Origin of the sequence: Pseudoflavonifractor sp. MSJ-30 (genome assembly GCF_018918045.1) — a bacterium.
GTDB lineage: Bacteria > Bacillota > Clostridia > Oscillospirales > Oscillospiraceae > Faecousia.
This window is the reverse complement of record NZ_JAHLPU010000028.1, coordinates 1-45,556: the sequence shown is the minus strand read 5'-3', so window position 1 is coordinate 45,556 and position 45,556 is coordinate 1. Positions and strand designations below refer to the sequence as shown.

At 56.0% G+C, this 45,556-nt stretch carries 46 protein-coding genes; 21 read left to right on the top strand and 25 right to left on the bottom strand.

The genetic code is table 11. From position 1 onward, the window contains the following. The 11 genes from KQI10_RS04660 to KQI10_RS04610 all read left to right on the top strand — a co-directional run. A partial coding sequence (locus KQI10_RS04660) for a hypothetical protein (RefSeq protein WP_216566248.1) occupies positions 1-290 on the top strand: 290 nt, incomplete at its 5' end. Positions 291-357: 67 nt separating this feature from the next. Beyond that, positions 358-642, top strand: coding sequence for a ribosomal L7Ae/L30e/S12e/Gadd45 family protein (locus KQI10_RS04655; RefSeq protein ID WP_216566247.1), 285 nt, complete (start codon positions 358-360; stop codon positions 640-642). 47 nt (positions 643-689) lie between these two features. Further along, positions 690-1,115, top strand: a complete 426-nt coding sequence (rpsL, locus tag KQI10_RS04650) for a 30S ribosomal protein S12 (RefSeq protein WP_216566246.1) — start codon at positions 690-692, stop codon at positions 1,113-1,115. A gap of 141 nt (positions 1,116-1,256) precedes the next feature. Then, entirely contained in the window at positions 1,257-1,745 is a 489-nt protein-coding gene (rpsG, locus tag KQI10_RS04645) for a 30S ribosomal protein S7 (protein WP_253285145.1), read from the top strand. A 15-nt stretch (positions 1,746-1,760) separates the two neighbouring features. Beyond that, positions 1,761-3,839: an elongation factor G gene (gene fusA, locus KQI10_RS04640; protein ID WP_216566244.1), complete on the top strand. Its 2,079-nt coding sequence runs from the start codon at positions 1,761-1,763 to the stop codon at positions 3,837-3,839. Positions 3,840-3,969: 130 nt separating this feature from the next. After that, positions 3,970-5,172 carry an elongation factor Tu gene (gene tuf, locus KQI10_RS04635; RefSeq protein WP_216566243.1) on the top strand — a complete coding sequence of 401 codons (1,203 nt, stop codon included), beginning with the start codon at positions 3,970-3,972 and terminating at the stop codon, positions 5,170-5,172. Between the two features lie 141 nt (positions 5,173-5,313). Next, the gene (locus KQI10_RS04630) at positions 5,314-6,015 is read left to right on the top strand and encodes an ABC transporter ATP-binding protein (RefSeq protein WP_216566242.1); all 702 of its coding nucleotides are present in this window, start codon (positions 5,314-5,316) and stop codon (positions 6,013-6,015) included. Positions 6,016-6,019: 4 nt separating this feature from the next. Beyond that, positions 6,020-8,467 carry an FtsX-like permease family protein gene (locus KQI10_RS04625; RefSeq protein ID WP_216566241.1) on the top strand — a complete coding sequence of 816 codons (2,448 nt, stop codon included), beginning with the start codon at positions 6,020-6,022 and terminating at the stop codon, positions 8,465-8,467. A gap of 64 nt (positions 8,468-8,531) precedes the next feature. After that, positions 8,532-9,482 (top strand): 3'-5' exoribonuclease YhaM family protein, encoded by a 951-nt coding sequence (locus KQI10_RS04620; RefSeq protein WP_216566240.1) that lies wholly within the window; start codon positions 8,532-8,534, stop codon positions 9,480-9,482. Positions 9,483-9,616: 134 nt separating this feature from the next. Beyond that, positions 9,617-10,990: an alanine/glycine:cation symporter family protein gene (locus tag KQI10_RS04615; RefSeq protein ID WP_371818354.1), complete on the top strand. Its 1,374-nt coding sequence runs from the start codon at positions 9,617-9,619 to the stop codon at positions 10,988-10,990. Positions 10,991-11,313: 323 nt separating this feature from the next. Then, the gene (locus KQI10_RS04610; RefSeq protein ID WP_216566239.1) at positions 11,314-12,090 is read left to right on the top strand and encodes a TIGR00282 family metallophosphoesterase; all 777 of its coding nucleotides are present in this window, start codon (positions 11,314-11,316) and stop codon (positions 12,088-12,090) included. On the opposite strand, the gene KQI10_RS04605 is transcribed toward KQI10_RS04610, so the two are convergent. Continuing rightward, positions 12,087-12,533 carry a VanZ family protein gene (locus tag KQI10_RS04605; RefSeq protein WP_216566238.1) on the bottom strand — a complete coding sequence of 149 codons (447 nt, stop codon included), beginning with the start codon at positions 12,531-12,533 and terminating at the stop codon, positions 12,087-12,089. The two genes, KQI10_RS04610 and KQI10_RS04605, sit on opposite strands and share 4 nt — an antisense overlap. A 117-nt stretch (positions 12,534-12,650) precedes the next feature. Here KQI10_RS04605 and KQI10_RS04600 point away from each other — a divergent pair, with 117 nt between their 5' ends. After that, complete coding sequence (locus KQI10_RS04600) at positions 12,651-13,061, top strand: peptide deformylase (protein ID WP_216566237.1); 411 nt, start codon at positions 12,651-12,653, stop codon at positions 13,059-13,061. A 47-nt stretch (positions 13,062-13,108) separates the two neighbouring features. Here KQI10_RS04600 and KQI10_RS04595 read toward each other — a convergent pair whose 3' ends face one another. The 6 genes from KQI10_RS04595 to KQI10_RS04570 form a co-directional block, all read right to left on the bottom strand. Beyond that, positions 13,109-14,767 carry a diphosphate--fructose-6-phosphate 1-phosphotransferase gene (locus KQI10_RS04595; protein ID WP_216566236.1) on the bottom strand — a complete coding sequence of 553 codons (1,659 nt, stop codon included), beginning with the start codon at positions 14,765-14,767 and terminating at the stop codon, positions 13,109-13,111. A 106-nt stretch (positions 14,768-14,873) separates the two neighbouring features. Next, a complete protein-coding gene (locus tag KQI10_RS04590; RefSeq protein ID WP_216566235.1) occupies positions 14,874-15,458 on the bottom strand; it encodes a hypothetical protein in 585 nt (194 codons plus the stop codon). A 59-nt stretch (positions 15,459-15,517) separates the two neighbouring features. Then, entirely contained in the window at positions 15,518-16,918 is a 1,401-nt protein-coding gene (locus tag KQI10_RS04585) for a 2-hydroxycarboxylate transporter family protein (protein ID WP_216566234.1), read from the bottom strand. A gap of 57 nt (positions 16,919-16,975) precedes the next feature. Continuing rightward, positions 16,976-18,148: an NADP-dependent malic enzyme gene (locus KQI10_RS04580; protein WP_216566233.1), complete on the bottom strand. Its 1,173-nt coding sequence runs from the start codon at positions 18,146-18,148 to the stop codon at positions 16,976-16,978. A gap of 180 nt (positions 18,149-18,328) precedes the next feature. Continuing rightward, on the bottom strand, positions 18,329-18,829 hold the full coding sequence (locus tag KQI10_RS04575; protein ID WP_216566232.1) for a 3-isopropylmalate dehydratase small subunit: 501 nt from the start codon (positions 18,827-18,829) through the stop codon (positions 18,329-18,331). An 18-nt stretch (positions 18,830-18,847) separates the two neighbouring features. After that, the gene (locus tag KQI10_RS04570; protein ID WP_216566231.1) at positions 18,848-20,107 is read right to left on the bottom strand and encodes a 3-isopropylmalate dehydratase large subunit; all 1,260 of its coding nucleotides are present in this window, start codon (positions 20,105-20,107) and stop codon (positions 18,848-18,850) included. Positions 20,108-20,336: 229 nt separating this feature from the next. On the opposite strand from KQI10_RS04570, the gene KQI10_RS04565 reads away from it, so the two are divergent. The 6 genes from KQI10_RS04565 to KQI10_RS04540 all read left to right on the top strand — a co-directional run bounded on the left by KQI10_RS04565 (position 20,337) and on the right by KQI10_RS04540 (position 25,292). Next, entirely contained in the window at positions 20,337-21,014 is a 678-nt protein-coding gene (locus KQI10_RS04565) for a GntR family transcriptional regulator (RefSeq protein ID WP_216566230.1), read from the top strand. Beyond that, positions 21,008-22,021, top strand: a complete 1,014-nt coding sequence (locus tag KQI10_RS04560; protein WP_216566229.1) for an AEC family transporter — start codon at positions 21,008-21,010, stop codon at positions 22,019-22,021. The genes KQI10_RS04565 and KQI10_RS04560 overlap by 7 nt, the downstream gene beginning before the upstream one ends. A 20-nt stretch (positions 22,022-22,041) precedes the next feature. After that, a complete protein-coding gene (locus KQI10_RS04555) occupies positions 22,042-22,623 on the top strand; it encodes a nitroreductase family protein (protein ID WP_216566228.1) in 582 nt (193 codons plus the stop codon). A gap of 50 nt (positions 22,624-22,673) precedes the next feature. Further along, a complete protein-coding gene (locus KQI10_RS04550) occupies positions 22,674-23,732 on the top strand; it encodes a branched-chain amino acid aminotransferase (RefSeq protein WP_371818353.1) in 1,059 nt (352 codons plus the stop codon). 84 nt (positions 23,733-23,816) lie between these two features. Beyond that, the gene (locus tag KQI10_RS04545; protein WP_216566226.1) at positions 23,817-24,344 is read left to right on the top strand and encodes a nitroreductase family protein; all 528 of its coding nucleotides are present in this window, start codon (positions 23,817-23,819) and stop codon (positions 24,342-24,344) included. Positions 24,345-24,638: 294 nt separating this feature from the next. Next, complete coding sequence (locus KQI10_RS04540) at positions 24,639-25,292, top strand: YesL family protein (RefSeq protein WP_216566225.1); 654 nt, start codon at positions 24,639-24,641, stop codon at positions 25,290-25,292. A 378-nt stretch (positions 25,293-25,670) separates the two neighbouring features. Here KQI10_RS04540 and ychF read toward each other — a convergent pair whose 3' ends face one another. The 3 genes from ychF to KQI10_RS11920 form a co-directional block, all read right to left on the bottom strand. Continuing rightward, the gene (ychF, locus tag KQI10_RS04535) at positions 25,671-26,768 is read right to left on the bottom strand and encodes a redox-regulated ATPase YchF (protein ID WP_216566224.1); all 1,098 of its coding nucleotides are present in this window, start codon (positions 26,766-26,768) and stop codon (positions 25,671-25,673) included. 94 nt (positions 26,769-26,862) lie between these two features. Then, positions 26,863-28,050 (bottom strand): tyrosine-type recombinase/integrase, encoded by a 1,188-nt coding sequence (locus tag KQI10_RS04530; protein ID WP_216566223.1) that lies wholly within the window; start codon positions 28,048-28,050, stop codon positions 26,863-26,865. Positions 28,051-28,204: 154 nt separating this feature from the next. Then, on the bottom strand, positions 28,205-28,282 hold the full coding sequence (locus KQI10_RS11920) for an excisionase (protein WP_371818355.1): 78 nt from the start codon (positions 28,280-28,282) through the stop codon (positions 28,205-28,207). A gap of 30 nt (positions 28,283-28,312) precedes the next feature. On the opposite strand from KQI10_RS11920, the gene KQI10_RS11915 reads away from it, so the two are divergent. Beyond that, positions 28,313-28,444 (top strand): IS3 family transposase, encoded by a 132-nt coding sequence (locus KQI10_RS11915; RefSeq protein ID WP_371818352.1) that lies wholly within the window; start codon positions 28,313-28,315, stop codon positions 28,442-28,444. Positions 28,445-28,495: 51 nt separating this feature from the next. On the opposite strand, the gene KQI10_RS04520 is transcribed toward KQI10_RS11915, so the two are convergent. From KQI10_RS04520 to KQI10_RS04450, 15 genes are all read right to left on the bottom strand, one after another. Further along, on the bottom strand, positions 28,496-29,734 hold the full coding sequence (locus tag KQI10_RS04520) for an MFS transporter (protein ID WP_216566221.1): 1,239 nt from the start codon (positions 29,732-29,734) through the stop codon (positions 28,496-28,498). A gap of 12 nt (positions 29,735-29,746) precedes the next feature. After that, positions 29,747-30,817 carry a butyrate kinase gene (buk, locus tag KQI10_RS04515; RefSeq protein WP_216566220.1) on the bottom strand — a complete coding sequence of 357 codons (1,071 nt, stop codon included), beginning with the start codon at positions 30,815-30,817 and terminating at the stop codon, positions 29,747-29,749. A 119-nt stretch (positions 30,818-30,936) separates the two neighbouring features. Beyond that, entirely contained in the window at positions 30,937-31,485 is a 549-nt protein-coding gene (locus tag KQI10_RS04510) for a 2-oxoacid:acceptor oxidoreductase family protein (protein WP_216566219.1), read from the bottom strand. A gap of 11 nt (positions 31,486-31,496) precedes the next feature. Continuing rightward, positions 31,497-32,234 carry a thiamine pyrophosphate-dependent enzyme gene (locus KQI10_RS04505; RefSeq protein ID WP_216566218.1) on the bottom strand — a complete coding sequence of 246 codons (738 nt, stop codon included), beginning with the start codon at positions 32,232-32,234 and terminating at the stop codon, positions 31,497-31,499. Positions 32,235-32,236: 2 nt separating this feature from the next. Further along, positions 32,237-33,319 (bottom strand): 3-methyl-2-oxobutanoate dehydrogenase subunit VorB, encoded by a 1,083-nt coding sequence (gene vorB, locus KQI10_RS04500; RefSeq protein WP_216566217.1) that lies wholly within the window; start codon positions 33,317-33,319, stop codon positions 32,237-32,239. A 19-nt stretch (positions 33,320-33,338) separates the two neighbouring features. After that, complete coding sequence (locus KQI10_RS04495) at positions 33,339-33,542, bottom strand: ferredoxin family protein (RefSeq protein ID WP_216566216.1); 204 nt, start codon at positions 33,540-33,542, stop codon at positions 33,339-33,341. Positions 33,543-33,570: 28 nt separating this feature from the next. Then, a complete protein-coding gene (locus tag KQI10_RS04490; RefSeq protein ID WP_216566215.1) occupies positions 33,571-34,272 on the bottom strand; it encodes a hypothetical protein in 702 nt (233 codons plus the stop codon). A gap of 23 nt (positions 34,273-34,295) precedes the next feature. Next, the gene (locus KQI10_RS04485) at positions 34,296-35,201 is read right to left on the bottom strand and encodes a phosphate acyltransferase (RefSeq protein ID WP_216566214.1); all 906 of its coding nucleotides are present in this window, start codon (positions 35,199-35,201) and stop codon (positions 34,296-34,298) included. A 15-nt stretch (positions 35,202-35,216) separates the two neighbouring features. Next, on the bottom strand, positions 35,217-35,420 hold the full coding sequence (locus KQI10_RS04480) for an FAD-linked oxidase C-terminal domain-containing protein (protein ID WP_216566213.1): 204 nt from the start codon (positions 35,418-35,420) through the stop codon (positions 35,217-35,219). 108 nt (positions 35,421-35,528) lie between these two features. Next, positions 35,529-36,980 carry an MmgE/PrpD family protein gene (locus KQI10_RS04475; protein ID WP_216566212.1) on the bottom strand — a complete coding sequence of 484 codons (1,452 nt, stop codon included), beginning with the start codon at positions 36,978-36,980 and terminating at the stop codon, positions 35,529-35,531. A gap of 71 nt (positions 36,981-37,051) precedes the next feature. Then, positions 37,052-37,207 (bottom strand): hypothetical protein, encoded by a 156-nt coding sequence (locus tag KQI10_RS04470; protein WP_216566211.1) that lies wholly within the window; start codon positions 37,205-37,207, stop codon positions 37,052-37,054. Then, positions 37,201-38,712, bottom strand: coding sequence for an FAD-dependent oxidoreductase (locus tag KQI10_RS04465; RefSeq protein ID WP_216566210.1), 1,512 nt, complete (start codon positions 38,710-38,712; stop codon positions 37,201-37,203). The genes KQI10_RS04470 and KQI10_RS04465 overlap by 7 nt, the downstream gene beginning before the upstream one ends. Before the next feature lie 102 nt (positions 38,713-38,814). Further along, positions 38,815-40,290, bottom strand: a complete 1,476-nt coding sequence (locus tag KQI10_RS04460; RefSeq protein ID WP_216566209.1) for a hypothetical protein — start codon at positions 40,288-40,290, stop codon at positions 38,815-38,817. A 174-nt stretch (positions 40,291-40,464) separates the two neighbouring features. Next, positions 40,465-41,361, bottom strand: a complete 897-nt coding sequence (locus KQI10_RS04455; RefSeq protein WP_216566208.1) for a LysR family transcriptional regulator — start codon at positions 41,359-41,361, stop codon at positions 40,465-40,467. 93 nt (positions 41,362-41,454) lie between these two features. Further along, entirely contained in the window at positions 41,455-42,987 is a 1,533-nt protein-coding gene (locus KQI10_RS04450; RefSeq protein WP_216566207.1) for a helix-turn-helix domain-containing protein, read from the bottom strand. 272 nt (positions 42,988-43,259) lie between these two features. Here KQI10_RS04450 and KQI10_RS04445 point away from each other — a divergent pair, with 272 nt between their 5' ends. Both KQI10_RS04445 and KQI10_RS04440 read left to right on the top strand, forming a co-directional pair. Further along, positions 43,260-44,642, top strand: a complete 1,383-nt coding sequence (locus KQI10_RS04445) for an MFS transporter (protein WP_216566206.1) — start codon at positions 43,260-43,262, stop codon at positions 44,640-44,642. Between the two features lie 2 nt (positions 44,643-44,644). Beyond that, a complete protein-coding gene (locus KQI10_RS04440; protein WP_216566205.1) occupies positions 44,645-45,409 on the top strand; it encodes an arylamine N-acetyltransferase in 765 nt (254 codons plus the stop codon). The last annotated feature ends 147 nt before the right edge of the window (positions 45,410-45,556 follow it).

Below are 45,556 nucleotides of genomic sequence, written 5' to 3'. Positions count from 1 at the left end.
GGAAATATAGCGCAGCCGTTGCCAGCGCAAGCTGGCTTACGGATGCGGCATACCCCTTGCGGGTACACAAAGTATTCCTCCACTTCCCGAAATTTGTCTGGAAACAAAATCTCTCGCTGCAAGCTCTTGCCGATTTACTCGGAGCATCCCTGATTATATCATGTATTTTTGAGCCTCCACCGAACGCAGGGGGCTTCTTTTTTGCCCCCGGGGCAGGGGAGTGGGGCCGTTTGTGGGAAATATCAAAAACCAACTTGGGAAAACTTAGGTTTTGTGAATATTTATTTTGAATTATTGGTTGACAATTTGGAAAAATTGCGTATAATACTAAGTTGTATGGATATGAAAAGAGAATGTATGATCCCTGAATCCGGCCAGATACCGGATTTGAAAGGCAACAGAATTCTGGTGGGCAGCAAGCAGCTGCGCAAGGCTCTGAAGGCCGGCACTGTTTTGACTGTTTTCCTGGCCCGCAACGCCGACCCCGGTGTGACGGAGCCCATTGCCGACCTGTGTCAGGCGGCGGATATCCAGCCCATTTGGGTTGATTCCATGAAGGAGCTGGGACGCTCCTGTGGGATCGATGTGGGCACGGCGGCTGCCGCCGTATTAAAAGCCGATTCTACCGGGATGATCCCGTAGAATATAGAACCCGCCGAAAGGCGAGAATCAAAGAAAGGAGAAATAAGATGCCTACTTTTAATCAGCTGGTAAAGAACGGCCGTAAGGCTGCCATCTACAAGTCCAACTCTCCCGCTCTGCAGAGAGGTCTGAACACTCTGGAGAACAAGGCGACTACTCTGCCCTCCCCCCAGAAGCGTGGCGTTTGCACTGCCGTCCGTACCACCACCCCCAAGAAGCCTAACTCTGCACTGCGTAAGATCGCTCGTGTACGTCTGACCAATGGTATGGAAGTTTCCGCTTACATCCCCGGTGTCGGCCACAACCTGCAGGAGCACTCCGTGGTTCTGATCCGCGGCGGTCGTGTCAAGGACCTGCCTGGTGTTCGTTACCACATCATTCGCGGCACTCTGGATACCCAGGGCGTGCAGAACCGGATGCAGTCCCGTTCCAAGTACGGCGCAAAGCGTCCCAAGGCTGGCAAGAAGAAGTAATTTTTCTTCCAAACTACCTTAAATTATCCCTACGCCCTTTCGCAAGGCAAGGCCTTGCCAGCGTTTATATATAGATTATATGAACCTCTGGCCAGGCACAACGAAAGTAACACTTTCGAGTACCGATGAAATCATTATATTATGAAGGAGGGAAGCAAAGTGCCCAGAAGAGGTAATGTTCCCAAGAGAGAGGTCCTTCCGGATCCTAATTACAATTCCGTTCTGGTTACCAAGCTCGTAAACAGCATCATGCTGGACGGCAAGAAGGGTGTTGCCCAGAAAGTTGTCTATGGTGCTTTCGAAATCGTCGAGAATAAGACCGGCAAGAACGGCCTGGAAGTCTTCCAGCAGGCTATGGAAAACATCATGCCCGCCGTGGAGCTGAAGGCTCGCCGTGTAGGCGGCGCCACCTATCAGGTGCCTATCGAAGTCCGGGCTGACCGCCGTCAGACCCTGGGTCTGCGTTGGATCACCCTGTACAGCCGCAACCGCAGCGAAAACACCATGAAGGAGCGGCTGGCCGCTGAGATCATGGACGCTGCCAACAACACCGGCGCATCCGTGAAGAAGCGCGAGGATGTCCACAAGATGGCTGAAGCCAACAAGGCATTCGCCCATTTCCGCTGGTAATCAAGGAGAGAATTCATGCCTAGACAGTATTCCCTGGAAAATACCAGAAACTTCGGCATCATGGCCCACATTGATGCCGGTAAAACCACCACGACCGAGCGTATCCTGTTCTACACCGGCCGCAACTACAAGATCGGTGAGACCCACGACGGCTCCGCTACCATGGACTGGATGGCCCAGGAGCAGGAGCGCGGCATCACCATCACTTCCGCTGCTACTACCTGCTTCTGGAAGGGCTGCCGCCTGAACATCATTGATACTCCGGGCCACGTGGACTTCACCGTTGAGGTGGAGCGCTCCCTGCGTGTTCTGGACGGTGCTGTTACCGTTCTGTGCGCCAAGGGCGGCGTTGAGCCCCAGACCGAGACCGTTTGGCGTCAGGCCGATGAGTACAAGGTCCCCCGGATGATCTATGTCAACAAGATGGACATCATGGGTGCCGACTTCTACAGAGTTCTGACCATGATCGATGAGCGTCTGAAGTGCAATGCTGTGCCCATTCAGCTGCCCATCGGCTCCGAGGCTTTCTTCAAGGGCAATATCGACCTGCTGACCATGAAGGCAAACGTCTTCTATGATGAGCTGGGTAAGGATGTCCGTGTGGAAGACATCCCCGAGGACATGGTGGACCTGGCCAACGAGTACCACGAGAAGCTGCTGGATGCCGTCACCGCTCTGGATGACGACCTGGCTATGAAGTACCTGGAGGGTGAGGAAATCACCGTTCCCGAGATCAAGGCTGTCATCCGTAAGGCTACAATTGCCAACGAGATGGTGCCCGTGGTCTGCGGTACCTCTTACAAGAACAAGGGTGTTCAGGAAGTCCTGGATGCTGTTGTTGACTATATGCCCAGCCCCCTGGATAAGAAGGGCATCAAGGGCGTCAACCCCGAGACCGAGGAAGAGGACTTCCGTCCCGCCTCCGATGAGGCTCCTTTCTCCGCCCTGGCGTTCAAGATTGCTACCGACCCCTATGTTGGTAAGCTGTGCTACTTCCGTGTGTACTCCGGTACTCTGGAAAAGGGCAGCAGCGTTCTGAACTGCACCAAGGGCACAAAGGAGCGCCTGGGCCGCATCCTGCAGATGCATGCCAACCACCGGGAAGATATCGACATGGTTTACGCCGGTGATATCGCCGCTGCTGTCGGTGTGAAGAACACCACCACCGGTGATACCTTCTGCGATGAGAACCATCCCATCATCTTGGAGTCCATGGTTTTCCCCGAGCCCGTTATCGAAGTCGCTATCGAGCCCAAGACCAAGGCCGGTCAGGAAAAGATGGGCATCGCCCTGAGCAAGCTGGCTGAAGAAGACCCCACCTTCCGGACCTACACCAACAAGGAAACCGGGCAGACCATCATCGCCGGCATGGGCGAGCTGCACCTGGAGATCATTGTTGACCGCCTGCTCCGTGAGTTCAAGGTCGAAGCCAACGTTGGTGCTCCCCAGGTTTCCTACAAGGAGACCATCCGCAAGGCTGTGGATCAGGAGACCAAGTACGCCCGTCAGTCCGGTGGTAAGGGCCAGTATGGTCACGTGAAGATCCATGTCGAGCCCAATGAGCCCGGCAAGGGTTACGAGTTCATCAACGCCGTTGTTGGCGGCGCCATCCCCAAGGAGTATATCCCCGCTGTTGACGCCGGTATTCAGGGCGCAATGGAGGCCGGCGTTCTGGCTGGATACCCCGTTGTTGACGTTAAGGTCACCCTGTACGATGGCTCTTATCATGAGGTCGATTCCTCTGAAATGGCATTTAAGATCGCCGGTTCCATGGCCTTCAAGGAAGCCTGCCGGAAGGCTGATCCCACCATCCTGGAGCCCATCATGAAGGTTTCCGTCACTGTTCCCGATGAGTACATGGGCACCGTTATCGGTGATATCACTGCTCGCCGCGGCAACATCCTGGGTCAGATTACCCGTACCGGTGCTGTCCAGATCGACGCCAACGTTCCTCTTGCCGAGATGTTCGGCTACGCTACCGACCTGCGTTCCAAGACTCAGGGCCGTGGCAACTACTCCATGGAGCCCAGCCACAATGCTGAGCTGCCCAAGAGCAAGACTGAAGAGCTGATCAAGGCTCGTTCCAGAGATTAATTTTCTGTAAAAAGAAAAATTTCTCTTGTGTTTCCGCACAATCTATTGTATTATGTACTTGATGTGCGGAAACACATATCGCCAAAAAGTATGTTAATACAATTCATAATTAACAGGAGGATTATTTCAAATGGCTAAGCAGAAGTTTGAAAGAACCAAGCCCCATGTTAACATTGGCACCATCGGCCATGTTGACCACGGCAAGACCACTCTGACCGCCGCTATCACCAAGTATCTGGCTCTGAAGGGCCAGGCCCAGTTCGAGGACTACGCTTCCATCGATAAGGCCCCCGAAGAGAAGGCTCGTGGTATCACGATCAACACCGCTCACGTTGAGTACGAGACCGACAAGCGTCACTACGCTCACGTCGACTGCCCGGGCCACGCCGACTATATCAAGAACATGATCACCGGCGCTGCTCAGATGGACGGTGCTATCCTGGTTATCGCCGCTACCGACGGCCCCATGGCTCAGACCCGTGAGCACCTGCTGCTTGCCCGTCAGGTCGGCGTGCCCTATATCGTTGTGTTCCTGAACAAGTGCGATCAGGTTGACGATGAGGAGCTGCTGGAGCTGGTCGAGATGGAAGTCCGCGAGACTCTGAACGAGTACGACTTCCCCGGCGACGACACCCCCATCATCAAGGGCTCCGCTCTGAACGCTCTGGTTTGCGAGTCCAAGGACCCCAACGCTCCCGAGTATGCTTGCATCAAGGAGCTGATGGACGCTGTTGACTCCTATATCCCCACTCCCGACCGTAAGGCTGACCAGCCCTTCCTGATGCCCGTTGAGGACGTCTTCACCATCTCCGGCCGTGGCACCGTTGCTACCGGTCGTGTGGAGCGTGGTATCGTCAAGAAGAACGAGCCCGTGGAAATCGTTGGCCTGAAGGAAGAGAAGACCCCCACTGTCGTTACCGACATCGAAATGTTCCACAAGCTGCTGGACTTCGCTGAAGCCGGCGACAACATCGGCGCTCTGCTGCGTGGCGTGGACAAGAAGAACGTTGAACGTGGTCAGGTTCTGTGCAAGCCCGGTTCCATCCATCCTCACACCAAGTTCTCCGGCCAGGTTTACGTCCTGTCCAAGGAAGAAGGCGGCCGTCATACTCCCTTCTTCAACAACTATCGTCCTCAGTTCTACTTCCGTACCACTGACGTGACCGGTATCATCACTCTGCCCGAGGGCACTGAGATGTGCATGCCCGGCGATAACGTCGTGATGCAGGTTGAGCTGATCACCCCCATCGCTATCGAGAAGGGCCTGCGTTTCGCTATCCGCGAGGGCGGCCGTACCGTCGGTTCCGGTGTTGTTACCGAGGTTGCTGAATAATCAGCTTCTGACTTAACACCTTCATCCCCCTGCCGAAAGGCAGGGGGATTTTTTGTTCAAACAACCTTCACAGAAAAGTTACCACTTTATAATCCCCCATATGATACGATACAATTATAAAAGTTGGAGGAGGAAGATCGGATGGCATACATTGAATTTGAAGATGTGAAAAAGATTTACGGAACCGGCCAGGCACAGGTGCGGGCGTTGGATGGCGTGACATTTCAGGTGGAAAAAGGGGAGTTCGTCATTCTGTTGGGTTCTTCTGGCGCGGGCAAAACGACTCTGTTAAATATGCTGGGCGGTATGGATACCATTACGGAGGGAAAGATTCTCTTTGATGGCAGGGATATCTCCCATATGTCCAGTTTTGAAATGGCTCGCTATCGCCGCCATGACGTGGGTTTTGTGTTTCAGTTTTATAACCTGATTCCGAATCTGACGGCTCTTGAAAATGTTGAGATCGCGGCCCAGCTGTGCAGCAACCCCATTCCGGCGGCCCAGGCGCTGAATATGGTTGGCCTGTCTGAACGTGCGCGGAATTTTCCCGCGCAGCTTTCCGGTGGCGAACAGCAGCGGGTGGCAATTGCTCGGGCACTGGCGAAGAATCCTCGGCTACTGTTATGCGACGAACCCACCGGCGCGCTGGACTATGTGACCGGTAAGGCAATTCTGAAGCTCCTCTACGATTTGAGTAAAGAGCGCGGCATGACTGTGATTATCATTACCCATAACCAGGCCATTGCGCCCATGGCGGATCGGATTATCCGCATTAAAAGCGGAAAGATCCGTTCCAATGAACTGAACGAGAACATCGTTCCCATCGATCAGATCGAGTGGTGAGTGTATGAGATCGATTCTGAAAATGACGTCCAGGACCATCCGGAGCTTTTTCGGACGGTATCTTGCGTTACTGTTGATTGTCGCCCTCAGCGTCAGTTTTTTTGCCGGCCTGAAGGTGACGAAGGATGCCATGTATGCCACGGCCCAGGACTATCTGGAGGCTCAGAACTTCTGCGATTTCCGCCTGCTTTCTACCCTTGGCTTCACGGATGACGATGTGGACGCGCTTCGGCGTGAGGGTTATGTTGGCAAGGCTGAGGGCGTCAGGAGCACGGATGTCCTGATTCCTTACGAGGATGGCAATAAGGCGTTTAAACTTCTGTCCATCACGGATCAGGTGAATATTCCCTCTTTGGTCGCCGGACGGATGCCCCAGACAAAAACCGAATGTCTGGGGGATGCCCGGGCTTTTGACGAATCCGACATTGGCACTGTGGTTACGCTTTCTTCTGATAATGCCACTGACACTCTGGACATGCTGAATACCCGGAGTTTTCTCATTGTGGGCCTTGCAAACACCCCACTGTACATCAGTACGGATCGGGGTACCACCACCATTGGCGACGGCGCCCTGAAGGGGCTCCTTTTCCTCCACCCGGATGCCTTTGATCTGGAGGTCTACACGGAGGTGGACGTGTGCATGCGCCGTTCCGCAGCCATTTATTCCCATGAATACGAGTCCATTATGGAGACCTACAAGCCTGAGATCACCAAGCGGGTCTATGAACTGGCCTGGGACCAGTATGACAATTATCTGGATCTGCTGGGCCTGGACCGGGAAAACGCCAAATATGTGGATCTGGAGGAGCCGGAGACCTATGTGCTGACCCGCCGGGAGAACGCGGGCTTCGTCAGCTTTCAGAATGATACGGCCATCGTCTCCGCTATGGCAAACCTGCTGCCGGTGTTCTTTATTATGATCGCCCTGCTGGTCTGTATTACGACTATGACACGAATGGTCAGCGAAGAGCGTACCCAGATCGGCGTCCTGAAGGCCATGGGGTTTCACAGCTGGGACATTGCCGCCAAGTACCTGCTCTATGCTCTCAGCGCTACACTGTTAGGCTGGCTGTTGGGCTTCTTCCTGGGGACCTGGGGGCTGCCGGAGGTGTTCTGGCGGGCCTATGGGGCGCTGTATAAGTTTGCCCCGCTGAAATATACCTATAGCCGCAGCCTTGCAATGGTCACACTGGGTGTGTCTCTGATGGGCATTTTGGGGGCCACACTGACCTCCTGCTGGAAGAGTCTGCGCAGCGTCCCCGCGGAATTGATCCGGCCCCAGCGGGGCAAGAGCGGCAAGCGCATTCTGTTGGAATACATTCCCTTTTTGTGGAAGCCCCTGTCCTTCCTGCAAAAGATCACTTTGCGGAATATGCTTCGCTATAAGCTTCGCATGACCATGATGCTGGTGGGCATCGGCTGCTGTACGGCTTTGATGGTCACGGCTTTCGGCGTCCGGGATTCCATGCTCCATGTGGGCGATGACCAGTTCAGCGGCGTGCAGCACTATGCCATGGCTTTCAGCTTCACGGAGGGAGAGGACACCCCGGAGGAAGCGGCTAAAGTAGATGGGGTGGAGGATGTGCTGCCATGCATCCAGGACCGGGTGGATGTGTATGGCGACACCGAAAATATGCACTCCGTGACGCTCATCGGCCTGGACAGTTGGGATACCCTGAACGAGTACTGGACTTTGACCTGGGATGGACAGGATGTTTCCGAACCTGGAGCAGGGGAGGCTTTGGTCAGCCGCCGTCTGGCGGAAAAGCTGGCCCTCTCCGCGGGAGACACCATCGAGGTTGAGGACAGCGACCTGAATCGGGTCACTTTCCGAGTGGCCGGTGTGTTTGAAAACTATGTAGGCAATTATCTCTTTGTCCAGGCGGAAAGCTGCCGGGAGAGATTTGGGAACGAGGGTAACAACGCCATTATGCTTCAGGCATCCGGTGACCTGAATGCCATTGCCAAGGCCTTGACGAATTTGGACGGCGTTACCGCCCTGAGCCGTATGGATGTGCTGCTGGATCAGGTGGACAGTGCTATGAGCTGCCTGAACTACATCATCTGGCTGGTGGTGGGTTTTGCCTGGGCGCTGGCCTTTATCGTCATCTACAACCTGACAAACATCAATCTGGCTGAACGGAGCCGGGAAATCGCCACGGTGGAGGTTCTGGGCTTCTATCCCAGAGAGACTGCGGCGTATGTTCTGCGGGAAAATCTGGTGCTCAGCTTTCTGGCGGCCATTCTGGGCCTTCCTCTGGGCAAGGTCATGCACGGCGTCGTTATGGGCATGGTCATGGTGGACAATTCCTGCTTCAATACGCATATTGAGTGGACCAGTTATATTGCTGCCTTCGTCTGCACGGTGCTCTTCGCCTGGGTGGTGGGGCTGGTCATGCGCCGCCACATCCGTAAGATCCCCATGGCGGAATCCCTGAAGGCGGTGGAGTAATGCGGTTGCAAAATCCCCGCAAAGCCGTTATAATGGGAACAGTTAAATGAAGGAGTCGATTGTGATGGAATACAATAAGCAGCTGTCCCAGATGGTGCCCGGGGACCGGGTCGAGGGCTTTTACATTCTCAAGGAGGGAACCATCAAAACCTCCAACAGCGGCAAGCCTTTTCTGAGCGCGACCTTATCTGACAGGTCCGGCAATCTGGATCTGAAGGCCTGGGATTATTCCGGTCCTGTGGGTGCGCCGGAGGACGCGGGGAAGGTGGTCAAAGTCCGGGGCGATGTGACAGAGTACCGGGGTACTACCCAGCTTACTGCCTCCAATATCCGCATGGCGACCGCTGAGGATGGCTATGATGTGTCTGCCCTGGTGCCCACGGCCCCCATTGACCGGGACGAGACGCTGGAGGCCGTCCAGACACTGGTCCGCAGCCTGGAGGACCCGGACTATCGTCAGGTGGCGCAGACCATGCTCTCCCGGCACCTGGAGACCTTTCGCGGCATTCCCGCGGCCAAGAGCGTCCACCACAGTTTCCTGTCCGGCCTTTTGATGCACACGGCCAACATGCTGCGGCTGGCAGATTTTCTGGCGGGACTGTACCCCCAGATTATTGACCGCAGCCTGCTGCTTACGGGCACCCTGCTCCATGACTTTGCCAAGGAGCGGGAATTCACCTTCTCCCAGCTGGGAATGGTTACGGATTATTCCCGGAAGGGTCAGCTTTTGGGGCACCTGGTCATGGGTGCGCAGGAGATCGCCCAGGTAGCGGCAGAGTTGGGCACTCCGGAGGAAAAGAGCCTGCTTTTGCAGCACATGGTTCTCTCCCACCACGGCGAGCCGGAGTTCGGCGCGGCAGTGCGGCCCATGTTTGCCGAGGCGGAACTGCTGAGCTACATCGACTTGGTGGACAGCCGTATGGAAATCTACGCTGAAACCCTCCCCGCCGTCCCCGCCGGTTCCTTCAGCAGCCGGATCTTCGCGCTGGATAAACGGATTTATCATCACGAATAATTATTATGTGAGGGGACGGCGGTTCTGCCGTCCCCTTGAAATTTGTCATCGGTAAAAATGCATTTCTTGTGGACAAATGCCCGTCAGTGTGATACAATAGGCCATGGCTTGCAAAAAAAGAGAGGAAGAATGTCGTGGAAACCATTGCATCTGTGAATTCGGCGGTGAACAGCTTCGTCTGGGGCGTTCCCGCTATGATCTGTATCGTGGGGGTCGGACTGCTGCTTAGCTTCCGCACCAGCTTTATCCAATTCCGACGGTTCGGCGCCGCTATGAAGGAGACCTTCGGGCGGATGTTTCATAAAAAGGATGCCGCGGAGGGCACTGTGACGCCTTTTCAGGCGGTTTGCACCGCTCTGGCGGCAACGGTAGGCACGGGCAATATCGCCGGCGTGGCGGGCGCTATTGCCATCGGAGGCCCAGGCGCGGTGTTCTGGATGTGGATCAGCGCCCTGCTTGGTATGTGCACCAAATTTGCGGAGGTCACTCTGGCAGTCCACTTCCGGGAACGGAATTCGGAAGGAGATTGGGTCGGCGGCCCCATGTACTATATCAAAAACGGTCTTGGCCAAAAGTGGCGGCTTCTGGCGGTTATTTACGCGGTGCTGGGCGTACTGACGGTCTTCGGCACCGGCAACGCCACCCAGGTCAACGCCATTATCACCGCGGTAGATACGGCGCTGCTGAGCTTTCATCCGGTCTCCGGTGTGTTTCTGGACCGGATGAATCTGATCATCGGCATCGGCATTGCCTTGATGGTCGCCCTGGTGCTGGTGGGTGGACTGAAGCGTATTGGCGGCGTGGCGGAAAAGCTGGTGCCCTTTATGGCGCTGATTTACGTGGTCATGTCTCTGGGCGTACTGCTGCTGAACCTGAATCGGGTACCGGAGACGTTCGGCATGATTCTGAAAGGAGCCTTCACGCCCTCCGCCGTCACCGGCGGCGCGGTGGGCAGCTTCTTTGTATGTGTGAAAAAGGGCGTATCCCGGGGTATTTTCTCCAATGAGGCGGGCCTGGGCACCGGCTCTATCGCCCATGCGGCTTCGGATGTGGAGGACCCCATCCGACAGGGCTATTTCGGCATCTTCGAGGTATTCGCGGATACCATCGTTATCTGCTCCATGACCGCCTTTGTGATCCTTATCGGCGGCGAGAACATCGCCTACGGCGCCGCGGCCGGTGCGGAGCTGACCATTGGGGGCTTTACTTCTGTTTACGGCAGCTGGGCTTCCATCATTGCCGCTGTGGCCATGTGCTGCTTCGCCTTCTCCACCATCATTGGCTGGGGCCTGTACGGTACCCGCTGTCTGGAATTCCTGGTGGGATCCAAGGCAAACCGGGGCTTCATGATCGTCTATTCCTTTGTGGCCATTGTAGGCGCAACCATGGACCTGGGGGTTCTGTGGGATATTGCCGATACTTTCAACGGCATGATGGTCATCCCCAACCTGATTGCTCTGTTCCTGCTGTCCGGAACGGTAGTAAAGCTGGTGAAAAAGGCGGGGTAATTCCCTCTGTGTATCACAAGCCCGAGTGCGGAGCAATTGCCGCACTCGGGCTTGTGGTTTTTGTGGTTAGCCCTGTCCGCCCATCAGCTGGGTGTCTCCGGCGGGGAGCTTCTTGTCCCGCCAGGAAGAAGGAAAGAATGCGGATTAAGAGAAATAAAGGCTTCCCCGGAGGGGACAGCTTTTGGAACCGCAGGCAGCAACTGGTGTGATAGCGTAAAAACGAATGCAGCTGACCATGGACCGGCGTTAGCTCCCATTTCCTCTTGTACAATCCCCCTTTTCCGTGTATAATAGAGAAAACCCTACAGAAAGAGGAAAAAATTATGGAATTCAAGGTCCTTGCCATCGGCGATGTGGTTGGCAACCCCGGGATGGAGCGGGTGCGGCGGAAGCTGCGGCAGATGAAACGGAATACGGGGGCTGACTTCGTCGTTGTCAACGGCGAAAACGCCAGCGTGGTGGGCATTACGCCGGATCAGGCGGAGGATATTCTGGATGCCGGGGCGGACGTCATCACCCTGGGCAACCACAGCTTCGGCAAGCGGGAGATCGTGAATTACCTGGAGGATACCTCCCGGGTACTGCGGCCTGCCAATCTGGCGCCGCAGGCCCCCGGCAGGGGCTGGGACGTGTATGAAACCAGGGCCGGGGATGTGGCTGTCATCGATCTGATCGGCCGCTGCAATATGGACTATACCCCGGACAATCCCTTCCTGTTGGTGGAAAAGCTGGTAAAAAATATCTCCGCCAGGATTATCCTGGTGGAGATGCACGCGGAGGCCACTTCCGAAAAGCTGGCTATGGGATATATGCTGGACGGTCGGGTCAGCGCCGTCTGGGGCACCCATACCCATGTGCCTACGGCAGATACCCGGGTTCTGCCTAAGGGCACGGGCTATGTGACGGATCTGGGCATGACCGGCCCCCGGGACAGCGTCCTGGGCATCCGCCCGGAGCTTTCCATTGCCCGGTTCCGGGGGGACCTGACCGAGCGCTACCGCTGGGCGGAGGGACCTGCCAAAATGGAGGGTGTTTTGTTCACCCTGGACACCGCCACGGGCAAATGCCTGAAGGTCCAGCGTGTGGACGAGAGCGATTAATCTCTGCGGGTCAGTCGATAGAGCCCATACCCCAGAGACGCTCCCAGAAGATTGAGAAGCAGATCGTCAATGTCACAGGTGCCCACCATGCAGAGTAGCTGGGTCAGCTCAATGGTGGTGATGATAACGGCTACGGAGAGAAAGGTCAGCCAGAACTTCCGCAGAGAGTTGCAGATCTCCGGCAGGAAATATCCCAGTGGAATAAACAGCACCACATTCCCCAACAGATTCCGCAGGGCGATGCGGACAAGATAGGGCCGCACCGGCGGCCGCAGCAGCCGGGAAAAACGCCGGATGGTCTGAAAGGGCACCGGATTGAAATGTGTGTGCAGGTACAGCGGGAAGGAAACTCCTGCCTCGTTGGGCGTCCTTGCCAGAAGCAGCCACAGCATGACGGAGCAATACAGCAAAAAAAGGATATATTTTCGGTATTTGGAACCCATGAGCCGCTCCTTTCGCAAAAGTATGGCCATTATACCAAAGACCGGGAAAAAACGCAAGAAAGGAAATTCGCCCGTTCTCCACAGCCTTTGTGGAAAAACGGCAGAAGAAGACAGAATATGGTAAGACCTGTTTGCAAAGATGTATTTTTCCTCAGCCGGCCATCCCGTCCGGCAGACCTGACGGATGCGGCCATCGGCCAGGACCTGCTGGATACGCTGAACGCCCATCGGGACGGTTGCGTTGGCATGGCGGCCAATATGATCGGGGAAGCGGTAAGAATCATTGTTTTGGACAATGAAGGGGAGGACATTCTGATGTTCAATCCCGAGATTCTCAGGCGGGAAGGGGAGTATCAGACGGAAGAGGGGTGCCTGTCTCTGGAGGGCACCCGGAAAACGGCGCGCTTCCGCAAGATCAGGGTCCGCTACCAGAATGAAGCGTTCCAGAACAGGATCAAGACCTTCCAGGGCTTCACCGCCCAGATTATCCAGCATGAGTGCGACCATCTGGAGGGGAAAATCATCTGAAACAAATCGCCCGGCTCCACCAGGGAGCCGGGCGAAAAACTATGGAGTTACGCCTTTTCCAGAGCCAGAGTGCGGGTGGTCAGATCGCAGACCTCACGGGGTCCGAAGTACTGGATGGCGCCGGGGTAGACATAGCAGGTCTCCACGGCCCACTGGGCTCTGTGTTCTGCAAAATACTGGAAAGGCTTGCCGTCCAGCTCCACCAGGGCCTTACGGATAACGGGCTTGTCCTTGCCGTTTCTCCGCTCCATGTTCATCATCTTGGTGATGGGCATGCCGCCTGCGACCCACTCTTCCGCGGGCTTGGACAGGTTGGAGACCTTGGACAGATAGCCGGTGTAACCGTACTGAATCAGCATGAAGGCGTTGTAGCCCAGGGAGTAGCAGTAGTCGGCATCGAAGTTGGAGGGGAATGCGCAGCGGCCCTCATAGCCCAGGAAGTGGTGCTGGGTGGAGAACTTGCCGTTGTAGGTGCCGGCGGCCTTCCGGGCGGCCAGGTTGTCCTTGACCAGGGCGGAGAACAGCTTCTCGGATTCAATCAGAGAGACCTGCACGTTGCCGTGGGGGTCGCGCTCCAGGAACAGCTGCTGCTGGATGCTCTCAGGCAGGATGGCAAAGACTTCCATGGATGCCTTGGTCAGACCGGCCTTGATGAAGGCATACTTTTCCTTCCAGGTGGGCAGGGCATTGAACTCGGCAGTCTTCTCACCGGCCAGCAGCTCATTGATCTCGGCAATCAGTACGGAGAACTCGGGAACGAACTCCACGATGCCCTCGGGAATGATGGCAACGCCGAAGTTCCAGCCCTTGGCGGCGCGGCTGGCCACGGAATCAGCGATGTAGTCGGCAATCTGTGCCAGGGACATCTTCTTGGCGGCCACTTCCTCACCAATCAGGCAGATGTTGGGCTGGGTCTCCAGAGCACACTCCAGAGCCACGTGGGAGGCGGAACGGCCCATAACCTTGACGAAGTGCCAATACTTCTTGGCAGAGTTGGCGTCCCGCTCGATGTTGCCGATGATTTCACTATAGGTCTTGGTGGCGGTATCGAAGCCGAAGGAGCACTCAATGTCCTCGTTCTTCAGGTCGCCGTCAATGGTCTTGGGGCAGCCGATGACCTGGATGCCGGAATTGTGGGCGGCAAAATACTCGGCCAGTACGGCGGCGTTGGTGTTGGAGTCATCGCCGCCGATGATGACGATGGCGGTGATGCCGTGCTTTTTGCACACACCCTCAGCCACGGCAAACTGCTCCTCGGTCTCCAGCTTGGTTCTGCCGGAGCCGATGATATCAAATCCGCCGGTGTTGCGGTACTGGTTGATGTATGCGTCGTCAAAGACCACGTAGTCGTCTTCCAGCAGACCGCTGGGGCCGCCCTTGAAGCCGTAGAGGACATTCTCCTTGTCGCAGGCCTTCAGTGCGTCATACAGGCCGCAAATCACGTTGTGGCCGCCGGGAGCCTGACCGCCGGAGAGGATGACACCCACGACCTGCTTTCTGGCCGCGGAGGTGTTCTTGCCCTTCTGGAAGGTGATCTCATTCTTGCCGTAGGTATTGGGGAACAGGGCCTTGATCTTTTCCTGATCGGCTACGCTCTCGGTGGCTTCGCCGTCGCGGACGCAAATATCGGAGATGCCATTGCGCAGCATACCCGGAAGCTTGGGGTTATACTGGTATCTGGCCATCTGAAGAGGGGACAGTTCCATGAAAAAAACACTCCTTGCAAATTTTAAGTAGATTTCTCCGGGGGACATTATACTCCATTTTCGGGAAAAGGTAAATAGGTATTTGCGTTTTTCTCGGAAAATTGACTTATTCCCCGGCTTCCTCCAGACCGTGGATCCGGTTATAGGCCTGGACGGCAATCTCCGGGAGCAGGTTGTAGAGGAGCATCAGGTCCCCGTTTTTGCGGGCCAGGGTTTGCTCGTCGATGGGAATATAGGTGATGTCGTTGATGTCATATTTCTTGGGGGCGTTGTCCAGCAGAACATCCCAGGCAGCCTGATGCAGGGCGTCTTCCGGAGAAAGAGCGGAAAAAGTCCGCTTTTTCTGCATCAGGCGCTGCCAGGTGCCTGTAAGCCCCAGCAGACCGCAGACGGTCATGGCAAGTCCCAGCAGGCGAAGGACACCTTCCCCGTTCCAGGTTACGGCGGCCAGGACGATTCCCAGAATCTGAGCCGCCGCAAAGGGGGCCAGGCCCCGAAGAAGGGCGGAGCGGTTGTTCAGAATAGTGTCCAGTTTTGTTTGGGCGCAATCCCGGCAGACGGCGTAGTCCTCGAAGTCCCCCAAAGCCTGAATGCGTTTGTCTCCCTTCAGGTCCCGGACGTGAAGAGTCAGAACCTGAAGGACGTGGAAGGGGTAATGGGAAGTTTCTTTCCCGCAGTTGATACAATCCATATGGTTTCTCCTGAAAAAATTGGGACGCTGCCGAAGCAGCGCCCCAAAAGAATTTTGCGTTACAGCAGCTGCGCCATGGTAGACAGCATCACGCTGCCCAGCAGCAGGATGATGGCGCCGCCCAGACGGGAGGAGATCTGTGCGAAGGGCATCAGCTCCATGCGGTTTGCGGCGGACAGAACAGCCACGTCACCGGTGCCGCCCATGTTGGACATGCACAGGCCGGCGGTCAGGCCGGACTCCACGGGGTAGAAGCCTACGAACTTGCCGACAATAGCAGCGCCGAAGAAAGCGCCAAGGCAGGTGACCAGGCACATAATCAGATACTGGATGGTGAAGCTATCAATGACCTTGCCGATATCCAGATAGCACAGGCCGATGCCGACCAGCAGGGTGGGGGTCAGGTTCTTCATGATGAACTGGAACCACTGATAGCAGGCGACTTCGATGCGCTCGGGGATAATCTGGGTGACCTTGCAGATGGCCACGGTGATGATCATCCAGGCATAGGCGTGGATGGTGACCTTGGGAACCAGAGTGCTCCAACCCTTGGCCACAATGTAGCCCCAGGCGAAGAAGGCGCAGGAGACGAACAGGCCAATGCCCAGATTGGTAACGTCGATCTTGTCGCGCTTGGCCTGCATCTCAGGGCTGATCTCCAACTCGGCGGGATCAATGCTGCCGGCCTGCATCAGCTGGCCCTGTCCGTTCCAGCTCTTGCTGGTGATGGCCTTGACAACGATACCGGCAATCACGATGGAGATGGCGTTGCCGATGGCGACAGCGGGGGTCATAACGGACAGCGCCTCCTCGGCGGTCATGGCTCCGGCGGAGTCAAAAATCTTGGACAGGGGGGTAGCGCCTGCGCCCATGCCGCCGCCCATGATGGGCAGAGCGATCAGCAGCAGAGCCTTGGCCCAGCCAAAGCCGGTAACGGCGCCGACCAGGCTGCACAGAGCGAAGGAGAGGATCAGGCCGCCGAAGATGGCGGGGAAGTAACGGGCAGCGGCCTTGACCAGCAGCTTCCGGTTCATGCCCAGAATGGAGCCGGTGATCAGAGCGGCGATGTAGAAGTCCAGGAACGCGCCGGTGGGCTTGAAGAAGGAACCGATGCTGCCGACCACGTCAGCCTTGACGAAATTGGCGTAGACCTTCGTGCCGTCCTCCAGAGTCTTCAGCAGGTGGGGCAGCAGATGGAAGTAGTCCAGCAGGGCGGAGCCGAAGATAACGACGATGGCGCCGCCGCCAAGGTAGGAGCGGATGATGGGTGTGTGGTCACCGATCTCATTCAGGATGGTGCCCAGAACGATCATAAAGGCGAAGCAGCCGGCCATGCCGGTGGGCAGAACGCCCAGATAAGCAGCGGCCAGAACCACCACCGCGAAGATGGCGAAGTAGTACCAGGGCAGATTGAACAGCTGGTAAGGCTTCTTTTCCAGAGTCTTTGCGTCTTTAGCCATGATTAAATCTCCTTTTCATGTGTGTGCGGATGAATAGATCCTCTTAGTCGCTTAGTGTTAAATGCGGGCCACTCCGGACTTGCGGGCGGCTTCTGCCACGGCCTTGGCCACGGCGGGACCGACGCGCTTGTCAAAAGCGGCGGGGATGATGTAATCGGCGCTCAGCTCCTCGGGGGAGACCAGATTCGCCAGAGCCTCAGCGGCGGCCATCTTCATTTCTTCATTGATATCGGAAGCGCGGACATCGAAAGCGCCGCGGAAGATGCCGGGGAAGGCAAGAACGTTGTTGATCTGGTTGGGGTAGTCGCTGCGGCCGGTAGAGACAACGGCGGCGCCGCCGGCCTTGGCCTCATCCGGGAAGATCTCGGGGGTGGGGTTGGCACAGGCGAAGACGATGGCGTCCTTGTTCATAGTCTGAACCATTTCCCTGGTCAGAGTACCGGGAGCGGAGACACCGATAAACACGTCGGCGCCCTTGATGACGTCGGCCAGCTTGCCGGACTCATGCTGCAGGTTGGTAACCTGGGCCATCTCTTCCTTGATCCAGTTCAGCTTCTCACGGCCGGCGTAGATCGCGCCGGTGCGGTCGGTCATGACGATGTTCTTGAAGCCGGCGGAGAGCAGCAGCTTCACAATGGCGATGGCGGCTGCGCCGGCACCGGAGGTGACGATCTTCACATCCTCCTTCTTCTTGCCGACGACCTTCAGCGCGTTGGTCAGTCCGGCCAGGGTGATGACGGCGGTGCCGTGCTGGTCGTCGTGGAAGATGGGAATGTCGCACTTTTCCTTCAGCTTCCGCTCGATCTCAAAGCAGCGGGGGGCGGAGATGTCCTCCAGGTTGATGCCGCCGAAGGAGCCGGAAATCAGGTAGACGGCGTTGACAAACTCGTCCACATCCTGAGTCTTGACGCACAGAGGGAAGGCGTCCACATCGCCGAAGGACTTAAAGAGAACACACTTGCCCTCCATAACGGGCATACCGGCCTCGGGGCCGATGTCGCCCAGACCCAGAACGGCGGAACCGTCGGTGATGACGGCGCAGAGGTTGTGGCGGCGGGTCAGCTCGTAGGACTTCTCGGGATGGGCCTGGATCTCCAGACAGGGAGCTGCGACACCGGGGGTGTAGGCCAGGGACAGGTCATCCTTGGTCTCTACAGGCACAGTTGCCTTGACCTCAATCTTGCCCTTCCACTCAGCGTGGAGGCGCAGGGCCTCCTTTGCGTAATCCATAATGAATCCTCCTAATTGTACATATCTGATGCCGATGGCCAGGCAGGGTCACCGACAAAGTCATTGTACCAGAAAATGTCTAAATTGTAAATAACTTTCTGAAAAATTATCCAAGATACGTATTTTTGAGAATATGGAAACTGTGTAAAACGACAAATGTGGTTCCTGAATCAGAAAAACTTATTTTCCGAACCGTTTGCGCATCAAAGGCTTGATACCGCCTGCCTCCAGAATTTCCATTGCCTTGCCGCCCAGAGCCTCCGCATGGAGAATTTCGCCGGTTTCCGCAATGGTGACGGTACCGGCGTTCAGGTCCAGACGCAAGGTCTGACCGTTCTGAACATGCCCGGAGATACCCTTACAGACCACCAGGGGCAGACCCAGATTGATGCCGTTGCGGAAAAAAATCCGGGCAAAGCTGTCCGCCAGCACCGCGGCGGCCCCCATGTTGATCAGAGCGATGGGCGCGTGCTCCCGGCTGGAGCCGCAGCCAAAGTTGGTACCGGCTACCACGATGCCCCCCTCGGGAAAATTGGGACTGATGTCCTCGGAGATGCCCGCGAGACAATGGGAGCCGATCTCCCTGGGGTCCGTGAGTTCCAGAAAGCGGCCGGGATAGATAAGATCCGTATCCACGTTATTGCCCACAACCAGAGCTTTTCCTTCAAATACTGTTTTCATGACGCAGCTGCTCCTTTCTCAGTCCAGATAAGGCCGGGGGTCTGTAATGCGGCCGTTCAGAATACTGGCCGCCACGGTGGCGGGGCTTGCCAGGAAGAGTTCCGCCTGGTTGGAACCCATGCGGCCCCGGAAATTCCGGTTGGTGCAGGTGATGCACTTTTCACCGGGGGCCAGCAGGCCCTCGTGGGTGCCCAGACAGGCAGCGCAGCCGGGGGTGACCAATGTGGCGCCGGCATCAATCAGAGTCTGGATGTAGCCCTTTTCCATGCTCTCCCGCAGGACATCCCGGGAAGCGGGGACAACCAGCAGCCGGGCGTAGGGCGGAATGTGCTTTCCCTTCAGAATGGCGGCGGCCTGCCCCAGATCCTCCGTGCGGCCGTTGGTGCAGGAGCCGATATAGGCCTGGTTCAGGGGGATATTCTGGGCGGCGATCTCGGAGATGGGGTGCACATTGTCCACATCATTGGGGCAGGAAACCACAGGTTCCATTTCGGAGACGTTGAACAGGTGGCTTTCCGCATAGACAAAATCGGGATCGGTGGTCACGACCTCATAGGGACGGACGGCACGTGGGGACACATAGTCCAGAACAGCCTGATTGGGCTGCATATAGGCGGTCTTGGCGCCCATTTCCACGGCCATATTGCAGATAGTCATGCGGCCGGGGATATCCAGGGCGTCAATATAGCTGCCGGTAAAGTCGATGGCCTTGTAGACAGCGCCGTCGGCCTTGATTCTGCCAAGCACGTTCAGAATCACGTCCTTGGGGTACACGCCCTTCTGGGGCTTGCCCTCCAGACGGATTTCGATGATCTCCGGGACCCGGAACCACAGCTCGCCGGTCATCAGAATGCAGGCCATATCCGTAGCGCCGCAGCCGGTGCCCAGCGCGCCGAAGGCGCCGTGGGTGGTGGTGTGGCTGTCCGTGGCGACCAGGATCATACCGGGGTAGACAACGCCCGCCTCGGCCATGACCTGATGGCATACGCCGCAGTTCACGTCAAAGTGGTATTTCAGGTCGTTTTTCCTGGCGAATTCCCGCATTTCGTTGTGGTTGGATGCGGTCTTGATGGTTGGGCAGGGGGCGTAATGGTCAAACACAAAGGCAGCCCGGGTGTTATCCCAGACCTTCTCGCCGCCCATTTCGTAGAAGGAATAGACGGTCTGCAAATAAAGATCGTTGATCTCCGCAAAATCCACCTTGGCGGTGACGATCTCGCCGGTCTTTACGGAAGGGAGACCTGCGTTGCGGGCAAGAATCTTTTCAATGGCATGCATGGAATCACTCCTAAATCTCTTGAATTGAATATTGTATACAATATTCATGTACGCAGTATAGCACAGTCCAATCCGCAATGCAATAGGAGATGAAAAAACAGAATAAATTCGTGAATACATCCAAAAATTACGACATGTGTTTGTACAGGATGCCAGGGGCGGCGGAAGGTTGATTTTTCCTGCCGGACATGGTACTATAAAAAAAAATGAACGGAATCGGAGAATGTATATGGAAACCATCGAAGTATTGCCCATCCGGGTGCGGATCACCGCCATTTTGCGGAAGGCGCTGCTTTCCGGAGAGTTTGCGCCGGGGGAGGAGCTGAGCTTGTCGGAGACGGCGGCAAGGCTGGGCGTCTCCAGAACGCCTGTGCGGGAGGCCTTTCAGTCCCTGGCATCGGAAGGATTGCTGGAGCTGCGGATGAACCGGGGCGCAATTGTAATAGGTGTCGACGAAAAGTTTATTCGGGATCATTTCGAGGTTCGCCGGCTGCTGGAATCCGAGGCACTGGCCGGCGCGATCCACGCCAGACCTCCGCTGGAGGAACTGGAGGCACTCCAGTGCTGGGCAGAGGAGCACCGGGGGACCATGACGGCGGAGGAATACAGTGCCTACAATCAGCGCTTCCATATGGCCATCTGGGACGCGGACGGCAACAAACGGCTGAAAGCGCTGCTGCTGTCCCTGTGGAACGGACCTTCTGCCGGAAAGGCAGGCCGGGATACGGCCCATGAAGAAATCTCCATCCGGGAGCACCGGCAGATGCTGGAGTGCATCCGCCGGGGAGACGTTCCGGGGGGCAGGGAGACGATGGAACTGCATATCAGGCGGAGCATGGAGAACATCCTGCGCAGCTACCAGACTGCCCGCAAAGAGAAAGAGAAAACGGGGGAACAGAAATGCTGACGATCTTTGTGACCGCGGTCAATGCCATTTTGCCCATTGTGCTGCTGATCGCCCTGGGGTATGGGCTCCGGCAGTGCAGCTTTCTGACAAAGGAATTTGTCGCCGGAGGCAATAAGCTGATGTTCCGGCTGCTGATCCCGCTGATGCTGTTTACGAATACCTACACGATTGAGTCTTTTTCCAGCGTGCCCTGGGATCTGACACTGTACGGGGCGGGAATGGTGCTGGTCATTTTTCTGCTGGGGTATTTTCTGACGCCCGGACTCACCCGGGAGCCGGGGCGCAAGGGCGCACTGCTGCAGAGCACATTTCGCAGCAACACGGCGGTCATCGGCATTTCCCTGGCCCAGGCTCTGGGCGGGGAGGAGGCAGTTCAGGTGGCGACGGTCGTAACGGCGGTCTGCGTGCCCCTGCTGAATGTGCTGGCGGTGGTGGCCCTGTCCATCTATGGTTCCAACGGCGGAAAGCTGGATGGAAAGAGGCTGCTGAAAAACATCGTGACCAATCCTTTGATATTGGGCATTGCGGCGGGATTCCTCTGCATTGCCCTGCGGGCGGTGGAAAAGGCGGTTTTTGGGTCCGTGGTATTCACCCTCGGTGGGAACCTTCGATTTCTGTATTCCGCCCTGCAGCAGGCGGGCAGCATTGCCACACCCTTTGCGCTGATCGTTCTGGGCGCGCAGTTCAATTTCGCTGCCATGGGAGATATGAAGAAGGAGATCCTCTGGGGCTCCGCCTGGCGGGTGGTAATTGCTCCGGCACTAGGGCTGGGGGCGGCCATTGTACTGAATCAATTCGGCGTCCTGCACTGTGCCTCCGCGGATTATCCGGCGCTGATCGCTCTGTTCGGAACGCCTACAGCGGTATCCAGCGCGGTTATGGCTGGGCAGATGGGCTGCGATGAGCAGCTGGCGACCCAAATTGTGGTATGGAGCAGTGTAGCTTCTATTTTTACATTGTTTGTGACCGTATGCCTGCTGATGGGCATGGGGTTGCTGATTGTATAAATAAAACAGGAGGTAGAGCAATGTTCATTGACCTTGTAAGGAAGGCCAGGAGTCACCGGGGCTTCCGGCAGGACAGGCCTGTTACCCGGCAGGAGCTGGGGTATCTGGTGGAGTGCGCCCGGTACACCCCATCTGCCCGGAACGACCAGGTCCTGAAGTACTATCTGGCGAATGATCCCGAAACTGTGGCGCGGATTTTGCCCTTGAGCAAATGGGCGGGGGCTCTGGCGGAGCTGCATTTGCCCAGAAAAGGGGCGGAGCCCGCGGCGTTTATTGTTATCTGCCTGGATAGCATGCTGGCGGAAAATCCGGCGCCCTATCAGCGGGATGTGGGGATTGTGGCCCAGACGATGCTTCTGGCCGCGGCGGAAATGGGCCTGAACGGCTGCATGATCGGCTCCTTCGCGGCAGGGCAGCTGCGGGAGACGCTGAATCTGCCGGAGACCATGAAACCCCAGCTTCTGCTGGCTCTGGGCGCCGGGACGGACAGAATTGTTCTTACGGATGTCCGGGAAGACGGAAAAACGACGTACTATCGGGATGAGAATGACACCCATTATGTGCCAAAGCGTACACCGGAGCAGTTGATTTTGAATAAATAAGGACAAATGTCCATGACAGGCGAAGTTTTTCTTGAAAAGCAGAGAAAAGTGTGCTAACATGGTGGAATCCTGAAAAGCAGAGGAGCTGTACGGCTATGGAAAAGAAAAAAATCGACTGGAGCAGCATTGGGTTCGGCTATGTCCAGACGGACTATCGCTATGTTGCGAATTACAAGAACGGTGCGTGGGATGAAGGCGGGCTGACCACCGATGCCAACATCACCATGAATGAGTGCGCATGTGTGCTGCAGTACGCTCAGACCGTTTTCGAGGGCATGAAGGCCTACACCACCGCGGATGGCAGAACTGTCTGCTTCCGTCCGGATCTGAACGCCGAGCGAATGATGGATTCCTGCCGCAGAATGCGGATGCCTGTGTTCCCCAAGGAACGCTTCCTGGATGCCATTCGGCAGACGGTGAAAGCCAATGAGGCCTGGGTACCCCCTTACGGCTCCGGCGCGAGCCTGTACCTGCGGCCTTATATGTTCGGCAGCGACCCCATTATCGGCGTGAAGCCCGCCAACGAATTCCAGTTCAGGGTTTTCGGCACACCTGTGGGTCCCTACTTCAAGGGCGGCATCAAGCCCCTGACCATCCGCGTCTCCGATTTGGACCGGGCGGCCCCCAGAGGCACCGGCCACATTAAAGCAGGTCTGAACTACGCCATGAGCCTGTATAATATTGTGGATGCCCACGAGCAGGGCTACGACGAGAATCTGTATGTGGATTCTGCCACCCGTACCCATATCGAGGAGACCGGCGGCGCGAATATTGTGTTCGTCACCGGGGAGGGCAAGCTGGTAGTTCCCAAGTCTGACACCATTCTGCCTTCCATTACCCGCCGTTCTCTGATTCAGGTGGCCAGGGACTATCTGGGTTTGGAGGTTGAGGAGCGTGTTGTCGGCATCGACGAGCTGGGGAATTTCGCGGAGGCCGGTCTGTGCGGCACCGCGGCGGTCATTTCCCCTGTGGGAAAGATTGTTGATCATGGCGAAGAGTACACCTATGCCGGCATGGGCAGCGTGATCGGGAAGTTGTATCATACCCTGACCGGCATCCAGATGGGCACCACTCCTGCCCCTGAGGGCTGGATTATGGTGATCGACTGAAGGCAGTATTGGAAAAGCGCAGGGGACAATGTCGGCATTGCCCCCTGCAGCTGTAAATTTCACTGGATGTAAGGAGAATGCTCCATGGATTTTCTGGAACTGGCAAAGCTGCGTCAATCCTGCCGCAGCTATGACGAAAATCGGGATGTTGAGCCGGAAAAGCTGGCTGCCATTTTGGAGGCAGGGCGTCTGTCCCCCTCTGCCTGCAACAGCCAGCCCTATCATATTACGGTCTGCCGGGGCGAAAAGGCCAGACAGGCCGCCGCGGCAGTCAGCGGTATGGGCATGAATAAGTTTGCCGCTCAGGCCCCCGTTCTGCTGCTGCTCTCGGAGGAGGATTACAATAAGTCCGCCGCGCTGGGGGCCAAACTCAAAAAGAATGACTACCGGTCTCTGGATATCGGCATCCTGACGGCCTATCTGACCTCCGAAGCCGCTTCTCTGGGCCTTTCCACCTGTATCCTGGGCTGGCTGGACAGCGAAAAGCTCCAATCTCTTGCCGGATTGAAGCACCCCGTCCGTCTGGTCATCACCTTGGGCTATGCCAAGGAGGGCGACCCTCTGCGGGAGAAGAAGCGGAAGGAATTGTCTGAACTGGTCAGTGAGCTGTGAGGATATAAAGGGGCTGCTGCCAAATAAGTTTTCTCGTAGGGGGCGGCAATCTGCCGCCCCCTATCTCACGGAATTGCGCGTTTTGTTTTGCCAAACTGTTCCGAAAAATAGCGGGCGGGGCGCTTTTACCGGCGTGAACTATCCGGCAAGCCGGGCTGTCGGCGGATCGCCTTTATGGCGCTGGCGGATGCGGGACTACGGATCCCGCGGGATGTTTCCGTCATCAGCTGCGACCCGGAGCGGATCATTCGAGAAAAGCTGCATGGCGCGAAATACAGAAAGGAAAAATGAACAATGAGCGGTATATTTTCGCCGGAATCCCGGTTTATGCGGTATATGAATCGACTTGCGGATCTGATGATTCTGAATCTTTTGTTTTTGCTGACATCCCTGCCGCTTTTCACCATCGGTGCTTCCCTGACGGCCATGTATACCGTTTGCTTCCGGCTGGGGACTGACCGGGAGGGCGGTACCTTCCGGGACTACTTCGCCGCCTTCCGGGAGAATTTCGGCCAGGCAACAAAGCTGTGGCTGGTTGCTGTTGCCTGGGGCCTGGGCACCGCCGTCTGTACGCTGCTGTTTTACACGATGACTGGTTGGGCGCACTACCTTTTTGTGCCTGTTGGTGTGCTGTTTGCCATGGTTGTGCTGATTTTTGGCTATGTGTTCCCGCTGCAAAGCCGATTTGAGAACAATGGAATAACCACACTGAAAAATGCCGTGCTTCTGAGTTTGGGCTATTTGCCCAGATCCATCCTTATGGGCGCGCTGAATGTATTTCCCTTTGTGCTGCTTTGCACGGACCTGATGACCTTTTTGAAGGCGTCCTTTGCCTGGGTTATTATCTGGTTTGCCGCGGCGGCCTACGTCAATACACGGATTCTGAAAAAGGTGTTCGCACCTTATTTGAAGGAAGAAGACGATGATTCTACGCAGGACGAGGCATGAAGAGGGCAGATGGTCAATGTGCTCTTTGCCGTCACCCTTGAGCAGCCAGGGGGAACGGCCCTGCAGGAGAGGACGACAGCGGCATGACCCACTGAACGGTCTTTGACGATGCCGGGGAGAGATACGCAGTTCCGTCTGGAAAACCGGCCGGATGGCCGGAACCTTCTAAAATAGACCCTGCGGATTGTTTTTTGAGAAGAGAACCCTAAAGGGCGGCAATTCTGCCGCCCCATTTTGTTCTTGAAAAGAAGGGGACGATGCCTACGTCGTCCCGAGACTCGGATTCCGGAGAGGTACGTTTGAATGTTCCGCTCTGATGCCGAATCTTCGGAGCGATGCGGGCACCGTCCCCTGAAAATCGTATTGTATAAATGCTGCTTAAACGTTAAACAGGAAGTTGACAATGTCGCCGTCTTTCATGACGTACTCCTTGCCCTCACTGCGGACCAGTCCCTTTGCCTTGGCTGCGGCCATGGTGCCGCAGGCTTTCATATCCTCAAAGGCAATGACCTCGGCCCGGATGAAGCCCCGCTCGAAGTCCGTGTGGATTTTGCCGGCAGCCTGGGGGGCCTTGGTGCCCTTCTTGATGGTCCACGCCCGGCACTCGTCGCTGCCCGCGGTCAGGAAGGAGATCAGGCCCAGCAGGGTGTAGCTGCTGCGGATCAGCCGGTCCAGGCCGGATTCCTTTACGCCCAGCTCTTCCATGAACAAGGCCTTTTCCTCTGGATCGTCCAGCTCGGCAATGTCGGCCTCCAGCTTGGCGCAGATGGGAATGATCTGGCTGCCCTCGGCGTCGGCCAGCTGCTTCACAGCCATGTAATGACGGCTGCTCTCTGGGTCGTTGACCTCGTTTTCCGCCAGGTTGGCGACATAGATGGTCTTTTTCAGGGTCAGCAGATCGGAGGTGGCAATCAGGGCCATGTCCTCCTCGCTGCACTCGAAGGTTCGGGCAAGCTTGCCCTGATTCAGATGGGCCAGCAACTCGGTGAACAGCTCGGCCTCTTTCACGAACCGCTTGTCGCCGCCCTTGGCCGCCTTCTGGCACTTGTCAATGCGCCGCTCCACCATTTCAATGTCGGCCATGACCAGCTCCAGATTGATGATGTCGATATCCCGCAGGGGATCGGTGGAACCCTCCACATGGGTCACGTTGGCGTCTTCAAAGCACCGGACCACATGGACAATGGCGTCAGTGGTGCGGATGTTGGAGAGAAACTTGTTTCCCAGACCCTCACCCTTGGAAGCGCCCTTTACAAGACCTGCAATATCTACAAACTCGATGACGGCAGGCGTCACCTTCTTGGGCTGATGCAGCTCCGCCAGCCAGGCAAGCCGCTCATCCGGTACGGAAACCACGCCCACATTGGGGTCAATGGTGCAGAACGCATAGTTGTCGGCGGGAACACCGGCATTTGTAATGGCGTTAAACAGGGTGGACTTGCCTACATTGGGCAGACCGACAATACCTAATTTCATCTTTTCAAAATCTCCTTTATTCTCTAGAGTGTTTTGGATTAAGGGGGTAGCCACCGCACCAATTCCGCACCAATTTTTCTGCGGCGCACCATTTTTAACCTGCTAAAACGGTGGCCTGTTCAAACTGTTGAACGGCAATGGTCAAGGATGCATCCGTCACATGGACGTAACGATCCATGGTGGTTTTGATACTGGAATGACCCAGCAGCTTTTGCAATACTTTCGGCATGACACCGCGCTCAATGGCCCGTGTGGCATAGGTGTGTCTCAGAGCGTGCATACTAAACCGCTTGATTTTCGCCTCATCGCACAGCTTGTACAGGTGGGTATCGTAGGAGCTGTTCTTAGCGGGTTCGCCGGTGCGGTAATTTATGAACACCAAATCCCGCATACACAGGTACTTGGTCTGGCCTGTCCGTCGATCCACGTATTCCAGGATCTGGGACAGCAGTTCTGATTCCTTACGGATGTGGCGTTCATCGTAGCACATTTTTAACACATCGTAGGCCCGAGTTGTCAGTGGAATGGTGCGGTAGCTGCTTACGGTCTTTGGGGGACCGGCAAGCCAGATACCTTCACCGTGGCGATATTCCAGAGTTTTGCTGACGGTCAATGTCCGCTTTTTCCAGTCGATGGCGTCCCAAGTGAGTCCAATCATTTCCGAAGTGCGCAGTCCGGTCTCTAACAGCAGTATATACTGCCTGTAGTTGTGAGAGCGTGTTGCTACTTCCAGAAATTTTTCCTGTTCGTCTACGGTTAAGAATTTTATGTCGTCCACAGCCCGAACAGGTTTCGTATAACGAACGCCGTTCATAGGGTGCTTTGTCAGCATGCCATTCATAACTGCGGCCCAGAACATGGTTCCCATGGTGATATACGCCTGACGAATGGTAGACCCTGCGTAGGTTGCCTCCATTCGATTCAGAACGATTTTGCAGTGCATGGGTTTGACATCGCACAGGCGCATCGTCCCAATCACCGGCTGGATGTTGATCCGATACCGTTCCCGGTAATTCCGTTTGGTATTGGGAGCCAGATCTGCGATGAGATTTGTGATCCAGAACTCAAACCAGGAATCCACAGTCATATCCGAGTTGGCTGCGGTCAGATCATGCTTCTCCTCGTACTGCACATCGGCCAGCCAATTGCGAGCCTCTGGAAGCGTATCGAAATGCTTTTCTTTGCGGGAACCATTCTTCGACGTGTATCTTGCGGCGTATTTACCGTCTTTTCTCTGGCAGATGCCTTTGCCGCATTCTCTGCCTTTTAGGTTTTTTCCCATTTAGTGAACTCCTTTCCTGTGTGCAGGAAACGTAGGTTCACCACGATGCCTTAGTATACCATAAAACCAAGATTCTTTCAATAACTTTTGGCCTTTTTGGTGCGCACCAATTTGAAAAGATCGGTGTGCGCCGGAGGGGGAAAGCCGCGGCCGTTCAAATTGCGCCCCTCCCCTCAATATACACTTCAAACGCCTTGCGTTTTACAAGCTTTCTCGCACCGACCAGCAGCACAAAAGGGCAACGAAAGATCCCACGATTTATGTGAAAACCTTTGAAATCTTCTCGAAAGCAATTGCCGACTATATTGATTACTACAACAGCAGGGAAATTCAAGTCAAAACAAAATGGATGCCTCCCGTAAAATTCCGGAAAGCATCCATGATGAGAAACTAATTATTCAGTTCAAATAACGGTGTCCAGAAAACTGGGTACATATCATTGCCCTTACCGGGCTTTTCTTGCGGCCAGCTCCCGCTTATCGCACATACCGATGAGCGCGGTAATGACAAATCCGCCCAGTGCCAGGACTGCCATCAGCAGATAGGTACTCAGATAGGATCGGCTGGCATCGTACAGGGAACCGGCAATGGTGCTTCCAAAGGAAGCGATCACCAGGTTGGTGTTGATTACCGAAAAATTCATAGAGAAATTCTTCTGTCCGTAATAGCTGCTGACAAACGCGGAATTGATGGGCGCTACGCTGCCATAGGACAGGCCGCCGGTGATAAAGCCGACAACGATCAGTGCAAAGCTCCCCGTTGTCAGCCCAAGGGTCAGGATCACACTGGTAACAATGAAGGATGTGTTTACAAGATTCATCGTTGCCGCTCTTCCAAGCCGGTCATACAGCATCCCGGACAGGACGCGGCCCACGGCGTTGAAAATGGAAATGAGGCCAACCACCGTTGCAATGGTTCCGGCGCTGACAACGGGGCCAACCTCCGAAGCGCTTCCGGTTGCCTGGCTGATCAGTGCCAGGCCGGCAGCAGACAGCAGGATCGCCCAGATATAATACAGCCAGAAGGCGGGCTTGCGGATCATCTGCCCGGTCGTTGCCTCCATGGCCACCGGATTGGCAGCACTCTTTTTCTGCACATTTCCGGTCGCCTCTGTAGGCTGCGGCTTCACAAAAAAGGGAGCGCAGAGCGCCAGCACGACAGGGATCACAATCCCCATAAACCGGAAAGAGGTTCGCCACGCACCGATTTCGTCAGGCGTGAAAGCCTGGTAAAGCTTTCCGATGGCAAAGGCACTGACGCCAAAGCCCATCAGCAGAACTCCGGAAATCAACCCCTGCTTATCCGGAAACCACTTGGTAATGGTTCCCATAACGGCATTGTACACCAGGCCGGAGCCAAAGCCGCTGATCACGCCAAAGCCAATGTACAGCATTATAACGCTGTGGATATTGGCGGTCATCTGAAAACCAATCAGGAACAGCACGGCCGCCGCAACCACGTAGAGCTTCGGGCTGAGCTTGGACGACAGGAAACCACCGGCCATACAGCCCATGCAGAACAGAATCATCGTAATGGTAAAGGTCAGCGAGAGCTGTGCTTTTGTCCACTCGGTAAATTCCGCGGCAATAGGCGCCGAGAGAACACTCCAGGCATAGATGATCCCGGCGCAGAAAAGCACCAGCACACCAACCGCCGCATATACCCAGCGATTCAGTTTGTTCATTGATCTCTCCTCTTACTTCTCTTCAAAAATATGGGCGGTCTCCTCGCCGGTCAGGACGCGCAGCGTACCCAACGCCAGGGCCTCCATTTCGTTTTCTCCCGCATAGACCGTCACAGACGCAATGAAGGAAACCCTGCGGGTAATCTCACCGCAGAAATACTTGGAATAAGCAATGCCGCCGGTAAGCACGATCCGGTCAACGGAACCGTCTACCACCACGGCCAGCTTGGCAATGCTCCGGGCCACACTCAGGGCCATGGCATCGTAGACGAGCTTTGCCTGGGCATTGCCCTCCTCCAGGGCCATTTTCTCCACCGTACGGGTGTCGGAGGTTCCAAACCAGGAGGTCAGACCGCCGCCCCGCTGGAGCAGCTTCATGGTGCCCGCGTAATCCAGATGTTTTTTCTCCAGGGCAGAGAGCATCCGGTAAATGGGCAGAGCGCCCGCCCGCTCAGGGCTGAACGCTCCCTCATCATCGGAGATCATGTCAATGATCCGGCCCTGGCTGTGCAGGCTCAGGGTAATGCCGCCGCCCAGGTGGGCCACAATGATATTGGACTTGCCATAGTCCATATTTTCTTCTTTGCACAGACGCAGCGCGGCGGCACGCATATTTAGATTATGTCCCTGTCCGAAGCGCTGGACCTCCTTCAGGCCGGTAACGCGCACCAGATCGATCATCTCGTCCACGGTGACGGGGTCGTAGATATAGGCCTTCACCCCTGCCTGACGGGCAATGTGCAGCGCGATCGCCGCTCCAAGATTGGAGGCATGGTGATTCACAGGCCGGTCCCGCAGGACCTCTACCATGGCATCGTTGACCTCGTAAGCTCCGGCGCTGACCCGCCCCAGCAGTCCGCCGCGGCTGACCACGGCGCTGAGGGAATCGACCGTCTCCCCCTTATCCGCAATGGTTTTCAGAACCAGCTGCGTACGCATTTCCAGCTGGTCATAGATCACGGCATAGGTCTTGATCTGCGCGGGATCGTGCTCAATATTTTCTCCCCACTTCTTCTCTTTTCCACAGTACCAGGCAATTTTCGTGGAGGTAGAACCGGGGTTAATGACCAGAATGTTATTCATTTTTTGCACCTCTTTTTTTGATAAGCAGAATACCCATACCGCCCGTTCCTCTCAAACCAGCGGTATGGGCACCTTTAGGAGGCTCGGCAGAGGGGGCTCAGACCCGCTGCCAGGAGCTGTCAAATTTTTTGGCTGCGGCCGATCTCCAGGCCCTTTTCAAATGCCTGGCGGTTCAGCGGCAGCAGCTTTGCCTTCTTGGCAAGCTTGTGCTCAATGGTGTTCCAAACGATCTCAGGCGCGATCACTTCGGTATAGCCGACGTAAACGCCCAGCATGATCACGTTCAGCACCTTTGCGTTTCCCATTTCCAGAGCGAGCTCGGTAACGGGAGCGCTGACAACTGTAATATCCTTGCGGTCGATCTCGCCCTTCACAATACTGCTGTTGATGAAGAGCGTACCGCCGGAACGCAGTGTTTTCAGGAATTTATTCAGGGACGCGCCGTTCATAACGATCAGATCGTCCATAACGTCGCCCAGAGGCGCGCCAATGGGTTCATCGGAGATAACGACAAAGCAGTTTGCGGTGCCGCCCCGCTGCTCAGCGCCATAGGAGGGGAAAAAGGTCACGTTCTTGTCGGTGGAATTGCAGGTTGCATCCGCCAGGAACTTTCCCAGGGTCATAACGCCCTGCCCACCGAAGCCGGCAACACACAGATTGGTTTCCATAGTACTCCTCCTTATCGGTCACGCACAATGCCCAGCGGGAATTCCGGAAGCATCTTCTCCTCCAGGAAATCCAGGGCCTTCAGTGCGTCCATTCCCCAGTTGGTGGGGCAGCTGGTGACGACTTCCACCAGAGAAAATCCCTTGCCATCCAGCTGATTCTGGAACGCCTTCTTGATATACTGCTTGGTCTTGTTGACATTCGCCGGAGTATTGCAGCTAGTTCTGGCCAGGAACGCGGGAGCCTTCAGCTGGTCCATAATTTCAACCATGTGCATGGGATAGCCATGCTCCGCAGGGTTCCGTCCCTGGGGCGCGGTGGTGGCCTTCATTCCAACCAGGGTGGTGGGGGCCATCTGTCCGCCGGTCATGCCATAAATACCGTTGTTGATAAAAATAACGGAGATATTTTCGCCCCGGTTTGCAGCGCTCATGCTCTCCGCCAGACCGATGGAAGCAAAGTCGCCGTCGCCCTGATAGGTGAACACCAGGGTATCCGGATTGCTGCGCTTGACGCCGGTTGCAACGGCGCAGGCACGTCCGTGGGGGGAGGTAATGTTGTCATAAGCAATGTAATCCATCTGCAAGCCGCAGCAGCCAATACCCAGGCAGCACAATGTCTTATCGACCAGGCCCATTTCGTCCAGGACCTCACCGATGAGCTTCATAACCGTGCCGTGCATACAGCCGGGGCAAAAGCCGGAGACCTTGTCCTCCTGGATCGTCTTTGTACGGGAATAGATCTTTTCCATCTTTACTTGCCCTCCAAAATCGAATTGACTGCCTCGATGACCTTTTCACGGCTCATAATATTACCGCCGGAGCAGAGGCAGGTCTGAATGGGGCTGCGCTCCTTTACCCCGACCTTTACATCCTCAACGAACTGGGCGGGAATGGACATTTCTACATCCAGGACCGCTTTGATGTTTGCGTAGTTCAGCCGGTCAAAGGCCTTATAGGGGAAGGGAGAAACGGTAATGGGACGAATCAGGCCCACTTTCTTCCCCTCCTTGCGCAGCATATCCACAGCGCTCTTAGCGATACGGGCGGAAATACCGTAGGCCGCGATAACGACCTGCGCATCCTCGGTCAGATACTCTTCCACCCGAACGTCCTTCTCCCAGCTCTCATACAGCGCCGCGGCCTCCTCGTTCTTCTGCTGCTGGACAATGGTAGACCACTGGCCGGGCTCTATCCAGGCGCGGTTCTTATAGTCCAGCGGGTGGCCTACGCAGGCCCATTTCCGCTTGGATTCCTTGATGGCGGCAACCTCTTCCTCGCTCTTCATCTCAGGCAGGACAACCGGCTCCATCATGGTGCCGATAACGCCGTCCGCCAAAATCAACACAGGGTTGCGGTCCCGATCCGCATAGTCAAATGCCTGATAGGTCATGTCAACGGCCTCCTGCACCGTGCTGGGCGCAAACACCAGCATCCGGAAACCGCCGTTGCCGGATGCCTTGGTGGCCTGGAAATAATCCATCTGGGCAGGCTGGATAGAGCCCACGCCGGGGCCGCCGCGGCTGACGTTGCAGTAAACCATGGGAATACGGGCAGAGGCGCAGTAGCTGATGCCCTCGCTCTTCAGAGAAATTCCGGGGCTGGAAGAAGAAGTCATCGATCGGGTACCGGCAGCGGCCGCACCGTAGACCATGCTGATGGACGCGACCTCAGACTCGCCCTGGACGAACTTTCCGCCAACCTCCGGCATCCGCCGGGCAAAATATTCGGGAATCTCGTTCTGCGGCGTAATGGGATAACCGGCGAAGAACCGGCATCCGGCACGTACGGCTGCCTCCGCAATCGCTTCGCAGCCTTTCATAAACACACGGGCCATTTTCCTTGTCCTCCTTAAATTATTTGTATACCTCAATCGCGCCGTCAGGGCACATCCTTGCGCAGATACAGCAGCCCACGCAGCTGTCCGCGTTTACGCTCTCCACGACCTCATAGCCCTTGGAATTGACCTTCGTCCCAATCGCCAGCACATTTTTGGGGCAGAACTTCACACAATAGCCGCAGCTCTTGCAGCGCTCCGCCACAATTTCAACCTTTGCCATTTGACAAACCTCCTTCATGGTTTTCCTTTTATATCGCCTCACGCAGTTCGTCCCGTTCCCAGGGGTAGGTCAGAAACAGCTTCACGGGGAGCCAGGCTTCCGGATCCGTCACCTCCGAAAGCAGCCTTTCCCAGACGCAGCGGAACGCGATCTCTTTGTACACGCCTACGGTCTGCAGAACCTTTTCGGTTCCCCGGGTCACATCCTCGGCGTTGGTGTGAATACCCAGGTTGCAATTGGCGATCAGCCGGATATTTTCCAGCCGGATGTGACTGACACCCAGCACCTGACCCAAAACCTGATCAATATGGTCAATGTCCATAGACCAGGCCCGATAGCTGTTGATAATGTAATACACAACAGTACTCGGCGCATTGAGCAGCGGTGCATAGCCACCGATGGAGCGGGCTCCGATATAATCACCGCCCACATCCATGATAACGTACGCTTCCGGATCCCGCAGCAGCCTCATAACGCCGCCCGTTACCGTTGGCGCGTCCATGAACTGTTCCTCAAAATGGACCCGAACGCCCGCTTGCTCCAGTCTCTGTGCCAGATCCCGGGAGCGAAACAGGGGTTTGGTCATATCCAGATCGAAGAAGTGCACTTTCCGTCCGTCCTGCTCAGCCAGCGCGCAGGCTAGATTCATTGCGATCTCGCTTTTTCCGCACCCCGCCTCACCAAGAAATACAAAATTCTTCTGTTCTCCGGCAAGCTGCTTCCACTCCATACCGAATCCTCCCCCGGCTATGCTTATACCGCAGCGGCTGCCGCCACCACGATGGACAGGTACTTTTCTTCCTCGCTGGAACCGCGGCTGGTCATAATGATGGGACACCTGGCGCCTTCAATAAATCCGGCCATTTTTGCATGCGCCGTGCAGACCAGCATCTTGCCCATGATATTTCCAGCGTGGATGTTAGGCGCCAACAGCACATCCACATCCCCGGCGATCCGGCTTTCGTAGCCCTTGAAATCTGCGATTTCTTTATCTACAGCGCAGTCATAGCTGATGGGGCCCTCAACGATGCAGCCGGTGATCTCGCCACGCTCGTTCATCTCCTGCAGGGCACGTCCGTCTACGGTCTCCGGCATTTTGGGGTCCAGCTTCTCCTTGCAGGCCAGCACACCGACCTTGGGGCAATCGTAGCCAATCCGATGCAGAACGCTGACGGTGTTTTCGATGATCGCCTTTTTCTGATCCAGTGTAGGATAGGGTACCATGCCGCCATCTACGGGAACCAGAAGCTTATGGTAGGTGGGAACCTCGAACAGAGTAACGTGACTCATAACGCCGCCCTTGCCCAGGCCATGCTCCTTGTTGACGACCTCCCGCAGGAAAATGCTGGTATCCACCTTTCCCTTCATCAGAAAGTCGCCTTTGCCCTCCCGGACCAGCTGCACAGCCAGCTGGCAGGTCTCTTTCAGGCCGGTGCAGTTATAAAGCTCTACATCCGCATCCACGGCATCCAGTTCCCGGAGAATCGTTTTCATTACATCGGTCTCGCCCACCAGGATCGGGTGGACGATTCCCTCCTTCATGGCGTTCAGCGCGGCGCCAATGGAGTGGGAATCATTGGCGCAGGCAACAACCATGCGCTTCCGGCCGGGAGCCGCTTTCACGTGCTCAATCAGCTCAGCAAAAGTTCTATATGTCATTTGTAAAACCTCCCATTATCCTTCCCGCTTCAGCTGATAGCACACCTTGCCGGGGTTCAGCAGCAGCTTGGGGTCAAATACCTTCTTGATCTGACGCATCAGATCCATGACAACACTTCCAAGGTCTTCTTCCAGGTAGCGCACCTTGGCAGAGCCAATTCCGTGCTCACCGGAAATCAGGCCACCCAACTCCTTGCCCTTTGCATAGGCAAGCTCCATAAGGCAGCCTACCCGCAATGCAATCTTTTTGTATAGCTAAGGGGCCAGGTTCATCGCCTGACCCCAACATTTATTATAGGGCTGAAATAAAAGCAGGGCCTTTGTATATTACAGGGTGAGCAGCTGTGTATATTCGCGCATGTCGTCCAGCTGCTCAATCTTGCCGGACAATTCCACGATCTTCTCACCTACGCTGTGTGGCAGCTTTCCAAACGTATCGAACTGATCCCAGAATTTCCCGAGCAGGAACTCCCGGCTGGGATAGTCGTGCATGGACCCGCTGTAGTCCTGAATATCCTCATAGACGGTACCGTCCTTCATTTCCACGATCACCTTCATAAGGCTCTTCTCACTTCCGGAATCAAACACCTCCATGGAGGAGCCCTCTGCCAGCTCGATCAGGTAGGGGTTCTTCTCAATGGCGGGCGTCTGCACATAGGCGACCTTGACAGCACCATGGAGCAGAGCACAGCAGGCGGCGAACTGGAAGGAGAACAGCGCGTTGGTGTGGTTGCGGCGGTTGAAGGGATTTGCATAGTAATTGAAGCGCATATTGGAGGAGCGGAATACCCGCACCTTTTTGATCTGGGCCGGGTCCAGCGTGCCGCGATCCGCCAATATCTTTTCCCGGACACCGGCACCGCACTTCGCGGCAGCGGTCGTGGGAATGCCGCCGGGGCCGCGCTTGAAGCTCTCTTCGGTATACCATACCTCGCCCAATCCCGTAAAGGCTTTTTCGTACAGTGCCGGAACCGGCGCGCCGTCCTTGATCTGCTTGGTAACAAGGCCCCAGTGCCCAAAGAAGGGATCTGCCCAGCCGTCCCAGCCGCCTTTTGCCAGCTCGCAGGCATAAATACCCATCTGAGCGCTGGCACCGTTGTGATACTTGAACTCCTGGCTGTAATCATAGTAGGAGTTGGCGGGATCCGTTGCGTTGGTAGCGGCATAGGTCAAAGCGACCTTTGTCTGCTTTGCGTCCAGGCCGTAGTACCGTGCGGCCAGTGCGGCGGCAGCGCTGGAAACCATCAGCATATCGGTGGGCCAGCGCATGGGAAGCGTGTACAGCACCCGCGCGGTAAGGTCCTCCGCCGCGACCTGATTTGCGATAAACTCCTGACCGGTGGTTTTCTGCGTGTCCGCAAGGGTAAGCCCCATGGGGAACAGGGTCTCTCCGCAGTGAGAGGCGATGCGGTCTCCCAGCACGTGGAAGAACATATTGCCAAAATCATTGGCACGTGCTGTGATGCTGTTCAGCATGACTGCGCTGGGCATGGGCAGACGGCCCTTTCTGGCAAACAACGGTGCCTCGGGGATACCGCCCCAGCGGGAGAGCATGGTTTCCAGGAACTGGTCCTCCGGGACGACGGCTCCGCCGAAAATGCATCCGGTAATGTCCAGCAGACGGTCCTTGAAAATTCGGATATTGTCCTCACTGAGCTGGTCAAACCGGGTATTTACCAGATTCTCACACAGGCGGTCCGTTCCTTCGGGAGGAGCAAAGGGGAAATCGGGCCTGTGGGGGCAGCTGGCGTCTACGCCAATGGGAGGTGCGTATTCCATAACATTCTCCTTATGTCTGCCGGAAGCGCCCCGACGGAGCGCTTCCAGCTTCTGACCGTTATTTTCTGGGTTCAATGTTCGCATTTGCCGCAGCCGTTGCAGGTGCCTTTGGTAATACACTCCGGCTGGCGGATGAGCTTCAAAAAGAAATCGGGATCCAGATGGGGTGTTTTCGTCTCTTCTACCGGCTGAGACGGGGGCACGGGGGCCTTTTCGGGCGTTACCATTGACGGAACTTGCTCAGCGCGTCAGCGCCGTTCTTTGCGGCCTCTTCAGCAGCCTTCTTGGCCATATCGGTATACAGGCCCTTCTGGTGCTCCGCGACGAAGGTTTCGTAGGTGGGGTCCTTCGCCCGGAACTTGGCGTTTCTGGGCAGGGGCACATCCTGGTCCACCAGAATGTCCTGGACCTTGCGGATGTCTACGCCGTGGACGGTCGTACCGTCGGCCACGGCAACGGCGGCGGCGACACCGGCAGCCTGACCGGTACCGACGCACTGGGGAATCAGGTTCAGCCAGTCAATGGCAACATTGTCAGCCGACAGATGCCGGCCGGGGCACAGAAGATTTTCCACTTCCTTGGGCAGGATCGCCCGGTAAGGGATCTCAACGGGGCCGCAGTCGTTGAGCTGGCAGATGGTGGAGTGCCAGGCAATTACATCGTCGTGCTCGATGCCGAAGGCAAAGTCATTGGCAGTCATGACATACTCACCCCGCAGGCGGCGGCTGCAGCGCGTGCCCAGCTGGGGGGCAATGTCATAAATAAAGGCGTTGCCAAAGGCGGTCGGCACGGTTTCGCGCAGATATTCCAGGACATCACGCATGGTATCGCGGGTGTCCATCTCGGTTTCCGTCTGGTCCTTGATGACGGTGCAGTCGCGGCCGGGATGCCAGTTGTTGATCCAGCAAATATCGTTCTGATTGGATGCCAGCGGCAGGCTCCGGAAGCCGGCGATTTTGCCCAGTGTCGTGCGCATGGTATTGGCAAGGTCCGGATGGGCGTTCTTCCACTCGTAGAAAGCGTTCCAGTCGCAGCCGCCGATACGCCAGACCAGGGCCGTCGTGCTGCTGCGGCACGCGGCGTCTGCCAGCGTTTCATGGCCGGCACCGGCGCGGGCAAACAGGTCGCCGTCGCCGGTGGCATCGATGACGACTTTGGCGAGCACCGCCTTGCGGCCTTCCTTGCTCTCGAAGATAACGCCCTTCATAGCGCCGTTTTCCACGATGGGGCGGGTGCCCATGGAATGGCAGAGCACGCGAATGGCATCCTTGTGCTCCAGAAGCATTTTGTCCATTTCGATTTTCAGCTGGTTCGGCTCAAAGTAGACCGCACGCACCAGCTGCGAAGGCTTGCAGCCGCCGAAGCCGCCGCGGCTGACGGTATCGTGGATGGCACCCCAGCTATAAAGCTTCAGAGGGTCCGTTTCGCCGATCTCCTCCAGAGAGGGGGCACGGACAGCGCCGGGGATTTTGGAAAGGCGGGTGAACCACTCCTCCTGCAGGCCGCGGACAAAGGACTTATTGTACCAGCTCAGGTTGGGGACCATGATGACATAGCCGCCGGTGACATCGCCGCCCATATAGCCATAGCGTTCCATGAGGATGATGTTCTTGGCGCCTGCGCGGGCTGCGGCAATGGCTGCGGAGTGGCCCGCGGCACCGCCGCCCACTACCAGAATGTCACACTCGGCATATACAGGAATTTCACTGTTCTGTTCCAGATAAGTTTTCATCAGATTACTCCTTTTCAGACGTATTATTTTTGTAAATCCCGGGATTTCTGATGAAACCCCGGGATTGGTTTTTAATTTTGAACCGTTATCCCGGCTATGGAATCAGGCAAAGAGATAGCCGAACAGAATGCAGATCACGCTGGCAACCACAACAAAGATTATGTTTGTCACCACACCCTTGCTCCAGATGAACTTGCCGGTAATCTCCTTGCGGCCCAGCAGCAGGGGGGCGTAAGCGATGGCACCGTTGGTCAGGAATGCGCACATGCCGCCCAGAATACTGGCCACACCCAGAATGGAAGCACAGACACTGCCCTGCAGCTCCAGAGTTGCAGCCATGGGGATGCAGATGGAGTTGATGGTAAAGCTGACCGGCATACCGTTGGTGAAGTTCGTAAATACGGTGGAGATGGCGACGCACAGGATAACCAGAATGGGCCAGCTGGAGTTGCCCATGATGGGATTCAGCACGCCGGCGATGGCAGCCTTGATGCCCCAGTCGTCGGAGGCAATGGCGCTGCCGCAGATGGTGAAGCAGCCTGCAACGGCGACGATGCCCCACATGGTCTTGCTTTGCAGCAGCTTCACACCGTTGATGAAGGGCTTGCCATCGGCATCGCGGCACATGCTGAGAACGCCGAACAGCACAATCCAGATCCAGGTATTGCCGATACGGCTGTAGTAGTCATACAGAGGAGAGCCCTTCTTGATGAACATGCTTGCCAGCAGGAAGACGATGGCGAACAGCAGGACACCCAGCAGGATCTTCTGCCGATTGTTCATTTTCAGATCCTCTTCCTTAACGCCCATCTTCTCAAAGCTGAAGTTCTTCAGAGGAGACAGGTCGGTTTTCCAGACGAAGCGGATGAAGGCCACATAACCCAGGATGAAGAGCAGGACCACCAGGGTTGCGGTGATCAGGTAGGCGGCGTTGTTGAAGGCCAGACCGCTGGCTTCCAGAATGCCGCTGATGATGGCGATGGAGGACAGGTGCACGCCCTTGAAAGGCAGCACGTAGGCGCCCATGGCAGCGATGTAAGTGCCCAGCAGGAGCTCACGCTTCAGGTCGGAATCGTCTTCAATCTTGCAGACCTCAGCGATGGAGTCAATCATGGGGAAGAACAGCAGGATAATGGTGGTGGGAGAGCTGACCAGAGCCGCGCAGACCATAACCAGCAGGAAGAAGACGATCAGGAAGCGGACGCCGTTGCCCTGCATGACCTTCAGCTTCATCATCTTCCGGGCCAGAACATTAACCGCACCGGATTCGGTGACAGCGCCGGTCAGAGCCATGACCCAAATGATCTGCTGGATGGTGACGTTGCCAAACCAGGTCGCCAGCAGGGCGTTGCCGGTGGTAAACTTACCCCAGACCAGAGCAAACAGGCCAAGGACGGCGGGCCAGAAGGTCTCGTTGGTGGCCACAGTTGCGATCAGCACGCCGAAGAAGACGCCCAATACCGTCATGCCCTCGGGTGTGATCCCGGCAAAAGGCGGTACGATAACCCTGAACAGGAACATAAAGCACAGGGAGACCGCACACCAGATGTAATAGCTGGTGTTTTTAGATTTTTGCATGATGCCATTCCTCTTTTCTTTTTTTAAAATTTTTTTCACCGAAAGAAACCGCGTCCGGTGAACTTTCGAGGACATTGTATCATGCGTATCCGCAAAGCAAAAGAATCAAACATTGCACGTGGTGTCACAAAATGTAAAACAAGGAAAAAGAAATCAATATGTTTTTGTGCAATATCACAAAGCGCGGATATCTTGCTCCATGCGGGAGATGAAATGCGCAGTGGCACTGCCGGGGAGAATACTGCGGTTCCAGATCATGTAATTGGTGCAGTTTCTGAAAAAACGCATGGGTACGGCAACCAACTCCGGGCTTGGCTCGAACATATCGTCCGGAATCAGGGCGCAGGTCTGGCCGTCCAGAACCATTTGCCGAAGCAGCGGGACGGAGGTCGTTCTGACCGTTACCCGGGGCTGCTTGCTGTAAGCCTCAAAGCAGGATTCCAGTGAACGCTCCATGGGCATGGGTGCGTTCAGGTAGCCCAGCGGACAGTCCAGAATATCGTGGATCTCCAGATTGGGCTTCTTTGCCAATGGGGAGTCCTTCCGGACCCAGAGGACGATTCGGTTGCGGTAGAGCGGCAAAACCTGAAAAAAATCCATATCCGGCTGATCCCGGATGATACCGCTGGGAATAAAGGTGACATCCACTTGCCCCAGCGAGAGCAGCTCCAGACATCTGGAGGCGCATTCCTCGGTAAGGACCAGCTTTACGCCGGGGCTGTCCAGTGCGTACTGCCGCAGGTAATTTTGGTAAACCTGAAGGTTGTTGGTCGGGGTAATGCCGACCCGGACCTGGTGAAAAAGTCTCCAATCCTCCAGCTCCCGGATCCGGCGCACGACCCCCTGATAGCTGCTGCTTACATTTTTTGCCATCTCCAGAACGATCTGCCCCGCATTTGTGGGTGTTACGCCGTTTTTTGAGCGGGTCAGCAGCTCTGCCTGAAATTCCTTTTCCAAGTCAGAGATTGCTCTGGAAACTGCGGAACGGGAGACAAACAGTGCATCTGCAGCCTGCGCAATATTGCCGAATTCGCAGGTTTTTATAAAATACTCCATCTGGATCTGTGTCATGGGGATCCCCCTTTCGTTAACGTCTAAATCAACATAGCATATTTGTCAGAAAACTGCAAATTAAAAATTCCGGCGCAAAGTGTGGGGAGGGAGTCAGCCTGCATATTCTCCGGGAGCCAACAGGAACAGGGACATCAGCAAATATAACCGCTGCGTATCATCATCCAGATTCAGATAGAACAGCTCCTGAATCTTTTGCAGGCGGTAAGTCAGTGTTGTGCGGTGAATGATCAGGGAGGCAGCGGTTTTGGGGATGTTCCGCTCGTTGATTAGGTAAGCGCGCAGGGTGCTGAAATACTGGGTATCGTGGGCCTTGTCGTAGTGCAGGATATTCAGCAAAGTATTATGCGCCAGCGATTCCGTGGGGAGTTCCTGCGTGGACTGCTTGCAGATGTAATACAGGGCGCATTCGGGAAAAGATACAATCCACTGGCTGCCCTTTTCTTCCACGATGTACTGCAGGGCAATATCCGCCTGCCGGAAGCCGGTATGAATGGCGTGGATGCTGTCTGCCGGGTTGGAAATGCCCACATACATACAGCTGTCCCGAACCAGCGGCGCCAGAATATGACGTACCGTATGCCGGTCAACGCTGGGGTGGGTCTGGTTGATGAGCACGCAGAGCGTCTTCTGATAGCTGAAGCTGAAACAGCCCGGAATCCGGGAGGTCAGCGCGTTGTTCAGCGCCTTATCCGAGCGGACGGACAGCGTATCGTCCTGGCTGCGTATTTTGAGACACAGATATGTGTCCAGAGGGGTCCAATTCAGAATGCTCAGGGTCGTCTGCAAATCCCGGTTATCCACCGGTGTACCTTTCATCAGGTCGATAAAGGTATCCTCCAGGCCCCAGTAGCGGAGACTGTCGTTCGATTCATTCCGTTCGATCAGCTTGACTGCATACCTTGCCAGATAGACTGCCGCCTGATATTGCCCCGGCTGCAGTGAGGAGCCGATTTCGTTAATCAGGAGCCTTCCGCAGTACGAGCTACCGCTGAACAGGTTTACATAAAGACTGCGCATGGTATAGGGGTACTGCTCATTGTCCCAGATGCCCGCCCCAGAATGGGTCAGGGTCTGCTGGTAATCTTCGTCGTATTTGAATTCGTTGATCAGCCACAAAGGGATATAGAGTTTGCCGCTTTTCTCGTTGTACTCAAATTTCAGCATTCCCTCCACCCGGGAGGACAGGGCAATGACGGAAAACAGATTGTCGTGAATATAAATGGGGTTTTCAAAAAAGTCACTGCCCGCCCGGCACAAATCTACCAGAGAGCCGCCGCCGGTGACGATCTGGTTCAGCTGGTTTTCAAAATCGTGGTATTTCTGGAAGATGGAGACGATGAGGTTCATCACCTGGTATACAGGCCGGTGGAGGCCGTCAATGTGGGGGGCGGCCCCATCCAGGTCGCCGCAGGCGATGTAGCTGTAGGCATCCGCCGGAAAGGCACTGCCCAGCTCCTCCGGCACCAGATAAACCGCGTCCTCCCCCAGCTGTTCCTGGCCCCAGTAGACCTGGCAGCAGCGAAAACGGGGGGGATCCTCCCCGGCTTCCATGCGGTAGTCCCACAACAGCTCCTCCAAATGGTCCGCAATCATCTGCAAATTCAGCATCATGCTTTCTTCCATGACAAATCCCTCCCAGGTGCTCTGCATTTGCTATTATTGTATCCTAGAAAATAAGGAAACGCAATGGCCGTTCTCAACAAATTTAGGAACTTTCTTTTCGCCATCATGTTTCAATTGACAAGTCCGGATAAAAAATATAGGATGAACACATACAGAATGTACAAAACATTCTACGTTCGTTCCAAGCGCTCGCAAAATTCATTCCTCTGGAATGCGCAAGGGCCCTGCGGATTTCCGGGAGACACCAAGACACTGTTTGGAGGTAATTTCTGATGAAAGAAACAGCACAGCAGAATCAAAAACCCAAAGGCCTGAGCAAATCCCTGAAATACCTGTTCGGTGTGGGAGATGCAGGCTTTAACCTGATGAGCAACATTGAAACCTTCTACTTTATGACCTTCCTGACGGATCTGGCCGGCTTTGGCACGGCCATTGCCGCCCTCATCAACTCCATTTTCTCCATTGTGGATGCCTGCCTGTCCTGGATTTACGGCGGCATTCTCAACGGCACCAAGGCGAAAAAATGGGGCCGCTACCGTTCCTGGCTGATTCTGGTACCCTGGGTGGTACCGTTCCTGTACGCGTTCCAGTTTGTCCGCATCAGCGATAACGAAATCCTCTCGGCGGTGCTGATCATTGCCGCCGCCATTGCCTCCCATGTGGTGTGGAACATCGCCTATGTGGCCAACGCCACCCTGGTATCCGTGGTGGGAAAGACAGCTGAGGATCGGGCCACCCTTTCCTCCTCCCGGGGCACCTGGAATAATATTGGCTCTCTGCTCTTTACCTATCTGGGTCTGCCCTTTGCCACCCTGCTTGCAAACTTCGTGGGGGAAAAGAACAAGTTCGCCGCTACGGCGTTCTGCCTGGGGCTTCTCATGGTGCTGGGCTACTACGCCCACTTTAAGATGACCGAAGGGTACGAGGAAATCGAAACCCAGTCCGCATCCAGAAGCGGCTCCAAGGTTTCCATTCCCGACATGTTCAAGTCTCTGTTCCAGAATCCCCAGCTGATGATCCTCATGGTGGCAGACCTGGCCAAGTGGTGTGTGAAGTTCGTTACCGCCGCCGCTGCCATCTACTACTTCCGGGATGCCATGGGCAACCCCGGCCTCATGGTTCCCTATGCCCTGGCCATTGCCCTGGGTGCCATTGCCGGTTCCTTTGCCACCCGGTATATTGCCGCCGCCCTGTCCAACCGGACCACCACCATCGTGTCGTTCCTGGGCATGGCCATTGCCCTGGGGCTGATTTACGTGTTCTATAGCAGTGCCGTGGCGGTTATTGCCCTGATGACCGTGGCCCAGTTCTTCTATGGCGTTGCCTACTCCACCTCTCCTGCCCTCTACGCCGACACCGTGGTGTACACCACCTGGAAGACCGGCAAGAATGCCGCAGGCTGGATCATGGGTCTGCAAAATCTGCCTCTGAAAGTGGGCGTGTTCCTCCGGGGCACCATTGTTGCCGCCTGCCTTGCCGCCGTGGGCTGGCACTCCGGCATTGTTCTGGAGGGTGCTGCCCGCCGGGGCATGACCGTGGCCCTGGGCCTGATCCCCGCCATTCTCTGCGCCGTGGGTGCGGTGCTGCTGATTTTTGGCTACAAGCTGACCCGGGAGAAGATCGCCCAGTGTCAGGCAGAAATCGACCAGAAATAATAATGGAAGATTTCACATTTAATGTAGATGCCTATCTGGCCCGTATCGGGGCGGAACGGCCTCAGGCGTTGACCCCTCAGAGTCTTCAAAAGCTGGTTCGTGCCCATTTGGAGCAGGTGCCCTTTGAGAACCTGGAACTGACGGAAAATCAGACCCAGCCCTCTTTGGAGCCGGAGTCCCTCTTTCAGAAGGTGGTGCTGCACCGCCGGGGCGGCTACTGCTTTGAGCTCAACAAGCTGTTTTATCTGCTGCTGCAATCCCTGAGCTATGACTGCCACTGTGTGGGGGTCCGCTGCATCATGGGAAGAACGGAGCCACGGCCCATTTCTCACCGGGGCATTGTGGTCCGGTTTGGAGAAGAGCGGTGGTACTGTGACGTGGGCTTTGGCGGCAGAGGGCCCAAAGGGATTCTGGATTTGGGAAATCCGGCGGTTCAGGAATGCTGTTATGAACGCTTTCAGGTCCTTTCCGAGGACGGGCAGTATGTCATCGTCTATTTAGATGGGGAAACCCCGGTGCGGATGCTGAAATTCCGGGATGAACCCTACCTGGATGTGGACTTTGAGGTGCTGAACGGCTACTATTGGGCCTATCCCGACTCTCCGTTCCGGCGCAAGCGGGCGGTGTACCGCTGCACGGAAGATGGCTGGCTGGGTCTCCGGGGAGACACCTATCTGAGCTTCCGCCAGGGGGTATACCGGGAACAGGACGTTTCCCGGGAAAAGGCCAATGTACTGCTGGAAACCCAGTTTGAACTTCATCTGTAATAAAGAAAACTCTGAACAAATCGTCTGCGGCTGGACAGCGAATCTTTTGCTTCCATGCTGCGGTTCTAAAAGTGGGAAATATAGCGCAGCCGTTGCCAGCGCAAGCTGGCTTACGGATGCGGCATACCCCTTGCGGGTACACAAAGT

Coding starts and splice junctions, on each gene's coding strand:
- KQI10_RS04655 (WP_216566247.1), top strand. CDS start 358: ATGATCCCTGAATCCGGCCAGATACCGGATTTGAAAGGCAACAGAATT.
- rpsL (WP_216566246.1), top strand. CDS start 690: ATGCCTACTTTTAATCAGCTGGTAAAGAACGGCCGTAAGGCTGCCATC.
- rpsG (WP_253285145.1), top strand. CDS start 1,257: ATGAAGGAGGGAAGCAAAGTGCCCAGAAGAGGTAATGTTCCCAAGAGA.
- fusA (WP_216566244.1), top strand. CDS start 1,761: ATGCCTAGACAGTATTCCCTGGAAAATACCAGAAACTTCGGCATCATG.
- tuf (WP_216566243.1), top strand. CDS start 3,970: ATGGCTAAGCAGAAGTTTGAAAGAACCAAGCCCCATGTTAACATTGGC.
- KQI10_RS04630 (WP_216566242.1), top strand. CDS start 5,314: ATGGCATACATTGAATTTGAAGATGTGAAAAAGATTTACGGAACCGGC.
- KQI10_RS04625 (WP_216566241.1), top strand. CDS start 6,020: ATGAGATCGATTCTGAAAATGACGTCCAGGACCATCCGGAGCTTTTTC.
- KQI10_RS04620 (WP_216566240.1), top strand. CDS start 8,532: ATGGAATACAATAAGCAGCTGTCCCAGATGGTGCCCGGGGACCGGGTC.
- KQI10_RS04610 (WP_216566239.1), top strand. CDS start 11,314: ATGGAATTCAAGGTCCTTGCCATCGGCGATGTGGTTGGCAACCCCGGG.
- KQI10_RS04605 (WP_216566238.1), bottom strand. CDS start 12,533: ATGGGTTCCAAATACCGAAAATATATCCTTTTTTTGCTGTATTGCTCC.
- KQI10_RS04600 (WP_216566237.1), top strand. CDS start 12,651: ATGGTAAGACCTGTTTGCAAAGATGTATTTTTCCTCAGCCGGCCATCC.
- KQI10_RS04595 (WP_216566236.1), bottom strand. CDS start 14,767: ATGGAACTGTCCCCTCTTCAGATGGCCAGATACCAGTATAACCCCAAG.
- KQI10_RS04590 (WP_216566235.1), bottom strand. CDS start 15,458: ATGGATTGTATCAACTGCGGGAAAGAAACTTCCCATTACCCCTTCCAC.
- KQI10_RS04585 (WP_216566234.1), bottom strand. CDS start 16,918: ATGGCTAAAGACGCAAAGACTCTGGAAAAGAAGCCTTACCAGCTGTTC.
- KQI10_RS04580 (WP_216566233.1), bottom strand. CDS start 18,148: ATGGATTACGCAAAGGAGGCCCTGCGCCTCCACGCTGAGTGGAAGGGC.
- KQI10_RS04575 (WP_216566232.1), bottom strand. CDS start 18,829: ATGAAAACAGTATTTGAAGGAAAAGCTCTGGTTGTGGGCAATAACGTG.
- KQI10_RS04570 (WP_216566231.1), bottom strand. CDS start 20,107: ATGCATGCCATTGAAAAGATTCTTGCCCGCAACGCAGGTCTCCCTTCC.
- KQI10_RS04565 (WP_216566230.1), top strand. CDS start 20,337: ATGGAAACCATCGAAGTATTGCCCATCCGGGTGCGGATCACCGCCATT.
- KQI10_RS04560 (WP_216566229.1), top strand. CDS start 21,008: ATGCTGACGATCTTTGTGACCGCGGTCAATGCCATTTTGCCCATTGTG.
- KQI10_RS04555 (WP_216566228.1), top strand. CDS start 22,042: ATGTTCATTGACCTTGTAAGGAAGGCCAGGAGTCACCGGGGCTTCCGG.
- KQI10_RS04545 (WP_216566226.1), top strand. CDS start 23,817: ATGGATTTTCTGGAACTGGCAAAGCTGCGTCAATCCTGCCGCAGCTAT.
- KQI10_RS04540 (WP_216566225.1), top strand. CDS start 24,639: ATGAGCGGTATATTTTCGCCGGAATCCCGGTTTATGCGGTATATGAAT.
- ychF (WP_216566224.1), bottom strand. CDS start 26,768: ATGAAATTAGGTATTGTCGGTCTGCCCAATGTAGGCAAGTCCACCCTG.
- KQI10_RS04530 (WP_216566223.1), bottom strand. CDS start 28,050: ATGGGAAAAAACCTAAAAGGCAGAGAATGCGGCAAAGGCATCTGCCAG.
- KQI10_RS04520 (WP_216566221.1), bottom strand. CDS start 29,734: ATGAACAAACTGAATCGCTGGGTATATGCGGCGGTTGGTGTGCTGGTG.
- buk (WP_216566220.1), bottom strand. CDS start 30,817: ATGAATAACATTCTGGTCATTAACCCCGGTTCTACCTCCACGAAAATT.
- KQI10_RS04510 (WP_216566219.1), bottom strand. CDS start 31,485: ATGGAAACCAATCTGTGTGTTGCCGGCTTCGGTGGGCAGGGCGTTATG.
- KQI10_RS04505 (WP_216566218.1), bottom strand. CDS start 32,234: ATGGAAAAGATCTATTCCCGTACAAAGACGATCCAGGAGGACAAGGTC.
- vorB (WP_216566217.1), bottom strand. CDS start 33,319: ATGGCCCGTGTGTTTATGAAAGGCTGCGAAGCGATTGCGGAGGCAGCC.
- KQI10_RS04495 (WP_216566216.1), bottom strand. CDS start 33,542: ATGGCAAAGGTTGAAATTGTGGCGGAGCGCTGCAAGAGCTGCGGCTAT.
- KQI10_RS04490 (WP_216566215.1), bottom strand. CDS start 34,272: ATGGAGTGGAAGCAGCTTGCCGGAGAACAGAAGAATTTTGTATTTCTT.
- KQI10_RS04485 (WP_216566214.1), bottom strand. CDS start 35,201: ATGACATATAGAACTTTTGCTGAGCTGATTGAGCACGTGAAAGCGGCT.
- KQI10_RS04480 (WP_216566213.1), bottom strand. CDS start 35,420: ATGGAGCTTGCCTATGCAAAGGGCAAGGAGTTGGGTGGCCTGATTTCC.
- KQI10_RS04475 (WP_216566212.1), bottom strand. CDS start 36,980: ATGGAATACGCACCTCCCATTGGCGTAGACGCCAGCTGCCCCCACAGG.
- KQI10_RS04470 (WP_216566211.1), bottom strand. CDS start 37,207: ATGGTAACGCCCGAAAAGGCCCCCGTGCCCCCGTCTCAGCCGGTAGAA.
- KQI10_RS04465 (WP_216566210.1), bottom strand. CDS start 38,712: ATGAAAACTTATCTGGAACAGAACAGTGAAATTCCTGTATATGCCGAG.
- KQI10_RS04460 (WP_216566209.1), bottom strand. CDS start 40,290: ATGCAAAAATCTAAAAACACCAGCTATTACATCTGGTGTGCGGTCTCC.
- KQI10_RS04455 (WP_216566208.1), bottom strand. CDS start 41,361: ATGACACAGATCCAGATGGAGTATTTTATAAAAACCTGCGAATTCGGC.
- KQI10_RS04450 (WP_216566207.1), bottom strand. CDS start 42,987: ATGGAAGAAAGCATGATGCTGAATTTGCAGATGATTGCGGACCATTTG.
- KQI10_RS04445 (WP_216566206.1), top strand. CDS start 43,260: ATGAAAGAAACAGCACAGCAGAATCAAAAACCCAAAGGCCTGAGCAAA.
- KQI10_RS04440 (WP_216566205.1), top strand. CDS start 44,645: ATGGAAGATTTCACATTTAATGTAGATGCCTATCTGGCCCGTATCGGG.